General features: G+C 66.4%; 51 protein-coding genes and 1 pseudogene (2 of these 52 only partly in view). 29 read left to right on the top strand and 23 right to left on the bottom strand.

Translation table 11 applies throughout. From position 1 onward, the window contains the following. On the top strand, positions 1–79 hold the 3' end of the coding sequence (gene thiS / locus NWF22_RS07855; protein ID WP_160903997.1) for a sulfur carrier protein ThiS. The gene continues 119 nt to the left of window position 1, outside the view; the window shows 79 of its 198 coding nt (coding positions 120–198); its start codon lies off the left edge, out of view; it ends in the stop codon at positions 77–79. Between the two features lie 4 nt (positions 80–83). Then, a complete protein-coding gene (locus NWF22_RS07850; protein ID WP_160903862.1) occupies positions 84–872 on the top strand; it encodes a thiazole synthase in 789 nt (262 codons plus the stop codon). A 286-nt stretch (positions 873–1,158) separates the two neighbouring features. On the opposite strand, the gene NWF22_RS07845 is transcribed toward NWF22_RS07850, so the two are convergent. The 3 genes and pseudogenes from NWF22_RS07845 to NWF22_RS07835 form a co-directional block, all read right to left on the bottom strand. Then, on the bottom strand, positions 1,159–2,406 hold the full coding sequence (locus NWF22_RS07845) for an HNH endonuclease (protein ID WP_160903861.1): 1,248 nt from the start codon (positions 2,404–2,406) through the stop codon (positions 1,159–1,161). Between the two features lie 207 nt (positions 2,407–2,613). Beyond that, a pseudogene (locus tag NWF22_RS07840) lies at positions 2,614–2,737 on the bottom strand (integrase core domain-containing protein); the annotation flags it as partial. A gap of 16 nt (positions 2,738–2,753) precedes the next feature. After that, positions 2,754–3,965 (bottom strand): oxygenase MpaB family protein, encoded by a 1,212-nt coding sequence (locus NWF22_RS07835; RefSeq protein WP_160903860.1) that lies wholly within the window; start codon positions 3,963–3,965, stop codon positions 2,754–2,756. 116 nt (positions 3,966–4,081) lie between these two features. Between NWF22_RS07835 and NWF22_RS07830 the strand changes: the two genes are divergently transcribed. Then, a complete protein-coding gene (locus NWF22_RS07830; RefSeq protein WP_160903996.1) occupies positions 4,082–4,648 on the top strand; it encodes a TetR/AcrR family transcriptional regulator in 567 nt (188 codons plus the stop codon). Positions 4,649–4,652: 4 nt separating this feature from the next. Here NWF22_RS07830 and NWF22_RS07825 read toward each other — a convergent pair whose 3' ends face one another. Continuing rightward, positions 4,653–4,943 carry a DUF1330 domain-containing protein gene (locus NWF22_RS07825; protein ID WP_160903859.1) on the bottom strand — a complete coding sequence of 97 codons (291 nt, stop codon included), beginning with the start codon at positions 4,941–4,943 and terminating at the stop codon, positions 4,653–4,655. 112 nt (positions 4,944–5,055) lie between these two features. Here NWF22_RS07825 and NWF22_RS07820 point away from each other — a divergent pair, with 112 nt between their 5' ends. The 3 genes from NWF22_RS07820 to NWF22_RS07810 all read left to right on the top strand — a co-directional run bounded on the left by NWF22_RS07820 (position 5,056) and on the right by NWF22_RS07810 (position 9,453). Next, entirely contained in the window at positions 5,056–6,003 is a 948-nt protein-coding gene (locus NWF22_RS07820; RefSeq protein WP_160903858.1) for an ABC transporter ATP-binding protein, read from the top strand. Continuing rightward, a complete protein-coding gene (locus tag NWF22_RS07815) occupies positions 6,000–6,752 on the top strand; it encodes an ABC transporter permease (RefSeq protein WP_160903857.1) in 753 nt (250 codons plus the stop codon). Before NWF22_RS07820 ends, NWF22_RS07815 begins: the two co-directional genes overlap by 4 nt. A gap of 85 nt (positions 6,753–6,837) precedes the next feature. Further along, positions 6,838–9,453, top strand: coding sequence for a LuxR C-terminal-related transcriptional regulator (locus NWF22_RS07810; protein ID WP_160903856.1), 2,616 nt, complete (start codon positions 6,838–6,840; stop codon positions 9,451–9,453). On the opposite strand, the gene NWF22_RS07805 is transcribed toward NWF22_RS07810, so the two are convergent. Together NWF22_RS07805 and NWF22_RS07800 are read right to left on the bottom strand one after the other, a co-directional pair. Further along, positions 9,428–10,090 (bottom strand): phosphoribosyltransferase, encoded by a 663-nt coding sequence (locus tag NWF22_RS07805; RefSeq protein ID WP_160903855.1) that lies wholly within the window; start codon positions 10,088–10,090, stop codon positions 9,428–9,430. The genes NWF22_RS07810 and NWF22_RS07805 overlap by 26 nt on opposite strands. 4 nt (positions 10,091–10,094) lie before the next feature. Next, entirely contained in the window at positions 10,095–10,544 is a 450-nt protein-coding gene (locus NWF22_RS07800) for a nuclear transport factor 2 family protein (protein WP_160903854.1), read from the bottom strand. Positions 10,545–10,646: 102 nt separating this feature from the next. Between NWF22_RS07800 and NWF22_RS07795 the strand changes: the two genes are divergently transcribed. Next, positions 10,647–11,531, top strand: coding sequence for an SCO6745 family protein (locus NWF22_RS07795; protein WP_160903853.1), 885 nt, complete (start codon positions 10,647–10,649; stop codon positions 11,529–11,531). 79 nt (positions 11,532–11,610) lie between these two features. Here NWF22_RS07795 and NWF22_RS07790 read toward each other — a convergent pair whose 3' ends face one another. Continuing rightward, the gene (locus NWF22_RS07790; RefSeq protein WP_233751786.1) at positions 11,611–12,615 is read right to left on the bottom strand and encodes a DMT family transporter; all 1,005 of its coding nucleotides are present in this window, start codon (positions 12,613–12,615) and stop codon (positions 11,611–11,613) included. Positions 12,616–12,760: 145 nt separating this feature from the next. On the opposite strand from NWF22_RS07790, the gene NWF22_RS07785 reads away from it, so the two are divergent. Then, positions 12,761–13,933 (top strand): ATP-grasp domain-containing protein, encoded by a 1,173-nt coding sequence (locus NWF22_RS07785; protein ID WP_160903852.1) that lies wholly within the window; start codon positions 12,761–12,763, stop codon positions 13,931–13,933. A gap of 28 nt (positions 13,934–13,961) precedes the next feature. On the opposite strand, the gene NWF22_RS07780 is transcribed toward NWF22_RS07785, so the two are convergent. After that, positions 13,962–15,365, bottom strand: a complete 1,404-nt coding sequence (locus NWF22_RS07780; RefSeq protein ID WP_160903851.1) for a guanine deaminase — start codon at positions 15,363–15,365, stop codon at positions 13,962–13,964. A 95-nt stretch (positions 15,366–15,460) separates the two neighbouring features. Between NWF22_RS07780 and NWF22_RS07775 the strand changes: the two genes are divergently transcribed. Both NWF22_RS07775 and NWF22_RS07770 read left to right on the top strand, forming a co-directional pair. Then, positions 15,461–15,643: a hypothetical protein gene (locus tag NWF22_RS07775; RefSeq protein ID WP_160903850.1), complete on the top strand. Its 183-nt coding sequence runs from the start codon at positions 15,461–15,463 to the stop codon at positions 15,641–15,643. A gap of 77 nt (positions 15,644–15,720) precedes the next feature. Further along, the gene (locus NWF22_RS07770) at positions 15,721–16,374 is read left to right on the top strand and encodes a GAP family protein (protein WP_160903849.1); all 654 of its coding nucleotides are present in this window, start codon (positions 15,721–15,723) and stop codon (positions 16,372–16,374) included. Positions 16,375–16,394: 20 nt separating this feature from the next. Here NWF22_RS07770 and NWF22_RS07765 read toward each other — a convergent pair whose 3' ends face one another. Together NWF22_RS07765 and NWF22_RS07760 are read right to left on the bottom strand one after the other, a co-directional pair. Beyond that, positions 16,395–18,293 (bottom strand): alkyl/aryl-sulfatase, encoded by a 1,899-nt coding sequence (locus NWF22_RS07765; protein WP_160903848.1) that lies wholly within the window; start codon positions 18,291–18,293, stop codon positions 16,395–16,397. A gap of 127 nt (positions 18,294–18,420) precedes the next feature. After that, positions 18,421–19,419, bottom strand: coding sequence for a TIGR00341 family protein (locus NWF22_RS07760; RefSeq protein WP_160903847.1), 999 nt, complete (start codon positions 19,417–19,419; stop codon positions 18,421–18,423). 183 nt (positions 19,420–19,602) lie between these two features. Here NWF22_RS07760 and NWF22_RS07755 point away from each other — a divergent pair, with 183 nt between their 5' ends. From NWF22_RS07755 to NWF22_RS07730, 6 genes are all read left to right on the top strand, one after another. Further along, positions 19,603–21,189 (top strand): MFS transporter, encoded by a 1,587-nt coding sequence (locus NWF22_RS07755; protein WP_160903846.1) that lies wholly within the window; start codon positions 19,603–19,605, stop codon positions 21,187–21,189. A 318-nt stretch (positions 21,190–21,507) separates the two neighbouring features. After that, complete coding sequence (locus NWF22_RS07750) at positions 21,508–22,773, top strand: ABC transporter substrate-binding protein (RefSeq protein ID WP_160903845.1); 1,266 nt, start codon at positions 21,508–21,510, stop codon at positions 22,771–22,773. Positions 22,774–22,905: 132 nt separating this feature from the next. Then, on the top strand, positions 22,906–24,936 hold the full coding sequence (locus NWF22_RS07745) for an ABC transporter permease (protein WP_160903844.1): 2,031 nt from the start codon (positions 22,906–22,908) through the stop codon (positions 24,934–24,936). Continuing rightward, positions 24,929–25,840 (top strand): ABC transporter ATP-binding protein, encoded by a 912-nt coding sequence (locus NWF22_RS07740; protein WP_160903843.1) that lies wholly within the window; start codon positions 24,929–24,931, stop codon positions 25,838–25,840. The genes NWF22_RS07745 and NWF22_RS07740 overlap by 8 nt, the downstream gene beginning before the upstream one ends. Next, complete coding sequence (locus tag NWF22_RS07735) at positions 25,837–26,607, top strand: ABC transporter ATP-binding protein (RefSeq protein ID WP_160903842.1); 771 nt, start codon at positions 25,837–25,839, stop codon at positions 26,605–26,607. The genes NWF22_RS07740 and NWF22_RS07735 overlap by 4 nt, the downstream gene beginning before the upstream one ends. A 69-nt stretch (positions 26,608–26,676) precedes the next feature. After that, the gene (locus tag NWF22_RS07730) at positions 26,677–27,399 is read left to right on the top strand and encodes a TetR/AcrR family transcriptional regulator (protein ID WP_160903841.1); all 723 of its coding nucleotides are present in this window, start codon (positions 26,677–26,679) and stop codon (positions 27,397–27,399) included. 49 nt (positions 27,400–27,448) lie between these two features. Here NWF22_RS07730 and NWF22_RS07725 read toward each other — a convergent pair whose 3' ends face one another. Beyond that, positions 27,449–28,336 (bottom strand): LLM class flavin-dependent oxidoreductase, encoded by an 888-nt coding sequence (locus NWF22_RS07725; protein WP_202398966.1) that lies wholly within the window; start codon positions 28,334–28,336, stop codon positions 27,449–27,451. Between the two features lie 668 nt (positions 28,337–29,004). On the opposite strand from NWF22_RS07725, the gene NWF22_RS07720 reads away from it, so the two are divergent. The 4 genes from NWF22_RS07720 to ehuA are packed head-to-tail and all read left to right on the top strand — an operon-like array spanning position 29,005 to position 32,075. Further along, positions 29,005–29,889 carry an ectoine/hydroxyectoine ABC transporter substrate-binding protein EhuB gene (locus NWF22_RS07720; RefSeq protein WP_160903839.1) on the top strand — a complete coding sequence of 295 codons (885 nt, stop codon included), beginning with the start codon at positions 29,005–29,007 and terminating at the stop codon, positions 29,887–29,889. A gap of 20 nt (positions 29,890–29,909) precedes the next feature. After that, the gene (ehuC, locus tag NWF22_RS07715) at positions 29,910–30,641 is read left to right on the top strand and encodes an ectoine/hydroxyectoine ABC transporter permease subunit EhuC (protein ID WP_160903838.1); all 732 of its coding nucleotides are present in this window, start codon (positions 29,910–29,912) and stop codon (positions 30,639–30,641) included. Continuing rightward, complete coding sequence (gene ehuD / locus NWF22_RS07710; RefSeq protein ID WP_160903837.1) at positions 30,638–31,282, top strand: ectoine/hydroxyectoine ABC transporter permease subunit EhuD; 645 nt, start codon at positions 30,638–30,640, stop codon at positions 31,280–31,282. Before ehuC ends, ehuD begins: the two co-directional genes overlap by 4 nt. Before the next feature lie 31 nt (positions 31,283–31,313). Further along, positions 31,314–32,075 (top strand): ectoine/hydroxyectoine ABC transporter ATP-binding protein EhuA, encoded by a 762-nt coding sequence (gene ehuA / locus NWF22_RS07705; RefSeq protein WP_160903995.1) that lies wholly within the window; start codon positions 31,314–31,316, stop codon positions 32,073–32,075. A 34-nt stretch (positions 32,076–32,109) separates the two neighbouring features. Here the strand turns inward: ehuA and NWF22_RS07700 are convergent, their stop codons facing one another. After that, positions 32,110–33,933 (bottom strand): MFS transporter, encoded by a 1,824-nt coding sequence (locus NWF22_RS07700; protein WP_160903836.1) that lies wholly within the window; start codon positions 33,931–33,933, stop codon positions 32,110–32,112. Positions 33,934–34,299: 366 nt separating this feature from the next. Between NWF22_RS07700 and ppk2 the strand changes: the two genes are divergently transcribed. Continuing rightward, on the top strand, positions 34,300–35,166 hold the full coding sequence (gene ppk2, locus NWF22_RS07695; RefSeq protein ID WP_160903835.1) for a polyphosphate kinase 2: 867 nt from the start codon (positions 34,300–34,302) through the stop codon (positions 35,164–35,166). Between the two features lie 145 nt (positions 35,167–35,311). Beyond that, positions 35,312–35,599 carry a three-helix bundle dimerization domain-containing protein gene (locus tag NWF22_RS07690; protein WP_258321354.1) on the top strand — a complete coding sequence of 96 codons (288 nt, stop codon included), beginning with the start codon at positions 35,312–35,314 and terminating at the stop codon, positions 35,597–35,599. Positions 35,600–35,643: 44 nt separating this feature from the next. On the opposite strand, the gene NWF22_RS07685 is transcribed toward NWF22_RS07690, so the two are convergent. Further along, on the bottom strand, positions 35,644–35,850 hold the full coding sequence (locus tag NWF22_RS07685) for a hypothetical protein (protein ID WP_160903834.1): 207 nt from the start codon (positions 35,848–35,850) through the stop codon (positions 35,644–35,646). A 140-nt stretch (positions 35,851–35,990) separates the two neighbouring features. On the opposite strand from NWF22_RS07685, the gene NWF22_RS07680 reads away from it, so the two are divergent. Beyond that, positions 35,991–36,362, top strand: coding sequence for a DUF2784 domain-containing protein (locus NWF22_RS07680; RefSeq protein WP_160903833.1), 372 nt, complete (start codon positions 35,991–35,993; stop codon positions 36,360–36,362). A gap of 43 nt (positions 36,363–36,405) precedes the next feature. Here the strand turns inward: NWF22_RS07680 and NWF22_RS07675 are convergent, their stop codons facing one another. Beyond that, the gene (locus NWF22_RS07675; RefSeq protein WP_160903832.1) at positions 36,406–39,195 is read right to left on the bottom strand and encodes an ATP-binding protein; all 2,790 of its coding nucleotides are present in this window, start codon (positions 39,193–39,195) and stop codon (positions 36,406–36,408) included. A 169-nt stretch (positions 39,196–39,364) separates the two neighbouring features. Here NWF22_RS07675 and NWF22_RS07670 point away from each other — a divergent pair, with 169 nt between their 5' ends. Together NWF22_RS07670 and NWF22_RS07665 are read left to right on the top strand one after the other, a co-directional pair. Next, complete coding sequence (locus NWF22_RS07670; protein ID WP_160903831.1) at positions 39,365–39,934, top strand: DUF4333 domain-containing protein; 570 nt, start codon at positions 39,365–39,367, stop codon at positions 39,932–39,934. A gap of 199 nt (positions 39,935–40,133) precedes the next feature. Then, entirely contained in the window at positions 40,134–41,876 is a 1,743-nt protein-coding gene (locus tag NWF22_RS07665) for a BCCT family transporter (protein WP_160903830.1), read from the top strand. Positions 41,877–41,922: 46 nt separating this feature from the next. Here NWF22_RS07665 and NWF22_RS07660 read toward each other — a convergent pair whose 3' ends face one another. The 3 genes from NWF22_RS07660 to NWF22_RS07650 all read right to left on the bottom strand — a co-directional run bounded on the left by NWF22_RS07660 (position 41,923) and on the right by NWF22_RS07650 (position 44,145). Beyond that, positions 41,923–42,639, bottom strand: a complete 717-nt coding sequence (locus NWF22_RS07660; protein ID WP_160903829.1) for an alpha/beta fold hydrolase — start codon at positions 42,637–42,639, stop codon at positions 41,923–41,925. 225 nt (positions 42,640–42,864) lie between these two features. Beyond that, entirely contained in the window at positions 42,865–43,476 is a 612-nt protein-coding gene (locus NWF22_RS07655) for a pyridine nucleotide-disulfide oxidoreductase (RefSeq protein WP_160903828.1), read from the bottom strand. A gap of 147 nt (positions 43,477–43,623) precedes the next feature. Further along, entirely contained in the window at positions 43,624–44,145 is a 522-nt protein-coding gene (locus tag NWF22_RS07650; RefSeq protein WP_233751779.1) for a hypothetical protein, read from the bottom strand. Positions 44,146–44,354: 209 nt separating this feature from the next. On the opposite strand from NWF22_RS07650, the gene NWF22_RS07645 reads away from it, so the two are divergent. After that, positions 44,355–47,084 carry a cation-translocating P-type ATPase gene (locus NWF22_RS07645; protein WP_160903827.1) on the top strand — a complete coding sequence of 910 codons (2,730 nt, stop codon included), beginning with the start codon at positions 44,355–44,357 and terminating at the stop codon, positions 47,082–47,084. Between the two features lie 15 nt (positions 47,085–47,099). Here the strand turns inward: NWF22_RS07645 and NWF22_RS07640 are convergent, their stop codons facing one another. Further along, positions 47,100–47,687, bottom strand: a complete 588-nt coding sequence (locus NWF22_RS07640; RefSeq protein ID WP_160903826.1) for a DUF2202 domain-containing protein — start codon at positions 47,685–47,687, stop codon at positions 47,100–47,102. A 213-nt stretch (positions 47,688–47,900) separates the two neighbouring features. Between NWF22_RS07640 and NWF22_RS07635 the strand changes: the two genes are divergently transcribed. Together NWF22_RS07635 and NWF22_RS07630 are read left to right on the top strand one after the other, a co-directional pair. Beyond that, complete coding sequence (locus tag NWF22_RS07635) at positions 47,901–49,133, top strand: alpha/beta hydrolase (protein WP_160903825.1); 1,233 nt, start codon at positions 47,901–47,903, stop codon at positions 49,131–49,133. Then, the gene (locus NWF22_RS07630; protein ID WP_160903824.1) at positions 49,130–49,654 is read left to right on the top strand and encodes a hypothetical protein; all 525 of its coding nucleotides are present in this window, start codon (positions 49,130–49,132) and stop codon (positions 49,652–49,654) included. Before NWF22_RS07635 ends, NWF22_RS07630 begins: the two co-directional genes overlap by 4 nt. Before the next feature lie 36 nt (positions 49,655–49,690). On the opposite strand, the gene NWF22_RS07625 is transcribed toward NWF22_RS07630, so the two are convergent. From NWF22_RS07625 to NWF22_RS07605, 5 genes are all read right to left on the bottom strand, one after another. Beyond that, complete coding sequence (locus NWF22_RS07625; protein WP_160903823.1) at positions 49,691–50,563, bottom strand: formate/nitrite transporter family protein; 873 nt, start codon at positions 50,561–50,563, stop codon at positions 49,691–49,693. 105 nt (positions 50,564–50,668) lie between these two features. Continuing rightward, a complete protein-coding gene (locus NWF22_RS07620) occupies positions 50,669–51,442 on the bottom strand; it encodes an enoyl-CoA hydratase (RefSeq protein WP_160903822.1) in 774 nt (257 codons plus the stop codon). Between the two features lie 169 nt (positions 51,443–51,611). Beyond that, entirely contained in the window at positions 51,612–52,922 is a 1,311-nt protein-coding gene (locus NWF22_RS07615; protein WP_160903821.1) for a D-arabinono-1,4-lactone oxidase, read from the bottom strand. Next, positions 52,919–54,187 (bottom strand): type III PLP-dependent enzyme domain-containing protein, encoded by a 1,269-nt coding sequence (locus NWF22_RS07610; protein WP_202398944.1) that lies wholly within the window; start codon positions 54,185–54,187, stop codon positions 52,919–52,921. The genes NWF22_RS07615 and NWF22_RS07610 overlap by 4 nt, the downstream gene beginning before the upstream one ends. A gap of 181 nt (positions 54,188–54,368) precedes the next feature. Continuing rightward, positions 54,369–55,454 (bottom strand): zinc-dependent dehydrogenase, encoded by a 1,086-nt coding sequence (locus NWF22_RS07605; protein WP_160903819.1) that lies wholly within the window; start codon positions 55,452–55,454, stop codon positions 54,369–54,371. A gap of 191 nt (positions 55,455–55,645) precedes the next feature. Between NWF22_RS07605 and NWF22_RS07600 the strand changes: the two genes are divergently transcribed. Continuing rightward, positions 55,646–57,671 carry the 5' portion of a PTS mannitol transporter subunit IICBA gene (locus NWF22_RS07600; RefSeq protein ID WP_373691985.1) on the top strand. 71 nt of this gene lie beyond the right edge of the window, so 2,026 of the gene's 2,097 nt are visible here — the first part of the coding sequence; the start codon lies at positions 55,646–55,648; its stop codon lies beyond the right edge, outside the window.

Genomic DNA, 57,671 nt, shown 5'->3' with positions numbered 1-57,671 from the left:
GGTTCCTCGCGGCAGCTGGGGCAGGGCACTGCGTGCCGGCGCCGGCATCGAGATCGTGACGGCGGTGCAGGGTGGATAGTGCGATGCCGGATGACCCGACAACCGCCGGTCTCGGCGTACCACTGCGAATTGCGGACCGTGACTTCACCTCTCGGCTCATCATGGGGACCGGCGGCATCGCGAATCTCGCCGTCCTGGAGCGTGCATTGGTGGCTTCGGGCACCGAGCTGACGACCGTCGCGTTGCGGCGGGTCAGCCCTGATTCGCGTACCGGGATGATCGAGTTGCTGCGCCGTCTCGACATTGCGATCCTGCCCAATACCGCCGGGTGCCACACGACGGCCGAGGCCGTGCTGACCGCACAACTCGCCCGCGAAGCCGTCGAAACCCACTGGGTGAAACTCGAAGTGGTGTCCGACGAACGCACGCTGCTGCCCGATCCGATCGAGCTGATCGACGCGGCGCGGGTCCTCGTCGACGAAGGATTCGCCGTGTTGGCCTATACGAACGACGACCCGGTTCTTGCTGCACGGTTGCAGGATCTCGGTGTTGCGGCGGTGATGCCCCTCGGCTCGCCGATCGGTACCGGCCTGGGTATCGCGAATCCGCACAACATCGAGATGATCGTCGCCGACGCGCAGGTTCCGGTGGTGCTCGACGCCGGTATCGGCACCGCGAGTGACGCTGCCCTGGCAATGGAACTCGGTTGCGATGCCGTCCTTCTGGCCTCGGCTGTCACGCGGGCCGACGACCCGGAGCGGATGGCCACCGCGATGCGGCACGCGGTGATCGCCGGACGCCACGCCGCCGGTGCCGGTCGTATCCCGAAACGCTTCTGGGCGCACGCCTCCTCACCGCAGCGCAACCGCTGAACTCGTCTCGCCGGGTGCAGAGAGCCACGAAAACAGCGGAACCCGCAGTGGGCCCCACCGTTGCTCGAGTAGCCCGTCTCGAGTAGCCCGTCTCGAGTAGCCCGTCTCGAGTAGCCCGTGGTGCCGGGCGGTACTCATCGAGTCCACCCGACTGCGGGATACTCGAACAACGGCAGGGCGCCGCGCGGTATGGAGTTCTCAAGGTACCGATGCGGTCCCGGCCAGCGGCCGGGTGCTGGGAAATGTTGCCTACGGGTCTATTCCGGAAAACGATCGAGCAGAGCTGTCAGGCGGCGGCGGGCAGGTTGTCGAGATTCATCGTGCGCCTGTTGTAGGCGGGTATTGGTTGCCGTTTGGGGTCGACGGTGGTGGGTGGGATGAGCCAGGGGTGTCGATCGTGGCCCATGATCACCTCCCATCCGTTGTGGTGGATGTCGGCGTGACAGGACGGACACAGCAGACATCCGTTGTCCAACACTGTGATTCCACCGTCAGCCCAATGCACGAGATGATGCCCTTGGCAGCGGGTGGCCGCTACTCCGCATTTGATGCAGCACTGATCCCGCTTGTGCAAGGCTTTGCGTAGGTGGGGCGGGAACAGGCGTTTCTCCTTACTCATCTCCATCGGCACCTGCTCACCGTCGACGATCGCCACGGTCGCGGTGGTGTCGCAGGTCAGGGTGCGCAACGTGGCTTCGGTGAGTGACCCCATGAACGGTAGTTCGGCCAGGTCCGGGGTGTCGGCGGGCACGGACACCAGCATCTGGGTTCGTGGTGCGGACGCGGCATCCCCGCTGCGGGCGGCGATATCCAAGAGGGCTTCGAGTGCATCGGCGTGGCGGCGCTCCGGGCTGCGGGCATCGGGTGAGCCGTCGGGTTCGGGGCGGGGTGCCGCCAACTCCTCCATCGCGGCGGAGAATTTTTCGCCGACGTCGGTGTTGAGGTCGGCGCGCACCTGCAGGCGGCCGTCACCGTCGACGTCGTGGGTGAGGGCATTGAGGTTGCGGTCCTCGCAGGCGGGGAGCCCACCGGTGTCCTCGGCCTGCTGGTTACCCAGCCGACGCGCGTGTTTGCCGATCTCGGCGGGCGTGGCGCCGGAGAAGAAGTGGGCGAGGAGGTCGGTCACGATGTTGAGACGCGCCGGGTCGTCGATCGGTTCCGCCGATCTTTTCTCGACATGCTCGACCCCTTTACCCACCGCATCCACGTGTTCGGCCGAGACAGCCCCGTCGGCGGCATGGGCGGCCAGGGTCGGCAACTTGGCTCGCGCACCCGCAATGCGGATCAGCCGGGACGCGACCGCCGGCGCGAGCCCCATCACGATCAACAACTCACTCAACCTGCGGCCATGATCGCGGGCCACCCCCAGCCGGTCGAGATGGCCGACCACGGTGGCGGCGTGATGCTCGATCAGATTACGCATTGTCACCAGCGCGGTCATCGCGTCGAACGCCGCCCGCCCGGACATGTCGTCGGCGAAACACAGTTCACGCAATGAATCGGTGATGGTGGTGAGATCCCCCGAAGCTCTCATGACTCCAACGTAATCGCAAGAGTGTTCGATGTCAAGGAATCGGTCGTGAGAATTATTCTGCGACAGAGGGTTTGGACGAAAACGCAGTGAAATGGACTTTTCAGTGGACTTTGGTGATCAGGAGTCACAGGAGTTACACGTTTCGGGTAAAAATCACCGCGAGAAGACAATTCGCCCAAACGTGCAGCGAGTTCGTCTGGGTAGGTCGCGGCGCGCAATTTCGGATAAGTAGGTTTCGGCGCAGGCCCATTCCGAGGGCCAAGGTGCGGTTGAACCCTTCGACTTTCCCGTTGGTCTGCGGCCGGTACGGGCGGGTCCGTTTGTGCTTGATGCCGCAGAAAGCGCAGTTAGTGAACCGACGCACGGGTGGCGGCGATCTCGTGCTCACCCGGTGCGTTGTCGACCAGTTCATGGGTGACGCCGTACGCCGCCCGCATCCGGGTCATCTCCTCATCGCGGATGCGATAGCCGCGCTGCGAGACCTGTTGCGGTCCACCGCCGATGCGCATCCTCACCCGCCCGAAGCCGACCATCAAGGGTTCAGTTGCTCGGATCACGTGCTTCAGTCGGGTGTTCGGTACGCCGAGGGCGTCGGCGGCATCGTCGCCGAGGAACACTCGCTGCAGGCCGTGGACCAGCCGGGTGGAGATGACGCTGCGTGCGGCCGGCGGTCCGGGGAGTGCATTGGCCAACTCGGGGATGAGGTAGTCATCGGTGAGCGCCACCACGAATTCGCGATCGTTGTCGTCGGGTCCGGGGGAGGTCAGCCGGTAGAGCTCCTCGATGCGCACATGGTCGGCCTCGTCGACCGGATTGAGGTCGAGCGTCATGCCGATCACGTGTCCGACATAGCGCCACAGGTGATAGATCGCATCGAGATCGGCGTCGGAGAATCGCACACCGAGACGATGCATGGCGTCGAGCGCGATGTGTCCGAACTCGGCCATCGTGAAGGCCATGAAGGGCTGCGGTATCGGCACACCCCACGCCGCCTCATCCCAGGTTCCGGATCGGGACAGCCCGCGGCGGACGTGGGCGTGGATGATCCGGACGCGCACGGTGTAGGCGAATCCTGCACCGTCGCGGCGCATTCCGCCGGGGGAGATCACCTGACGCAGCCATTCGCCCACCTCGACCGAGCGAATGGCGGGCATGGACACGTACCTGCCGGTCTGCACCAAGGGCTTTCCGGCGATGGTGTTCTCCGCGCCGCGCAGCAGGGAAGCGGCCGCCAGCACGATGCCCAGCGACGCAGTGTGGCGGATCAGTGCATCGGCGGCGCGGTCGAGACGGGTGTGATCGACCCAATCGGGTTCGTCGTCGAGGAACGCAAAGAGGGCACGCAACGACTCGGGCGCATGGTCGACGGCATCGATGCCGTGCTCGAGTGCGGTACGAACCGCCTCGGTCGCCGACGACCCGACGAAGTCGTCGTTCACCACGGCGTCGGCGAGCGCATCGCCCTGCCACATCGCCGACAGCCACCGTTCGCCGTCGTCGCCGTAGCGCGCGATCGCGAGGTCGGCGTTCACGAGGTCTTTCGGAGGGTGCAGTTCCACGACTTCAGTGAAACACGAGAAATCCTCACTTACTATTCACTTTCATGACCGGTGCCGCACGACGCTCTCCGAAGGGTTCCCAACGTGCCCGCCCGCAACAGGATCGCAGCGTTGACATGCGTAAACGGCTTCTGTCCAGCGCCAATGACCTGCTTGCCCGGCGTCCCGGAACCCGGCCGACGACGCAGGACATCGCCGACCACGCTCACGTCAGCATCGGCACGGTCTATCGCTACTTCGCCGACATCGACGCGATTGTCGAAGAGCTGCGGGCCACGGCGATCCACGACATCACCACATCATTGGCCACCGGTGTGGGACGGGCGATGGACGCCGAGCCGATGGCCGCGATGGTCACCATCGTCGAGACGCTGACCGCCGCGTTCGAGAAGCACGACCCGGTTCTGCGCATCTCGTACTCAACCGCGGAAGCGGAGTTCGGTGACGCGTGGGCGGAGGTGGAAGAACCCCTGATCCCGTTGGCCCGCATCCTGCCTGCCCGGCTACGGCCGGACCTCGCCCCGAATGAGCTCGACGACCTCGTCTTTCTGACGATGGGCGCGACCGCGAACCTGTGCCTGCGCATCGCGTTGCTGCGGCCGGAAGGCTCGAATCGGGAGGCGTTGATCGCCACCGCGGCCCGCATGCTGCTCGCCGCGCTGATGCCGATGGAGGCTGCCTGATCCGTCAGGTGGTGGTGACCGGCCACAACTCCGTCCGCGCGACACACGACGTGCGTCGATCGGCCATCGACATCCGGTGTGGATCGGCCATATACGCATCGAACCCGGCCCGATCGGCGAACTCGATGATCTGGGTTTCGAGCGGACGGGACGGATCATCGTCGGTGCGGCTGGCGCGCGCCAGTACCCGTCCGCCGTGCGCGGACACCAGTCGGAGCACGTCGTCTTCGTAGGCGTGAAGCTCATCGGCGTGGCCCTCGACGGGCCACAACAGAACGACGAAGGTCACCGGCACGCCATCACGCTACGCCCGCAACGCGTGCCCGGATGTCCAAGTGGTCCTGTCCGAAAATTCGTCCACCGAATACCCCGGACGAACTTACGAACAGCACCACTAAGGTCGGGGTGTGCTCACAGTCGAGAACCTGACCAAGGTCTTCGGGCAGGTCCGTGCCGTCGACGCCCTCACTTTCGAGGTTCGACCGGGAATGGTGACCGGTTTCCTCGGACCCAACGGCGCAGGCAAGTCCACCACGATGCGAATGATGCTCGGTCTCGACCGGCCCACCGCCGGCACCGCCACCATCAACGGGCTGCCCTACCGCGACCTCGATCACCCGCTGCGCCAGGTCGGGGCATTGCTCGACGCGAGTTGGATCCATCCCAACCGCAGTGCCCGGTCGCATCTGCGCTGGATGGCCGCCTCCAACGGCATCCCGCGCCGTCGCGTCGACGAGGTCCTCGACACGGTCGGGCTCTCGACCGTCGCGACCAAACGTGCCGGCGGCTTCTCGCTCGGCATGAAGCAACGCCTCGGACTCGCGGGCGCGATGCTCGGCGACCCACATACCCTGCTGTTCGACGAACCGGTCAACGGCCTCGACCCCGAGGGCATCGTCTGGATTCGTGGGTTCATGCGCTCTCTGGCGGCACAGGGTCGGACGGTGCTGGTGTCGAGCCACCTGCTCACCGAGATGTCGCTGACCGCCGATCACCTCGTCGTGATCGGGCAGGGCAAGCTGATCGCGGACTGTTCGGTCGCCGAGTTCACCAGCCGAGCGGCCAGCAGTGTGCGCGTCCGCAGCCCGCAACTGCCCGACCTGCATCGGGTGCTGGCAGAGGCGGGTCTGCGGGTCACCCCAGGGATGGCTCCCGACGGACGCCCGGTGCTCGATGTCGCCGACGCGGTCACCGATCAGGTCGGCGACATCGCCGCGCACGCCGGCATCGCACTGCACGAATTGACCGGTACCGGCGCCTCACTCGAAGAGGTGTTCATGACGATGACGGCGGGCGCGGTCCAATACCACGGGGGCGGTCCGGCCGGACCCGCAGCACAGGGAGGACCGCGATGATCACCGCCATGGATGCCGAGCGCATCAAACTCACCTCCACCCGCTCGCCCTACTGGTGTGTCGCGATCGTCGCGGTGCTGACCGTCGGTCTGGCTCTGGTGACCGGTGCCACCATCAGCGGCCCCCTGGCGTCGACACCGGGCGAGGCGGCGTGGACCGCCCTCATCGGCCTCAATTCCTTCGGCCTGCTGGTGCTGATGATCATGGCGGTGTTGGCCGTGACCAGCGAATACCGTTTCGGCACCATACGCACCACCTTCCAGGCCGTGCCGAGGAGGTCCACGGTGCTCATTGCGAAGGCGGCGGTCTTCGGACTGCTCGCGCTGCTGGTGAGCCTGGTGCTCGCCGTCGTGGGTGTCGCGGTGGCAAAGGCCGCCGGAGGCAGCACGGTCGGCATCGACATCGGCGACAGCATCGTGATCCGGCAACTGTGGGGGACCGCCGTGCTGGCCGCGCTCTATGTGCTGATCGGACTCGGCGTGGGCGCGATCGTCCGGCACACCGCGGGTGCCATCGTCATCCTTCTGATCTGGAATCTGGCGTTGGAGTCGATTCTGACCATCCTGCCCAGAGTCGGCGACGACATCGCCCCCTTCCTACCGTTCGCCAACGGCAGCCGATTCCTCAACGGCGACCTCAGCGCCACCGACTACCACTGGAATGTGTATGGGTCGCTGATCTATTTCGCGATGTTCGCGGTCGTGATCTTCGTGCTCGGCATCGTCGCCACCGAGCGCCGCGACGCCTGAGCGGTGTCATACGTCGGTATGTCTCCGTACCGCTACCCACCCTGACCTGTGTCCCGACGAAGGCTGTGAGACTAAACTCTCCGCCATGTCCTCCGATTGGCCTCTGGTCGAGCGCGAGAAAGAGTTCCGCATCATCGAAGCCGCGCTGCGCGGTGAGACGAATGCGTGTGGCGTTGTGCTGACCGGCGATTCAGGTGTCGGCAAGACCACGTTGGCCCGGCACGTCACGGCCGCCCTCGACGGGGGCGTGCGGTGGGTCGCCGGTACCGAATCCGCCCGCAGCATCCCCCTCGGCGTGTTCGCCCATCTCGTCGGACCGGCCACCTCCAGCGACCCGGTCACCTACCTCGCGGCCGCAAGGGAATCGCTGCTGGCCGACGGCAACGTGGTGATCGGCGTCGACGACGCGCATCTGCTCGACGAACTCTCCGCGACACTGCTGCACCAGCTCGCCATCGACCGCGCCGTGCACATCGTCGCGACCGTCCGGTCCGGGGAGACCGTCCCGGACGCGGTCACATCGCTGTGGAAAGACAACCACCTCACCCGGATCACGTTGTCACCGTTCAGCAAACAGCAGAGCGTCGAACTGATCGAGTCGGTGCTCGGCGGTCAGCTCGAAGGGCTGTCGGCCGATCTGATGTGGGAGGCCTCGGGCGGCAACGCGCTGTTTTTGCGGCACCTCGTCGAGGGCGCCCGGCAGGCCAACACGCTGCGGCAGGTCAATGGCATCTGGCAGTTGCGCGGGCGCGCGGCCATCACCTCCGAACTCGCCTCGTTGCTGGAGAGCCGGATCGAACAGCTCGACGACTCGGTGCTCAACGTCCTCAAATACCTGGCACTGTGCGAACCGCTCGACATCGACGTCCTCGGCGACCTCGCCGGCGACGAAGCCGTCGAGGAGGCCGAGATCGCCGGCCTGGTGCGCATCCTGCGCGACGGCCGCCGACTCAACGTGCAGTACAACCACCCGCTGTTCGGCGAGGTCATCCGCCATCGGCTGGGGCTGGCCTCGTCACGTCGGCTACGCGGCAAGCTGGTCAAGGCGTTGCAGGCGCGGGGCACCGACACCGCGGCCGAGCGGATCCGGCTGGCCGACCTGGCGCTGGAAAGCGATGTCGCGGTGGACTCCGGGCTCATGAGTGCCGCGGCGCGCGACGCCCTTGCTTTCGCCAACGCCCCACTCGGTGAACGTTTCGCCCGCGCCGCGGTCGCCGAGGGCAGCGGCTTCGGGGCCGCCGAACCCTTGGCGCGGTCGCTGATGTGGCAGGGTTTCGCCGCCGAGGCCGACGACGTGCTGGGCGGATTCCGCGCCGACGACCTCAACGAGATCGAGCAGATCTACTGGGGTGGCCTGCGGTTCGCGACCGTCTTCTGGGCCATCGGTGACGCCGACCGCGCCGATCAGGTCCTGAACATGCTGCAGGAGGAGGTCACCGACCCCAATCTGGCTCTCGTCGTCAAGGGCATCGCGTCGACGTGCGCGATCTTCGAGAACCGCGTGCAGGACGCGATCGCCCTGGCAGAGGAGGTGCTGACCTCGCCCAAGCCCTCACCGTGGGCGGTGGAGTGGGCGGTGTTCGGCGGAAGTCTCGCCCTCGCGCTGACCGGGCGGGGCACCGAGGTCGCTGCCTTGGCCGTGCGCGCCCGGGTGGCCGAGGCCGTGACCGACGGGCTGCTGCGCTTCCCCGCCGGTTTCGGCGAGATCCTCGCGCTCACGCTCACCGGCCAGCTCGATGAAGCCGCCACCCGCGCCGACCGGTACGTGCAGTTCTCCAACATCGGCCAGTATCTGGGCTGGGGGATGGCCGGCATCCTGGTGTCGGTGGTCGAGATGGCCCGTGGCGACAGCGTGTCGGTCGGGCGCCGGATGGAGCAGACCCTGGCGACCCTCGACAGTGGTCGTGGCGCGGCCGAATCCTGGAACTATCCGGCGATGTTCTATCTGGTGCAGGCGCTCAGCGCCGGCGGTCAACCCGAACCGGCCGAACGGGCGTTGCGCACGGCGCAGGACCGATTCGGTCGCCACATCGCGGTCTTCGGGCCGATGCTCACCATCTCGCAGGCCTGGCAGGAGGCGTCGGCGGGTACTGTCTCGCTGGCCGCGCAGACCGCGCAGCGGGCCGCGGTCGAAGCACGCGAAGCCGCGCAGTTCGCGATCGAGGCCGAGGCGCTGCACTCGGCGGCGCGGTTCGGTGATCCGTCCGGCGCCGAGCGGTTGCGCGAACTCGCCGGCCAGGTCGACGGCCCGCTCGCCGGGCTCTACGCGCGCCACGCGGGCGCGCTGGAGTCCCGGGATGCCGTCGAACTCGACTTGTGCGCAACAGAATTCGAGAAGCTGGGGTTTCGGCTGTCGGCCGCCGACGCGGCGGCGCAGGCCAGCGTGTTGCACGAGGCCGACGGGGGCCGCGCGGCGACCGTGGCGTCGGCGGCAGTGGCCAATCGGTTGGCGGCCGAATGCGGCGGGCTGCGAACGCCGGCGCTGGTGGAGTCCGCGCAACCGTTGCCGCTGACCACCCGGGAACGTGAGATCGCCAATCTCGTGGCGGCGGGCCTGTCCAACAAGGAGATAGCGCACCGTCTCACGGTCTCGGTGCGCACCGTGGAGGGCCACATCTACCGGGCCTGCACCAAACTCGATGTCGCCGACCGCTCCGAGATCGCCGCGCTGCTGGTCAAGGCGAACTCAGGCACCTCGTGACCTCGTCGTCGTCCACCTGTCGGAAGTCGTCATAGGAACCGCCGACGGCGTAGAACGGCTCCGGCGTGCTGACGCAGAACACCTTGTCGACCGCGTCGTCGTCGGTGAACCGGTCGAGCACGTCGCGCGGACCGGTCGGAACGGCGACGATCGCGGAGTCCGCTCCCGCGGCACGCACCGCCTTCAGCGCCACCTCCATCGTGGACCCCGTCGCGAGCCCGTCGTCGACCAGGGCGACGATCTTGCCGCTCAGTGCCAGCGGTTCGCGGCCTTGCCGATACCGGCTCTCCCGGTCGACCCGGATGCGGTCCTCGCGCTCCACGATCTCGCGGAACTGCTCCTCGGACACGCCGAGGCGGCGCGGCACGTCGTCGTTGACGACGATTTCGCCGGCCGCGATGGCCCCCATCGCGTACTCGGGGTGATTCGGAGCCCCGAGTTTGCGCACCACCAGGACGTCGAGCCGGGCGCCCAGCGCCGAGGCCACCTCCCGGGCGACGGGTACTCCGCCGCGGGCCAGGCCGAGCACCACGATGCGGTCGGCCGACTTCATCAGCTGTGCGTCGGCGCTCAGCAACCTGCCGAGCGCGGCGCCCGCCTCGGATCGGTTCGCGAAGACCTCACTACGGCGCCACATCGCGTCACACCCGGATCGCGGGACCGACGTCGAGAGCGAAACTCGGCACGTCGGCCAGACTCATCTTCGCCTCGTAGGTGCGGTCATAGCCGGTGGCGCAGATCCGCCACCCCTGATCGGTCCGACGATATCGATCGCGGTAGAAGGCCGCTCCGATCAGCATGAACTGAAAATCGGGCACGATGACCCGGTCCTGCAGATACCAACGGCCGGTGGCGGAATCACCCTCGATGTCGATCTCCGGATGGGTGACGCGATGTTCGGTGATCACCGCTGGACCCACCGAACTGCGCATGTACTCGACCAGTTCGGCGCGGTTGCCGAAGCGTAGGCTCGAGCCGTACTCGCCGGTGACGTCGACGGTGAGCGTCTCGGCGAACACATCCCAGTCCTTGGTGTCCAGGGCGCGCAAGTACCGGTACTTGAGCTGTTTTACCGACTCGAGATCATCCATGCTTCAAGGTCTACCGGGTCGGTCGCGTGCGCGGAAGGGATTGCGCCCAAGCCCCGGCGCAATGGTTGACAGGCTGCGGCACCGAACGCGAATGTGGACGACATGACCTCATCCGTCGGTGACTCCGACCAGCAGACCGCCCGCACGGCCTACGAGACCATCGAGCCCTTCCACGTCCTCGCCTACTTCAACCGGGGACTGCGCGAGGCGCAGCAGGACACCGGACTCGACGGTCGCGCCTTCTATGTGGGTGCGCGCGGAGCCCCGATGGGTGACTGTGATGCCGCGCTGGTCACCGCGGCGTTCTACAACTTCTCCGCGGACGTGATCACGCCTGCCTGGCAGGCCGCACGCGATGTGGGGCTGGATCGGGTGGCGGCACGCCGCGATCAGATGCTCGACGAGCAACTGCGTGCGGTGCTCGGCGACCGGGTCGACGACGCCGAGATCCGAGACCTCGAGAAGCGGTACCGGGAGATCGCCGCCGAGCTCCCGATGGGAGGGCGGCCGCTCGCCGCCGGGTGGAGTGTCGCCGCGGTTCCGGACGTTCCGCATGTGGCGCTGTGGCACGCGATCGCGATCATCCGGGAGTGGCGCGGCGACAATCACATCGCCGTACTCGTCAACCACCAGTTCGGTGGGCTCGACGCCGTCGTCTTCCATGAGGCCCAATTGCCCGACCCCACGATCCGCCGGCGGGTGCTGGGCCGCAAACGGGTCCAGATGACCCGGGGATGGTCGGATGAAGCATGGGAGGGCTCGGTGGACCGGCTCGTCGACCGCGGTCTGGCGACCCGGACCGATGCCGGTCATGAGCTGTCGGCGGCCGGTGTCGACCTCTATCAGGAGATGGAGGCGGAGACCGACGCGCTCACGGCGCCCGCCTGGTCGGGCAGCGGCGTCGACGACCTGCTCGACCGCACCCGTCCCTACGTCAAGGCGGTCATCGACGCCGGCGTGCTGCCCGGCACCCGCAAGAAGGACTGAAGGTTCTGGCCGCAGTTCCGGGTTCCGGCTTGGAACTGGAGGTGCGGCCGGACACTGCAGGTGCGGCCAGAACTTCCGACTACGAGGTGCTGCCGGGTGGGGGTGCGTCGATGTCGTCGGTGTCGAATTCGCTGCGCTGCGGTGTCGACGCGTCCTCGCGTCCGCGCCGCCAGCCGCCCTTCTGCGGCGGGGCCTCGCCGAAATGGTCGGGATCGCCCGAGCCGTACCAGGCGACCAGAACCGCACCCACCACGGCGCCGACGAAACCGACGATCGCCAGCCAGCCGAGACCGGGTTTGGCGTTGTCATTGAGGAACAGCACGCCCACCAGGCTGGGGCCGGCCGTCTCGCCGACCACCAGTACCGCGGTCACCCCGTTGACCGCACCGATCTGCAACGCAACGGTCTGTACAAAGAATCCGACCGCACCCGCGACGGCGATGGTCCAGGCGGCCGGATCGATGATCAGGGCGACGGGGTCGAAGGGATCGACACCGTCGAGGATGCGCACGGCGATCGCGATCACCCCGAACAGCAGTCCGGCGGTCGCGCCGCCGACGATCGCGGCGTGTTTGCCGAGCCGATAGACGCAGAACAACGCGATCGCGCACAGACCGAGGGTGGCGACGAACAACTCCCAGTGGAAGACGGCGCTCTCGCCGCCGCCGGTGTGGTGTTCGGCTGACATCCCGAGGAGACACAGCGACAGGACGACGAGCCAGATCGCGATCCAGTCGCGCGTGTGCAGCGCGATGTTGAGCATGATCGTGCCCAGCAGCGCTGTGACCACGAGGTTCGCCGAGACGATTGTCTGGGACAGGAACAGTGGCAGGAAGCGGGCGGCGAGTGCGCCGCCGGCGAAGCCGACGACCACCATCATCGTGCCGAGGATGAATGCCGGATCGAGGAAGGTGGAGGTGGTTGATCGCAGCGACGGCCCACCGGCCGCGTTGGTGTGTTTCGCCTCGACGCCCTCCGCACGCGCCGTCATCGCGACACGTCGGGCACCCAGGGCCCGCAACACGGTGGACATGCCGTAGGCGATCGCTGCGAGGCAGGCAGCGATGACGCCGATCATGAACATCCCACAACCTCCCTCGCACCGTCACGGCTGATCCGGACACACGTCAAGATTGTGCAACGTCTTCGGTGGGCTCGACTATTCCTTTTCCATCCGTTGACCGACGCCGGTGAGTGGGCCGACCGGTAGGCTCCCTACACTCACGACAGTGGGCATTCCCGGCAGCAAACGCGTCCTGATCACCTTCGGTCGGTCATTTCTCACGCTGGAATTGGCTCGGCTGCTGTCGGCGGCCGGCCATCGAGTGACCATCGTGGACAGCATTCCCATCGGGGTCACGCGGTTTTCCCACGCCACCGCCTCGTTCCATCGCGTCCCGGCACCGAAGTTCGAACCGCGCGCCTACTGCCATGCCCTCGCGAAGATCGTCGCCGACGAACACATCGACATGGTGATCCCCATTCACGAGGAAACCGACATTCTCTCGATGATGGGGGGTGTCTTCCCGCCCGAGTGTGAACTGTTCCTTTCCGATTTCGACACCGAGAATCGGTTGCACAACAAGTTCGAGTTCCAGCAGCTACTTGCCGCGAAACAGTTTCAGACGATGAAGTTCGCGCAGGTACGCGGACCGCGGGACGTCGCCGAGTTGGATTTCGCCGGCCCCTTCGCGCTCAAGGAGTGCTACTCGCGGGGATCGCAGCAGGTACACAAGGTGATGCCGGGGGATTCGCTTGATTGGCTCGATCACGATCCGCTCAATCCGTGGCTCGCGCAGGAGTGGATCTCGGGTAAGCAGTACTGCACCTATTCGATCGTCCGTGACGGCCGCATCCACGCCCACGCCACCTACCCCGTCGACTACGCCATCGGCGGGAGTTCGTGTCTCAACTTCCGTTCGGTGCGCCATGACGGCATCTTCGACTGGATTTCGGAGTTCGTGCGGGACATGAACTTCACCGGGCAGGTGGGTTTCGACTTCATCGAGCATCCCCACCGCGGCCTGTTCTGTATCGAATGCAATCCGCGGGCCACCAGCGGAATCATGATGTTCGCCCCGGAGGACGGTGTGGACCGGGCGTTCTTCGGATTCAACGATGACGTGATCACCCCGGACCCGAACGTGGACAAGATGATCGGCTTGGGCATGCTGCTCTACGGCTGGCGCAGGGATTCCCGCGGCGATCACAACCTCCGGCAGTTCCTCCGCGACTTCCGGCATTCGCACGACGTCATCACCTCGCCCGGCGACAACCGTCCCGCATGGATGCTGCCCATCGCCTATCTCGGCATCCTCCGCAGCTGCCTGAAATACCGGGTCGGTCTGGCCGAGGGTTTCATGCACGACCACGAGTGGGACGGGCTGCGCATCTCGGAGTGACCGATCGGGAAGAGCCGCCAAGGGGCTGTCAGTCCGGAGCTTGTACCTGCCGACCCCGCACATACACCTCGGCGATGGCGGGCTCCCGCAGACCCATCAACAAGGCGAACAACGTCTGGTCGCGCGCAGTCTCGGCATCGTCGGCGCGAATGCCCTGCGACAGAATCGCGTCGAGCGGTGGCCACCGTCCGGGTTCGATCACCAGGAAGTCGGCTTCCTTGCCGACGTCGAAGTTGCCGAAGCGGTCCTCCATGTCCAGGGCCCGCGCGCCGGCGAGCGTCCCGGTGAACAACATCTCGGCCGGATGAATCGCGACCCCGGCATCGCCCGGCTCGCTGAGGTGCACCTTGAACGCGTCGGACAGCACGCGTGAGATCAGCCATTCGTCGCCGGCTCCCACATCACTACCCGCGGCGACGGTGATCCCGGTGGCCAGGGTGCGCCGCCACGGCATGGTGCCGGAGCCCAGGAACAGTTGGGACACCGGACAATGCGCGATCGATGTCCCCGTCTCGGCCATCCGGTGCAACTCGGTGTCGGTGCAGTGCACGGCGTGGGCCATGATGGTGCGTCGACCTAGCAGGCTCGTGCCGCCGACGCGGCTGCCCGGCAGGAACTTCCCGTCGTAGGTGTCGAGGTAGGACTCGACCCCGAACAGCTTCTTGACCGTGTCGATCTCGCCGTCGCCCGGCCGGTTGTTCTCGTTGAGATGGGTGTGCACATATACGCCACGGTCACGGACTTCGGCATACAGTTCGCCCAGGTTGCCGAGCGTCTCGGTGGTCACCGACAGAGCGAACCGGGGCACGATCGCGGTGTGGAGGAGAGCGGTGTCAGGCGAGCCGGTGTCCGCCCCGTGCCACCGCTCGATCTCGGCTGCGGTGAGCTCGACGGCGTCACGTTCGGAGGTGAGCAGCGCAGCGGCCGACGCACCGCCGACAGTCTGGATGCCGCGTCCGCTGACCAGTCGCATCCCGGCACGCTGGCTCTCGGTGAACAGCGCATCCTGTGCCTGGGGGAACGCGGAGCCGAACACCATCGCTGCGGTGGTGCCGACGGCGACGCGGCGTGCGGTGAAGTCGCAGGCGATGCGGGCGGCGAACTCCGGATCGGCGAGGCGGGCCTCGGCAGGGAAGATGCAGGTGTCCAGCCATTCCAGCAGTTGGCCGCCGCCGTATGCGTCGACCGAGTAGGTCTGCGGGAAGTGGATGTGGGTGTCGACAAATCCGGGGATGAGGAAGGCGTCGCCGTGGTCTCGGATCGTCTCGGTGATGTCGGCCGGCCGGTCGTCGCGTGGCCCGCAGTAGGTGATGGTCCCGTCGTCATCGATGACCAGAGCGCCGTCGGGCAACCAGACCAGCGCGGCATCGGCGCCGGAGGCAGCGGGCCGTCCGGCGATGTGGAAAATCTGACCGAGGTGGGTGATGCTCACCCGGACACGAAAGCACAGGATGGGCTGGTCGGCCGGATGAGCGGTGGTGGGCTTGCCGGTAAGATTCCCGGCAACACGATCACCAGGGAGTTGTGATGAAGCGCAAAATGACCGCAGTCGCGGGGACCGCGGCCGCCGTATTCGGGATCGGGCTGCTGGCCGTCCCGACGGCAGCCGCGGCCACACCTGAACCCCACCAGGCCGCGAATGTGTTCGGTTCGGTGAGCATCTGCGTCAACATCCCGATCGGACCGGCCACGGTGAGCATCTGCCTGTGAATCGGGCCTGACGAGGTCCAACTCGTCGCGCGCGGCCGCGCAAGGACGCCGACACGGCCCGGACGGGAGAGAATCGGATGGGATCTGTACTCGGTGAGTTGTTACCGCTCGCAGTCGGCGTGGCTATCTCGCCCATCCCGATCATCGGGGTCATTCTGATGCTGCTCGGCCGGCATGCGCGCGCCACCAGTGTCGGTTTCGCGCTCGGCTGGCTGGTCGGAGTCGTGGCGGCCACGACGATCTTTGTGTTCGTCGGCGGTGCACTGGGAGACGAGGATTCGCCCTCGAGCGGATGGATCACACCCGCCCTCGGAATCATTTTGCTCCTCTACGGGATTCGGACGTGGCGTGGCCGGCACGCGGCGAGCGCGCAGCCGAAGTGGATGTCCGCGATCGACGAGATGCATGCCCCTGCCGCAGCCGGCCTCGGAGTCGTACTGGCGGCGGTCAATCCGAAGAACCTGGTGCTGTGCGCGTCGGCCGGTGTCACGATCGGCTCCGCATCGCTGGACGCGGGCTCCGTTGTGGCGCTGGTGGTGATCTTCACGAGTCTCGCGGCGACGACCGTCGTGGTGCCCGTCGTCGCGTATCAAATCGCCGCGGAACGGCTGCGCGATCCCCTCGATCGGCTGAAGGACTGGCTACAGGCCAACAACTCGGCCGTGATGGCCACGCTGATCCTCGTCATCGGTACCGCGTTGATCGGCAAGGGAATCGCCGGGCTCGGTTAGTGTTTCGCGCCCTCACGCGATCAGGGGGTGACGATCGCGAAGTCCGGGTCGGGCGCGTCCAGGTAACCGACCAGCTCCCGGAACCGGTCGAGGTCGCCCTCGACGGTCGCCGACCGCACCTTGATCGCATCGTCGAGGTCGAGGCCACCCAGCAGAATTCCCATCAGCGTCGACTTGCTGAGGGTGAACGTCACGTCGGTTTGGTCGCCCGAGTCGAGCGGTACGTCGAAGTGGACCAGTAGCCCGTTGCGCAGTTCGGTGCGATGGCGACGGTCGAGTCCGGCGAGGATCCAGTCGACGACGATGTGCGCGTCCCAGCACGCCGGGCCGTCGACGCGGAGGCTGACAGCGTCGAACAGCTGGTCGACCGACATCGCATTGGCGATGTCGACCGACGCCGTCGTGGTGGGCGTGCCGACGGGTCCATTGCGCAACTCGTAGGCGCCCATCAAGTAGAAATTGCGCCAGGTTCCGTTCTCCGCACCGTAACCGAGCTGCTCGAAGGTGTCGGCCTGCAGTTGTTTGGCCTCGTCGTTGTCCGGATCGGCAAAGATCACGTAGTTCAGCACGGTGGCCGTCCAACGGAAGTCGCCATCGTCAAAGGTCTTGCGTGCCTTGGTGATGGCCTCGTCTACGCCGCCCATGAACTCGACGTGGCGCTGCGCCGATTCCTCCGGCGGATGCTCCCACAGATGCGCGGGATTGCCGTCGAACCAGCCCATGTAGCGCTGGTAGATCGCCTTCACGTTGTGGCTCACCGAGCCGTAGTAACCGTGGGTGTGCCAGGCATTCTCGAGCGCCGGCGGCAGCGCGATGTCCTCGGCGATCTCCAATCCTGTTCGGCCTTGGTTCAACTGCCGCAGTGTCTGATCGTGTAAGTATCCGTACAGGTCTCGCTGTAGCGACAGGAACTCGGTGAGCTCCTCGGTGCCCCAGGTCGGCCAATGATGTGAGGCGAACAACACGTCGGACCGGTCGGCGAACATGGTGATGGCCTCGGTGAGGTACCGCGCCCACACATGGGGGTCGCGAACGAGTGCGCCGCGCAGCGTGAGCAGGTTGTGCAGAGTGTGAGTGGCGTTCTCCGCCATGCACAGTGCCCGCATCTGCGGAAAGTAGAAATTCATCTCCGCAGGTGCCTCGGTGCCCGGGGTCATCTGGAACTCGACGGTCACACCGTCGAGGATCTCGGTCTGGCCGGTGCTGGTGATGTTGAGTGTCGGCAGGATCAGGGTCGCGGTTCCGGTCGACGTCGACTGTCCGAGGCCGGCTCCCACGGCGCCCCGGGGTCCGCGCGGCAGCGCGGCACCGTACATGTAGGCCGCCCTACGTCCCATGGCCGTTCCGGCATAGACGTTCTCGGCGACGGCGTGCTCGACCATGCCGACCGGTGCCACGATCACGCACTCGCCGGCGTCGACTGCCTCCTGGGTCGTGACACCTTTCACGCCCCCGAAGTGGTCGATATGCGAATGCGTGTAGATGACCGCCGTGACCGGACGATCACCCCGATGCTCCCGGTAGAGTTGCAGGCCTGCCGCGGCGGTCTCGGCCGAGATCAGCGGGTCGATGACGATGACGCCGTCGTCGCCCTCCACGATCGTCATGTTCGACAGGTCCAGACCGCGCAACTGGTAGATGCGGTTGGCGATCTCGAACAGTCCCTGCTGCGCCACCAGACCCGACTGTCGCCACAAGCTGGGATTGGCCGTGGGTGGGCACTCCTCGCCGAGAAAGCCGAACTCGTCGCAGTCCCAGACGGTGCTGCCCTCGGCGTCGGAGATCACCGCGGGTTCGAGCCTGGCGACGAGACCCCGCGCCGCGGCGTCGACATCGCGGGTGTCGCCGAACGGCAACGTCGTGCGCGCGTCCGAGTTCGCGGCCGCCACTGCTTGACTGGCCTCACGGGGGCTCCCCACGGAGATCACCTCTTCATTTCGATGGATGTCACCGGTGCGCGGTGCTCGCTGCACCACCGGCAATCCGCATCTTTACCATCGCAGCGCGGTCACTGGGCTGTCCGCGAAGTGGACGACAGGCAAACATTCACTCGGGCGACAATCGTCCGCCGACGGTGTGCACGACGACGACGTCCGGGTTCCACGGCACCAGGTCGTCGACGGTGTTCTGCAGGTCCTCGATCGGCGGCAGTTCTTGCGGCGCCAGCACACTCACCGTCACCGAATCCCCACTCCACGACACGTCGGTCACCTCGGCGGAGTCGTATCCGGCTTCGGCCAGCCACTGGTCGGTGGCGGTCGATACCTGCCGCGTCCAGAGCGACGAGAGCGAGTTGGCGACCATCGGGATCGCGACCACCACGAGCGCGATCGCCAGTACCACATACGCGCGTGCGCGGGGCCGCTGCGGACCCGCACCCGCCTGCACCGCCAGCTCGGCGGCCTCCCGTCCATAGCGGCCGATGGTCATCACGATCGTGGCGGTGATGATCATCGCGACCACGTTCGACGCGAACAGCACGAATGCGCCCAGTGCGAGCGAGGGGGCGCCCGAGCCAAGGCAGACGCCGACGACACCCAGCGGCGGCACCAACGAGATGGCGATGGCCACCCCGGGCAGGACGTCGCCGACGTCGCGACGGGTGATGGCGATAGCGCCCACCAAGCCCGTGGCGATGGCCGCCAGGAGGTCCACCAGGGTCGGGGAGGTGCGGCCGAGGACCTGAGAATTGGATAGGACACTGGTCGGATTGGGTAGCAGCTGTGACATCACCACACCCAGAGCGGTGACCAGCACCACCCCGATGAGGACGTAGGTGACGCTGGACAGGATGAGTCGCCCACGCGCGGTCACGATCCCGAGCCCGACCCCCAGGATCGGGGTGGACAGCGGTGCGACGATCATCGCGCCGATCACGGTGGCAGTGCTGTCGGCGACGATCCCGGCGACAGCGATGACCCCGGACAGGGTGAGCATGATCCAGAACGCGGACTGCTTCGAAAGTCGTTCGCCGACCGAAAAATCGAGTCGCTCGAGGAGTTCGTCGAGAGTGCGACGTTGAGAATCGGGGATGAGGGTGAGCACCGCTGCGGCGCCTTTCTTCTCGACGACACCACCCGGGCACGGGTGTGTCTTTGGTGGGAGATCTTAGATCCGCAGCTGCGGTGGAGTCTCGCCTCCACGCGGAATGTCGCCTGGATGTGACTCCGGCACTGCGATTTCCCGCACAGGGATGTCGGCTGACGTCCGACGTCGTACGCTCGACGCGTGACGGCACCCGTTTCCACCAGCGATGACGGTGTCGCGCCCGCGCGCGCGGCGATCGTCCTGACGGCTCTGATCCTCGTCGCGGGGGTCGCGAACATCAATCTCGCGGTCGCGAATGTGGCGCTCCCGGACATCGGCGAGTCTCTGGACGCCAGTTCGACCCAGCTCAACCTCATCGCCGTCGGCTACTCGCTGGGGCTGGCTGCCTCGGTGCTCTATTTCGGTGCTCTCGGCGACCGGTACGGCCGCAAACGCATGCTCGTGTTCGGCATGTCGTTGTCGATTCCGGCGTCTCTGGTGGCCGGGTTCGCGCCGTCCGCCGAGGTGCTGTTCGGCGCCCGGGTGGTCGGCGGCATCTCCGCCGGCCTGGCCTTCCCCACCACACTGGCGGTCATCACCGCGCTGTGGTCGGGGTCCAAGCGGACCAAGGCCATCGCGGCGTGGTCGGCGTTCGGTGCCGCGATCTCGGCCTCTGGCCCGGTGCTCTCGGGCGCACTGCTGGAGGCCTTCGAGTGGAACGCGGTCTTTCTGGTCACCCTGCCACTGGCCGCGATCGCATTGATCGGCGCCTGGTTCCTGGTCCCGCAGGACAACGGCGACGACGCCGCCACCGTTGACAACATCGGTGGCATCCTGTCCATCGTGTTGGTCGGCGCGACGGTGCTCGCACTCAACTTCGCGCCGCTGGGCGACAAGGGCACGGCCGTCCTCGTCCTCACCGCGATCGCGCTGCTCGCGGCCGTCGCATTCGTGATCCGCCAACTTCGGGTCCGGGTGCCGCTGTTCGATCTGCGGATCGCGCGGCGGCGCACCTTCTGGGTGGCCGCGGTCGGTGGCATCATCATCTTCGGCACCCTGATGGGTGCGATGTTCGTCGGGCAGCAGTTCCTGCAGAACGTGCTCGGCTACTCCACCCTCGAGGCCGGCTCCATGGTCATCCCGGCCGCCCTGGCGATGGTGGTGGTGGCGCCGTTGTCGGCCAGGCTGGTCGAGTCCATGGGCTCGCGGTTCACACTGCTGCTCGGCTACGTGTTCATCGTGGCCGGACTGGTTGTCGCCTTCCTCACCTGGGACGAGGGCACCTCGTTGTGGTCGGTGATCGGCGCGTACCTGCTGATCGGTATCGGTGTGGGTTTCGCCGGCACTCCCGCCTCGCACTCGCTCACCGGTTCGGTTCCGGTGCAGCGTGCCGGCATGGCATCGAGTATGTCGGATCTGCAACGCGATCTCGGTGGCGCGATCATGCAGTCGCTGCTGGGTGCGATCCTCACCGCGGGCTACGCGAAGTCACTCTCGGAGTCGATCGCGTCGGCGCCGCAGGCAGACCAGATCACCGAGCAGACCGAGGCCGCACTGACCAAGTCGTTCTCCAGTGCCGAGGTGCTCGCGTCGCGTTATCCCCAATACGCCGATCAGATCATCACCGCCGCGCGGAATGCCTTCGTGGACGGCGATACCCGCGCCTACGGTGCCGCCATCATCGTCGTCGTACTCGGTGCTCTGGTGGTGCTGTTCGGCTATCCGAACCGCGCCGGCGAGCGCGAGGCGATGGCCCGATATGCCGCTCAACAACGACTGACCGACTGATCGGTGTCCGGCGTCGTCGCCCGACGTCACCCATGTCCGAAATGTGACGATACCTATTGTCATGATGCGTCCGGTGGTGCGCATTTCTGGACGCATGACCCAACTGGTTCGTCGCGGTCACATTCGCGCACAGTCACTTTGACTTCGTGAAACAGCTTGACACGGCTGTAAGGCACACGCTACTTTGCCAGTGGCCCAAATCACACAATCGGACCGGGCCCCCGGACCGCCGCCGGCGGTGCGGCGCTCAACCCTGGAACTCGAAGCCCTACCGGGTCGAACAGTCGTGCCCGGAACCGGCGGGAAAGGCATGTGAGTATGCGTAGGAGAACTGGCCGCGTCTTCGCGGCCGCCGTGGCAGCGGCGTGTGTATTCTCCGTTGTCTCGTGCAGCAGTGACGATGACAGCGGCTCCGACGGCAGCGGCGGTGCCGCCGAGGGGAGCGGCGTCGCGGCGACCGGCGACCCGATCCGCGTCGGTCTGTTCAATCCCTCGCAGGGGCCCGGCACCCAGCCGGGTGTGACCACCGGCAAGGACGCCGCCGTCGAATACATCAACAACCAGATCGGCGGGATCGACGGTCGGCCCATCGAGGTCATCGACTGCGGGATCGACCAGACCGCGCCGGAGTCCACGATCTCGTGCGCGAACCAGTTCGTCCAGGCAGGTGTCGTCGCCGCGATCGACGGCTACAACTCCGAATCCCAGGCAGCGATGCCGATTCTCACCTCGGCCGGTATCCCGATGGTCGGCCAGATCCCGTTCAACACGGCGACCGGTGCCGAGGCGGCCAACCGGGTGTATTTCGGTCCGCCCGCGGCCGCGTTCCTCGTCGGATTCATGCAGTCGCTGAAGGCGGCCGAGAAGGAGTCGTTGACTCTCGCGAATGCCGACCTCCCGCAGGCACACCAGGTGTTCGACACCCTGATGGTGCCGTTGGGGCAGCAACTCCAGATCGATGTGAACGGTGTGTATTACCCGCCGGCCGGACCCAACTACACCGCGCTGGCCACCACGCTCGCCGACGGAGACCCCGCGGCTGCCGGCCTGATGACGTCGGCGAACGAGAACAACTGCACCAAGCTGTCGCAGTCGCTGCGGTCGGTCGGCTACCAGGGCACGATGTTCATGGCTGCGTGCACCGAGTTCATCGAGACCATGGGTGCCCAGGCCGTGGGCGCGCAGACGTACTCGCCGATCTGGCAGCCGCCGGCGCTCGACTCGGCGCCGCAAGAGGTCAAGGAAAACGTGCAGATCTCCGAGCAGTACGTCGACGAGGCCGGGGGCAGCGGCGGCTTCTACGCCTACGGGATGTTCGCGACACTCGTCGACTTCGTGAACGGACTGAACACGGCCGGCGTCACCGACTTCACCGGGCCGAGTGTCCTGGCCGGGTTGAAGGGGCTCACCGACTTCCAGAGCTTCGCCGGTCCGACGCTGACCTGTGGCAAGGAGACGACCCCGAACTGCACCACCGAGATGCTGCTGTTCGAGGTCACCGGTGACAACACGACCGAACCGGTCGGTGGTGGCTACATCACGCCGAACCCGGAGGTCCTCGCGATGATCCCGGGCGCCATCTGAGCCCTCTCACACCGGGTCGGGGGGGGGGGCGGGGGGGCCCCCCCCCCCCCCCCCGGCGCCCCCCCCCCCCCCCCGACCCACCCTTTGTCATCACCACGCGCTTCGCGGGCGCAGCGATCGATAGGTTCGGTTATGGGGCAATTCCTGCAGTTCGTCTTTCTCGGTCTCTCGACCGGTGCGGTGTACGCCGTTCTCGCATCGTCGCTGGTCGGCGTGTACGCCGCCACCGGTGTCATCAACTTCGCGCAGGGCACCCTCGGGCTGTGGGCGGTCTACGCCGTTGCCGCGCTGCGTTCCGAAGGAGACCTGATCCTCCCGATCGGTCACATCCCCATCGGCAGCGCCGACGACCCGGTCTCGATGGGCCCGGCGATCTTCATCGGGGTGCTCTCGGCCGTGCTGTGGGCGATCGTCGCGCATTACCTGGTCTTTCGCCCGTTGCGACACGCGCCGGTGCTGGCCCAGGTCGTGGCGTCGGTCGGCCTGATGCTGTTCGTCCAGGCCCTCGTGCATCTTCGGTTCGACACCGAGGATCTGCTGGCCATGCGTATCCTGCCCGCCGACACGATCGAGTTCGCCGGCGCCGTCGTCAACGTCTCCGATCTGATCCTCGCCGGCATCGCCGTCGCGATCGCCGCGCTGTTCTGGGCGTACTTCCGGCTGACTCGTCTCGGCGTGGCGACGCGCGCCGGCGCCGAGGACGAACTCGCCGCGCGGCTCGTCGGCTACTCGCCTGACCGGCTCGCCGCCGTTGTCTGGGTGATCACTGGCGCCGCAACAGGTTTGATCGCGATTCTGGCTGCATTCACCATCGGACTGAGTGTCACCAGTTACACCTTCTACGTGATCCCGGCGCTCGCAGTCGCGTTGCTCGGCCGACTTACCTCCTTTGGAGTCGCCTGTGCGGGTGGCCTTTTCCTCGGCGCATTCCAAGCGGTCATCACCTGGCTCACCACCAAGGACTGGTGGCCCGATTGGGCGCAGGCGGGTCTGGGCGATGCAGTCCCGTTCGTCCTCATCGTCATTGCGTTGTTCCTGATGGGCGGGCGTATCCCGTCGCGGGGTTCACTGGGCGAGGTGAAGATGCCGGCCGTCCGCATCCCGCGCATCCGCCCCATTCCGACGATCGCCGTGCTGGCCGTCGTCACGGGTGTCATCCTGCTGACCGAAGGAACGTGGCGCTACGGCGTCGTCACGTCGGTGATCTTGTCGCTGATTGCCCTCTCCCTGGTGTTGCTCACCGGATACCTGGGCCAGATCTCGTTGGCTTCCATGGCCTTTGCGGGTGCCGCTGGTTTCGCGTTGTCGAAGTTGACCACGAATTGGAGTGTGCCCTTCCCGTTCAGCATCCTGTTCGCAGCATTGATCGCCACCGGACTCGGCATCATGGTGGGTGTGCCCGCATTGCGCATCCGCGGTGCCCAACTCGCAGTGGTCACCCTGGCCGCAGCGATCGCCATCCAGGGGTTCGTGTTCAACAATCCGGGCATCACCGCATATGAGGGCAATCTGATCACCGACCCGACACTGTTCGGAATCGATCTCGGTGTTCGCGACGGCACCAACCTGGTGACCCTGAGGTTCTCGCTGATGGTCCTCGTGGTGGTCACCATCGCCACCCTCTGTGTGATGCGTCTGATGGCGGGGTCCACCGGACGTGCCTTCCTGGCCGTGCGGTCCAACGAACGGGCCGCAGCCGCGGTCGGGATCAACGTCTCGGCCACCAAGCTGCTGGGGTTCGCGCTCTCGGCATTCCTCGCCGGCGTCGGTGGATGTCTGATCGGCTACAGTCGCGGCCAGCTGTCGGCGGGTTCGTTCACGGTGATGGTCGGTCTGATCCTGCTCGCCATGACCTATGTCGGCGGCATCACGTCCGTATCGGGCGCATTCATCGCCGGCATTGTCGGACCGCTGGGGGTCGGCTACGTCTTCCTGAACCAGACGCTCGCGCTCGGCGAGTACTACGAGATCATCGCCGCGGCCGGACTGTTGCTGGCGGCAATCCTCAACCCGGTGGGAATGGCCGGTGCGTTCACCGAACTCGGCGACAAGCTGCGGGCCCGGCGTCACCACGCGAGTACTGCCGTCGACGACGGTGACGGCGGTGGATCGACCGCGTCGCTGGTCACCCCTACGACCTCGAAGGCAGGACTTCATGCCTGAACATGCCACAACTGCGGTTGCGCCCGAAGCCGAACCGCTGCTGCGCACCCGCGGACTGTCGGTCCACTACGGCGGCGTGACGGCCAACGCCGACATCGACCTCACCGTCGGGGCGGGGGAGATCGTCGGGCTGATCGGCCCCAACGGCGCCGGCAAGACGACCTTCGTCGACGCGGTCACCGGATTCGCCCGGTCCAGCGGTGAGGTGATCCTCTCCGGCCGGCGTATCGACCGCTCCGGTCCCCATCGTCGGCGTCGAGCGGGCATGGCCCGCACCTGGCAGGCCGGTGAGCTGTTCTCCGACCTGACCGTCGCCCAGAATCTGGCGGTCGCGGTGCAACCCGTCGGACTGCGCGCGATGGTCGCTGATGTGATCAACGGTTCCCGTCCGCCCGCCGGGGTGGTCGAGAAGGCTCTCGACGTCGTCGGTCTGACCGACGTCGCCGATCGGCGACCCGACGAGCTGACCCTGGGACAGCAGAAGCTGGTGGGTGTCGCACGTGCGCTCGTCGGTGACACCGGGCTGGTTCTTCTCGACGAGCCGGCGGCCGGTCTCGACACCCACGAGAGTCGTGAGTTCGGTGGTGAGCTGCGCCGGATCGCCGCCACGGGGGTGGGCATCCTGCTCATCGACCACGACATGTCCCTGGTGCTCGACGTCTGTGACCGGCTCTATGTCCTCGATTTCGGGCGCGTGATCGCGGCCGGCTCCCCTGCGGAGGTCACGCGCGACCCGGCCGTGGTCGCTGCCTACCTCGGCAGCGCTGAGGTCGAGGCCGAGCCGGACACCCCCACTGACGGGCAGGCATCCGGCGAATCGACCGCCACAGAATCGACCGCCACAGAATCGACCACGACGGAGTCGACCGCCACAGAATCGACCGCCACAGAGGAGACACGATGACGACACCGACAGTCGCCGACGGTGCGGTCGCTGACTCTGCCGCCGCCACCCCCGTCCTGTCGTTCGATCGGGTCACCGTCGGCCACTACGGGGTGCCCGCGGTTCGTGACCTGAGCCTCGAGGTCCGGCCCGGCGAGATCCTCGCGATGCTGGGGCCCAACGGGGCCGGCAAGACCACAACGCTGTTGTCGGCGGTGGGTGCGCTCCCACTGATGTCCGGTCAGATCACCGCGCTCGGCGAACCGATTGACCAACGTGTCGAGCGCAACGCGCGGCGCGGGGTGACGCTGGTGCCCGACAACCGGGGCTTGTTCCACCGGCTGTCCGTGACCGACAACCTGCGGTTGGCCCGACGCAAGGGTGGGCCGCCGGTGGATGTGGTCTACGAGTACTTCCCCAAACTGCAGACACTGCGCGGCCGTCGCTGCGGCAACCTGTCCGGCGGTGAGCAGCAGATGCTGGCCTTGGCGAAGGCGCTGTTGACCCGGCCCTCGGTGTTGCTCATCGACGAGTTGAGCCTGGGGCTGTCGCCGGTGGCGGTCCAGGATCTGCTGCCGCGGCTGCGCAGCATCGCCGACGAACGGAACATGGCGGTGGTGCTGGTCGAACAGCACATCGATCTGGCGCTGGGCATCGCCGACTCGGCCATCGTGATGCACCACGGCAGGGTTGCGCTCGGGGGCTCGGCCAGTGACCTGCGCGGTAGCCGCGATAAGGTCGAGGCCGCTTATTTCGGTCGGTTGGGTGGCGAGGACGCTCCCGACTGAGGTGTCGGGGGGCATGGAGTCCACATCGGTCTGGCCACCCGGACCACGAGGCGATATCAGGAGCCCACTGTGACGAAGTCCGGGCGAGCGGGCGCACCGCGCCGTCGTTCGCGACCGCGCAACACGCGTAACCGTCCCACCGACGATCAACTGCTCGACGCCGCGCGCGCAGTGATCTCTGAGTTCGGTGTCGAGCGTTCGACGATGGACATGATCGCCGAGCGCGGCGGCACCACCCGGGTCACGCTCTACGCGCACTTCGGGTCGCGCGACGCGCTCGTCGACCGTCTGATCGAGCGGGAGTTGGGCAACTTCACCGACTGGATGTCGGCGGCGTATGCCGAAAGCGACGATTGGTCCTACGGCGCTCGGGCGCGGCACTCGGTCGAGGCGACATTCGAGTTCGCGCGGAGCAATCCGGAGGGCTTGCGGCTGCTGCTCGGTCACCGACAGGAGGCCGAGGACCCCGGCCGTCGGCTGTACAAGACCCTCGAACCACGGGTGGCCGCCCGGTTGCGGCAGAACTATGCCGCCCGGGGGGCTGAGATCGATGCGAGCGCAGACACTCTCGCGTCGCTCCTGATCGGCATCAGCCTCGACGTCGCCTATCGCGCATTGATCGTCGACCGTGCCGACATCGACATCGCCTGTGAGATCGCGGTGACCGCCACGCTGGCGGTGTTGCGTGAGGTCTCGCCCGAGCAGCTACTCGCGTTGGACGCCTCGCTCGCCGACCGGGACGGTCACCCGGGCTCGGCAGCGACGTCGTCGAGCATCCACATGGAGAACTGACAACCACGGGGGTTGTAACTCACGTGGTTGTCAGCTCCCCATGTGGATGTCAGCGGCCAATCGGATCGGCGACCACCGCTGCGGCCCGACGAAGTTGATCGGGGTCGGAACTGGTCGGGATGAGCACCACTTCGTCGGTGCCGATGTCGGCGAATTGCCAAAGCGTCTCGACCAGCTCGTCCTCGGTGCCGGCCCAACCTGTGGTAGGAGCCATGGCGTCGACGAACTCGGTCGGAATCCAGTTCATGTAGTGGCGCAGGTGTCGGTGGATCTGCTCGCGTGGACCGTCACCCGTGCCGAGCGCGAACCAGAACGAGGTCGCCAGATGTGGACGGCGCCGCCCGGCGTCGGCCCACGCGCGACGCGCGATGTCGAACAGTTCGGCCTGTCGATCCAGGTCCAGGTCCAGGGTCACGCCGGCGACACCGTCGGCCCATCCGGCGGCGCTTCGAATGGTCTTGGGGCCGGTGGTACCCACATGTAACTCGGGTCCTCCGTGCTGCGACGGTGCCGGCCCGACGGGCAGGACCGAGTCGGTGAGCTTCTCGCCCGCCCAGACTCGCCGCATGATCGCCACCCGGTCGGCCAGACCGCGGATCGTCTGGGTGCCGGTGTCGGCGCCCACCGCCCGGTAGTCCTCGTGGCGCCCGCCGATCCCGAGGCCGACGGTCAGCCGTCCGCCGCACAGCATGTCTCCGGTGGCCAGGGCCTTGGCCAGCATCACCGGGTCGTGTAGCTGCGGCACCACCACCGTCGTCACCAGACGCACCTGCTCGGTCCAGGCGGCCACCGCGCCCAACAGGGTGAGCGTGTCCGGGTTGTCGAAGGCGATGCGCTCACCGAAACACACCGACGCGAAGGGACCACGATCGATCTCGGTGGCCCAGGTACGTAACACGTCCGTGTCCAGTCCCGGTTCCATCACCGGCAAGGTCATCCCGATCTGCACGGACCAGATTCTGGCAAACCGTCGCGCTCAGTGACGGGTACTTGGGCCAAAGGAATCCGTATTGACCTGCGTTCGGTCTTCGGTCCACGGCATGGCTGGATCGTCGAGCCGACGATCAGGCTGTGGACAACCAGCGCCGTATCCAGCTGCGGCATCACGAATGGCCACCGTCAATAGTTGACGGCCCCACCCGCTGAGACCGCAGCTGGATACGGCGACCGCAGCGCCGCGGCCACCTGGCCTGCTCGCCGCCGGCGTTCGGGTGGACGGGGCTGAGCCGGACGCGCCGTTGAGCGGTTCGATCCACCGCTGTCCCACCAGCACGCAGGCATCGTGTCGAGACCTTCCGCCGCCGGCGCCGGACCCTTCTGCGCGGCACTCGTTGCAGAAACCGGATCGGAATGACTTTCCTGACATGGGGTTTCATCGGTCGCGTGCTGAACTGCATTGTGCTGCCGCGACGATTCGTCGGTACGTCGCGTATTGCGAGCTGTGCTGAGCGCTTCCGTGGACTCGTGTTAGGTTCACATGGCGAACGAAGCGATCAAATCGGAGAAGTTGGGCGTCGGTTGGAAGACCGGAGCGTGGACTCTGGCCTATACGGCGGGTGCGTCCTGGCTGTTACCGGAAGGCTGAGCAAGTTCATGGCATTGTCTATGGTGAAGAAAATTCTGCATCGTCGGTCCGTCAGCACTGCGGCGGCTGCAGTCCTGGTGGGCGCGACTCTGGCGGCGTGTTCGTCGACCGACTCCGGCGGCGATTCCAGCCTCCTGGAGCAGCTCCAGGAGGAGGGCGTGGTGACTGTTGGTTTCGCAGGTGAAGCGCCCTATTCGTTCGAGGAGAACGGGCAGCTGACCGGCGCGACGGTGGCGCTGCACCGGGAGATCTTCGGCAACCTCGGAATCGAGACCGTCGAAGGCGTCAATGCCGACTTCGGCGCGCTCATCCCGGGGCTGCAGGCCAACCGGTTCGATGTGGTCAGCGCGGGCATGTCCATTCTGCCCGACCGCTGCGAGCAGGCCTCGTTCAGCGACCCCGAGTTCAACTACACCACCGCACTGATGGTGCCCACCGGCAACCCGATGGACCTCACCGACATGCAGTCGGTGGCCGAGAGTGGCGCGCGGCTGGCGACGATGACCGGTGCGATCGAGTCCGACTACGCCGAGAGCCTCAACATCGACAACATGCAGGTCGCCACCCCGCAGGACGGCATGGACGCGGTCACCTCCGGCCGGGCCGACGTATTCGCCCTGACGGGCATTTCGCTCAACTGGATGAAGAACAACAACCCTGACGCGCCGGTCGACGTGACGCCGTCGTTCGTCGCGGTCATCGACGGGGTGCCGCAGGTCGGAGCGGGCGGCACCGTATTCCGCACCGACAACCAGGAACTGCTCGAGGCCTACAACGCCGAACTGGAGAAGATCACCTCCGACCCGGAGAAGTACCTGTCCATCGTCGGTGAGTTCGGCTTCACCGAAGAAGAACTGCCCGACCCGGAGCTCACCACCGAGGACCTGTGCGCGGGCAACATCTGAGGGGCGACAAGTAAGCACTCGTGGGTGACAACTTCGATGCCTTCCTGGATGCGTGGCCCCGCATCCAGGAAGGCATTCTCACCACCGTCTACCTGACGCTCGGCGGGGCCGCGCTGGCGTTTGTGCTCGCCCTGGTGCTCGGTGTCGCCGAGGGGGCGCGTCCGGTCGTCATCCGAGGTACCGCGCGGGTCGTCGTGGAATTCTTCCGCGGAACATCGCTGCTGGTGCAACTGTTTTGGTTGTTCTACGTGTTGCCGCTGTTCGGTTTCGAACTCGAACCGATGTTCTGTGGCATCCTCGCGTTGGGTCTGAACTACGGCGCCTACGGCGCGGAGGTGGTGCGCGGCTCACTCGGGGCGATCCCGGCGCCGCAACGTGAAGCTGCTGTGGCACTGAACTTCTCGGCCTGGCAGCGGCTGCACCGGATCATCTTTCCGCAGGCCTGGGTGCAGATGATCCCGCCGTTGAACAATCTGCTGATCCAGCTGCTCAAGGGCAGCGCCCTGGCGAGCTTCATCCTGCTTCAGGACCTGACCTACCAGATCGAACAACTGCGTCGGGGGACCGGCGACACCTTGTTCTCCTTCGGTATCGGCCTGATCCTGTACTTCTGCCTCGCCTACATACTGACGTTGTTCATGAATCTCCTCGAGATGCGTGCCAAGTCCCGTCTCGGGGTGGGGCCGACGTTGCGTGAGGTGCTCAGCCTGCGACCCGAGCGGGTCGACGAGAACGTGGGGGTGGGCCGGTGAACGTCGAGTGGAGCTGGGAGCGCGCCTGGGACTGTCTGCCGGTCCTGTTGGAAGGCTTCAAGATCACCCTGCTCGCCACTGTGCTGGGGTTCTTGATCGCGGCCGTCCTCGGATTGGCGATCGCCGTTGTCCGCCGGACCGGTCCGGCGGTGATCAGCATCCCCATCCGCGCGGCCTGCGAATTCATCAGGCTCACACCGCTGGTGGTGCAGTTGCTGTTCGCCTACTATCTGTTGCCGCAGTTCAGTGCGCTGCAGATCGGCATCGTGGTGCTCGGCATCCACTATTCGACGTACATGGCCGAGGTGTATCGCGCGGGCATCGACTCGGTGCCCAAGGGCCAATGGGAAGCGGCGCACGCGCTGTCGTTGCCCACCGCGCGGACCTGGCGTGCCGTGGTACTGCCGCAGGCGATCCGCAACACCACCCCCGCATTGGGCAACTATGCGATCTCCATGTTCAAGGACACGCCGTTCCTGTTCGCCATCACCGTTGTCGAGATGGTCACCGCGGCACAGCAGTACGGTGCCCGCACCTTCCAGTATCTGGAGCCGATCACCATCGCCGGTGTCATCTTCCTGATTGCCAGCTATCCCACATCCATTCTGATCCGAAAGCTGGAGAAGTCCCTTGCCTACTGAGCAACTGCCGACCGAACCGTCGTCGGACGCGATGATCGTCTTCGACAAGGTGGTCAAGCGTTTCGGTGATCACGTCGTGCTCGATCACCTCGACTTCCGGGTCGAGCGCGGGGAGCGGGTGGCTCTCATCGGTCCCAGCGGATCGGGCAAGACCACCATCCTGCGTCTGCTGATGACCCTCGAAGACGCCAATGGCGGTGTGATCTGGGTGGAGGGCGAACCGCTGACCCACCAGTTCAAGGGCGACACGCTGGTCAAGCCCTCGCAGAAGCATCTGCGGGCGGTGCGATCCAAGATCGGCATGGTGTTTCAGCAGTTCAACCTGTTCCCCAACATGACGGTGTTGGAGAACATCACCGAGGCGCCGATCCACGTGCTGGGCAAGAGCAAGGCCGAGGCCACCGAACGCGCCCGGCAGCTGTTGGCGACGGTCGGACTGCGGGACAAGGAGAATGCCCACCCGACCAAACTGTCCGGCGGCCAGCAGCAGCGCGTCGCGATCGCCCGGGCATTGGCGATGGATCCGGACATCCTGCTGCTCGACGAGGTCACCTCGGCGCTCGACCCGGAGCTGGTGGCCGATGTCCTCGGCGTCTTGCGACGCATCGCCGAGACCACCGACATCACCATGCTGATCGTCACCCACGAGATGGGTTTCGCGCGCGACGTCGCCGATCGGGTTCTCGTCTTCGACGAGGGCCGCATCGTCGAGGAGGGCGACCCCGAACAGATCTTCACCGCCCCACGTCGGGAACGGACCCGGTCATTCCTGAAAGCTGTTGTGGAGCACTGAGAAAGGTAGCCCTGCGAGCGGCATCGCTGCTGCCTCAGAGCCGCGCGCGGGTCCCGGCCACGTGCTCCTCGTCGATCAGCTCCGAGGGTGTCCCGACTCCGGCGTCCGCGGCGACTGCGGCCAGTTCGGCACCCACCGTCTCCGGCGTCGCCGATCTCGGTGATCCAGTGAACAGCGAAGCGACGGCGCCGATCACACAGCAGATGAGGGCGAAGGTGAACGCGGCGGTGAGCCCGTCGGAGAACGGATCACTGATCAGATGCGGGAAGAAGTCCAGCCCGGTCAGGTGATCCACCGCCGACTGCGGAAGCCCTTGCAGCGCTTGACCGCCGACTTCCCGAATCGGGTTGTAGCCGAGGAAGGCGGCGAACAGGATACCGACGGTGGGCAGATGCGCGATCCCGTCTGCGGGCCCGTCGGGCATGCCGTTGGTGGTGAGACCACTGAACATGGCGTCGGGTAGATGTGCACTGAGGCCGGCGATCATCAGCGAGAAGAACAAGCCGATCGACAACACCATGGCTGCGTTCTGGAATGTGGTCATCATCCCGGCACCCGAGCCGCGGGAGGTGACGGGCAGGCTGTTCATCACCTCGGCCCGGTTGGGGGAGGCGAAGAGCCCCATGCCGATTCCGTTGATCAGCATCACCACGGCGAAGGCCCAGTACTGGAAGTCGACCGGCATCGCGATCAGCGCGGCGAACGTCCCGGCGGTGATCACCATGCCGGTGGTGGTGAACCACCTGGTGCCCATCCGGTCGGACAATGCGCCGGATACCGGTGCGATGAGCAGGAAGCCGATGGTCATGGGCACCATGTAGATCGCCGCCCACAGCGGGGTACGCGTGTAGTCGTAGCCGTGCTGCGGCAACCAGATGCCCTGCAGCCAGATGATCAGGATGAACTGCAGACCGCCGCGCCCGATCGAGGCCATCAGGTTGGCGATGTTGCCGAACGCGAACGAACGATTCCGGAACAGCGACAACTCGAACAGCGGACTGGGCACCCTGGTCTCGATGAACACGAAGACCGCGAGCATGAGGCTGCCGCCGATGAGTCCGGTCAGAACCCAGGGGTTACCCCACCCCATGTTGGAGGTACCGTAGGGCTGGATGCCGTAGGTGATGGCGATGAGGATGGCAATCAGGCCGACCGCGAACGTGAGGTTGCCCCACCAATCCATTTTCGCCGGTCGGCGTTCGCCGGTGTCATGGAGTTTCAGATACGCCCAGACCGTGCCGACCAGACCGAACGGCACCGACACCAGGAAGATGTAGTGCCATTGGATCGGTGCCAGCACGCCGCCGATCAGCAGGCCGAGGAACGACCCGGCGATCGCCGCGACGCCGTTGATGCCCATGGCGAGCCCTCGCTGGTCGGCGGGGAAGGCGTCGGTGAGGATCGCCGATGAGTTGGCCATCAGGAAGGCGCCGCCGACGCCCTGGACGATGCGCCAGACGATCAGCCAGACGGCGGCTCCGGCCCCGTCGAACCAGGTGATGGCCAGGAAGATCGAGGAGATCGTGAAGATCGCGAAGCCCGTGTTGTACATGCGGGCGCGACCGAACATGTCGCCGAGGCGGCCGAAGCTGACCACCAGCACCGCGGTCACCACGAGGAAGCCCATCATCATCCAGAGCAGGTAGCTGGTGTTCTGCGGTTCCAACGGGTTGAGATGGATGCCTTTGAAGATGTCGGGCAGCGCGATCAGGACGATGGAGCTGTTGATGGTGGCGATGAGCATGCCCAACGTGGTGTTGGACAACGCGATCCACTTGTAGCGCGGGCCGAGTTCGTCGAGGGAATGCCGGCGGGAGTCGGTACCCGGGGCGGCCGCAGCGGCTGCGTGGTTGGACATGGCGCGCCTTTCAGATGAACGGAGGAGGCGTCGATGGCCATCCCGTCGGCATCGGAGTGTCGACCCTCCGCAAAATGCTTAGAAACACTAAGTGTCTATTACTTAGACATGCTAAGTGAATGTTGTGGGGATGGTCCACCGGAGATCCTGTGAGTTGGGCAATAGTGGACGCCAAAAGTCCGGCAAAGCAGGATATTTCGGACATCGATGGCCCTGGAGACGGACGCTCCGGCCATCCCACGCACCGGCTTGGGGGCGTACCGCCGCGCCGATGTCCGGTATGCGACCGGCGGCGATGTCGTAGCATCTCGGGCACATCGGTCGCCGTGCGAACAGCGGAACCGGGAGTGACGGGAAGGGTGTGGCATGGGCAAGAAGTCGAAGAAGAAGCACGGCGGGGGTAGCGCCGGTCACGACGCCCGAAGCACGCACGCGTCCCGCACGAACGCGGATGAATCGCCGCCACTGATGAAGAACAAGGAGTACCGAAAGGAGCTAAAGGGGATACATGCCGAACTCGTCGCCATGCAGGAGTGGGTCCGCTCGACCGGTGCCAAGATCTGCATCGTCTTCGAGGGGCGCGACACCGCCGGCAAGGGCGGGGTCATCAAGGCGCTGACCGAGCGCGTCAGTCCGCGTGTCTTTCGGGTGGTCGCGCTGCCGACGCCAACCGAGCGGGAGAAGTCCCAGATGTACATGCAGCGCTACGTCCCGCATCTGCCGGCTGCGGGCGAGGTCGTCATCTTCGACCGCAGTTGGTACAACCGGGCGGGCGTCGAGCGGGTGATGGGTTTCTGCACCGAAGAGCAATCGCAGCAGTTCCTGTCCGATACCCCGGACTTCGAGCGGGCGATGGTCCGGTCGGGCATCCTGCTCATCAAGTACTGGCTGGAGGTCAGTGAGGATCAGCAGACGCTGCGTTTGCAGAGCCGGATCGACGACCCCCGCAAGTACTGGAAGCTCTCGCCGATGGATCTGAAGTCCTACACCCGGTGGGACGATTATTCGCGCGCCCGGGACGACATGTTCCGCTACACCGATACGGGCTGGGCGCCGTGGTACGTGGCCAACACCGACGACAAGAAACGCGGCCGGCTCAACATCCTCACCCACCTCCTCGGCGTGGTGCCGTACAACCCGATGGAGGCGCCGGACGTCGAGCTCCCGAAACGCACGGTCGGCGAATATCAGGGGCCGTCGCTTCCGTTGAACAGGGTGCCGTCGGCGTTCTGAGCGACGGTACCGTCCAGCGTCCGTCGGGGGACAGGCCACATGACGACGAGAGTGCGAGCACCATTCGGACGCAGGTCCGTGAACACTCCATGAACGGTGTCCGGTTTGCCCGGCGGCGCTGATCGCCCGTATCTACGCTTGTCGCGTGGAGGACGTAGATAGTCCCGTCACGGACGTAGATGGACCCATCGAGGACGCGGACGAACGACGGCAGATCGGCGAGGTTCAAGAGCGTTTGATCGCCGCCTACGCAGATCAACCGACCCAGACGGTGGCGGACGCAGTCGAGGCCGCCTACCGACACTTCGACGGCATCCGCGTCCGGGACTTTGTTCCGCTGCTGGTCGAGCGCAGGGCGAACGCGGCCCTCAGCGGGAACGGATCCGGCGCTATGGCCGACTCCCACCTCGCACCGCCGCATCACGACGAGTGAGGATGCGCCGGGGCCACGCGACGTGCGGCGTGGGCCGTCGATCGTCAGCCGTGGACGGCGTTGAGCTGAAATCGCTGCTGTAGGCGCTGAATGTAGCCGCGCACCTCGAACAGTTCGGCGCGTTTCGACGTGGCAGAGCTGTCGGCGGGCGCGCTTTCGAGGTCATCGACGATGGCGTCGGCGGCGCGCTCCAATTCGATCACCAACTGCCGTGCCTGGGCACGTGCCGCGGGATCCAGGTCGTCGAGCATGCGCAAGATCGTAAGTCACCCGAACGATCGGCGCCAACTCCAGGAACGCAGATGCGTTTCTGTATCAAAACGAATGCCGGAGTGTGACCGGTCGGCGCATGCTGGGTACTGATCGCCGGTCGCGCATCGGGAGGTGAGGGATGTACCAGGTGCTGGTCGTGGTGCTCGCCGTCGCGCACCTGGTTTTTCTCGCCTACCTGGTCGTCGGCGGTGTGATCGCGTTGCGGTTCCCGCGCACCATCTGGCTCCATCTACTCACGGTCACGTGGGCGGTCATCATGATCGTCGGGGTGGTTGAGTGTCCCCTGACGTGGCTCGAGCGGTGGGCGCGTGCCGCCGGGGACATGGCGCCGCTGCGTGCCGAAGGATTCATCGCGCAGTACGTCACCGGGGTCATCTATCCGACCGGCGCGGTGGGCGTCGTCCAGGGCGCCGTCTTCGCGGTCATTCTGGGGTCCTGGTTGCAGTTCGGATGGCTGGCGAGGCGCCGCCGAATACTGCGGGAGACCTGATGGTCGTGCGTCGGTGTCGTGCGTCGACGGCGCGTTGCCGCCATCACCCGGCTCCTCGGGCCAGTGCGTCCCGAAGTTCCGCGCGTCCGGATATCCGCAGTTTGCGGTAGGCGTGGGTCAGATGCAGTTCCACCGTGCGGCGCGTGAGAAAGAGTTGTTCGGCGATGTCCCGGTTGCCGATGTCGGTGGCAGCCAACTGGGCGACCCGCCGTTCCTGAGGCGTGAGCGCCTGCAGCCCGGTCAGCTGCGGACGGCGCGGGCGGGCACCGGTGGCGCGCAGCGCCGACATCGCCCGCGACACCACCCGCCACGACCCACAGCGATGTGCCGCGTCCATCCCGGAACGCAGGAGGTCACGACGCTCGGCGACATCGCCCGCGCCGGGCGCCGCACCGAGTTCGACGAGCGCCTCCGCCGCGATCAATGCGGCCTGCGACGGACCCACGATCGCGACCGCTTCCCGCAGATTCGTCACGGCCTCTTCTGGATACACCTGTGCCCGCGCAAGCAACGCCTGCCCGATGGCCCGCGGCGCGCCATAGGACCGCGCCTCGGCCAGCTCCGCAGAGAGCATCGCTCGACACCGGGTGTCGAGTGTGCCGTCGCGCGCGCGGAGGACGGCGGTCATCGACCGCCACGGCGAAGCGACGGGGTTGAGATATGCCGACCGTCGGCCGCGCTCGCCCACCTCGGCGAGATCGGCGAGTGCACGCTCGTGGTCGCCGAGCGCGGCGAACAGACGTGCGCGGGAGAGCAGCAGGGTGTCGATCGTGCCGATGTCCGGCAGTTCTCCATCCAATCCGTAGAGCGCGAGCATCGCCAACGCGTCGGCGCACGTCTCCCGCTCCACGGCGACTTCGAGCTGCCATCCGACCGTCATCGCGAAACACATCGGATCGACATGGGCCAGCTCGTCGAGCACCCGGTGTGCATCGGTTTCGGCCTGGTCTATCGCGCCGCGGTAGACCGCATTCCCGGCCCGCAGCGCCGTGGCATAGGCGATCCCGACCAGCGACCCGCTGCCGACGGCCGCCGCGATCCCGGCGGTCGCGAACTCGTCGACCTCTTGGTATTCCCCGGCCCACGACAGTGCGCTGCCGGCGTAGATGAAGACCGGTGAGGCCGGACCAGCCTCGGAGATCAAGGCCGTACCGCCGATCGCGTGCCGGGCGAGATCGGCGACCTCACGATGGTCCGACGTCCCACGCACGGCGGCGTCCCACGCCACATGCGCCAGCACCGACCGCTGCGCAGGTGTGGCGGCATCGCGCACCACAGATACCAGCTCTGCGGGACGGCCGCGGTTGCGACGAGAGATCGCTTCGGCGTTGAGGGCGGCCGCTTCCAGTCGTAGCCAGGACGGGTCGCGAGTGGTGTCCACGGCGGCCAAGGTGGTACGGCAGACCTCGCCGGCCTGCTCGAGACATGCGGCGTGAAACAGCGCGGTGGCGTACGCCTCGACGATGTCGATCGCCGGGCCGTCGGCGAGACCACCGGAGAGTTCCCACGCCCGGCGCAGATGGTTCAGTGCCTGTGGGTCCTTCGCCTCGTCGTAGAGTCTGCCGAGCTGATGGCGGATCGCGATCTCGGTCGGGATGTCCAGCGATTCCCCGAGGGCCAGCGTGAGATACGCGATGGCCCGGTCGCTTCCGCCCTGACCGGAAGCGATCGTTGCCGCAGTCACCAAGGTGCGCGCCGCCCACGCGTGGCCGAACGGCGCGAGCTGCGCCGCTTGCAACAGGTGTTCGGCCGCCTGTACCGGATGGCGCGTCGAGTTGAGCTGCGCGGCCCGCAGTGCCAGATCGAGTCGGTGACCGGGCGGGACGGTGCCGGATACCGCGTCGCGCAGGAGGGGGTGTCGAAAACGCCTCGGGTCCGCGGGATCGAGTAACTCCGAGGCGATGAGTTCGTCGATGGCCGACGTCGCCTCGGCGGCCGGTATCCGTGCCAGCTCGACCATGTCGGGCAACGAGGCGGATTCCCCCAGCGTCGCCGCGGCGACAGCGATCGAGCGCGCGGCGATGCCGACGGTGTCGAGCCGACGATTCGTCGACTCGACGACGGTGGCCGGAACACCGTCGAGCCGCCCGTCCTCCATCGCGAGATGACGGGCGAGTTCACAAACGTAGAACGGATTGCCGCCGGTTCGCTGTGCCAACACCTCCAGGACGGTGTCGACGGTGCCGTCGTCGAGGCCGCTGATCGTTGCGGCGAGATCGCGCATCGCTGTCTGGGTCAGGGGTTTGGGTTCCAGCCGGATGTCGGCCGCGGCGATCAACTCGTCCAGTTCGGGCCGAACGGGGGTGCCGGTGCGTACGGCCACGACCAGCGCGATCCGTTGTCCCGCGAGCCGGTCGGCGAGATACCGGAGGAAGCGCAGCGACTGCGGGTCGGCCAATTGCGCATCATCCACGGCGAGGAGGAGCGGGCTCTGTTCGCTGAGGCTGACCGTCAGCCAATGCAGGCCGTGGTGGAGCTGGAACTCTTGCACGTCGGTTCGCTTGCCCTCGAAGAAGAGCGGCAAAGCCAGCGCGCTCGCGCCCCGGAACTCGGTGGGGTCGGTGTCGAAGACGGCCTGGTCGAGCAACCCCACCATGGCTGCGAAAGGTTGGCCGGCCTCGCTGTCTCGGCCCCGGTGGCGACACGGCCGAACCTGTTCCGGTCGGTGTGCGACCACTGCGTCGAGCAGGGAGGTCTTTCCGATTCCCGCGGGCCCGCGGATCACGACGGTCTGGCCGTCGCCGGCGGCGGCCCGGTCGAGGACCTCGGCCACGGTGTCCAATTCGTCGCCGCGTTCCATCAGGGCCGGAGCGCTGACGCGTGCAGACCGCATGGCACTAGATCGTATGCCGGATATGTCTCGTTGGCCTACGGAGCGGCCTCCCAAACACTGCGGTGTCGAGCCCTCTCGACACATGCGCGTTCGTGACAGCCTGGAAAACGCCCAGAAACCGAACTCGCCCGCGCCCCCGGGCGCGGCAGTCGTCGCGACAGGAGTAGCAGTGACCATCAAGCAGCAAGGCGCGAGCGGTCTCGCGGTGATCGCGTTGGCCATCCTGTTCAGCGGATGTTCGGTGTCGGTCAGTACCGGTGACTCGCAGGGCCTCAGCGCCGACACGCTCGAGGCCGAACTCGGCGACGAAGCCGCCGCACAGATGGGCGACCCGCTCGACGCCATCAACTGCACCAATGGTCTCGATGCCGAGGTCGATGACGCCACCACCTGTTCGGTGACCGAGAAAGGCGTGATCGCCATCTGGGATGTGAAGGTCACGGATGTGGACGAGGACAACGACTCGATCGACTTCAGTTGGCAGGTGCAGGACGGCTCGCAGCGGTTGTTGGCGTCTTCGGTCGCCGATTCGATCGGCCCGGAGTTCGGCCGACAGACCGGGTACACGTTGACCGCGCTGAACTGTCCCCAGGAGGAGATCTCGGCTCAACCCGGTACCACCGTGACCTGCGAAGCGTCGACGGCCGAGGGACGCACCGGACCGGTTCGACTCAAGATGGACGGTGCCGAGGGAATGGTCGTCAACTTCTCCTGGGATCTGCCTGAAGCCGAACAGTGATCCGGCTCGCGACGATGGGCGCCGTTCGTGGTCACCGGGGAAACGGTCAACAGGTGCGAATGTAACGAACCGATTGCATGGGTGGCCATCTTCGAATCATGCGACGATGCTGGGGTTCTAGTCGACGGTTCACCAACGACACCCGCAACGCGCTATCCCGACACCGACACCGAGCCGTCGAGGATGGAGACGGCACCCAGTGGAAACGCTCGCTCGAAAGCTCGGTCTCAAGACGAACCCGCAGATCTTCTTCTGGTCGGCGGGTCTCACCATCTCATTGTTGGTGCTGTTCCTGATCTTCCAGGACTGGGTGGGCGACGCATTCGGGAACAGTCGCGAATGGATCGTCACGAACCTCGGGTGGTTCTTCATCATCGGGGTCACGGTGTGGTTGATCTTCCTGATCTGGGTCGCCATCAGCCGCTACGGTCGGCTACGGCTCGGCGACGACGACGACAAACCGGCATACTCCAACGTGTCGTGGTTCGCGATGCTCTTCGCCGGAGGTATCGGCACCGTGCTGATGTTCTGGGGTGTCGCCGAGCCGATCTCACACTTCGCCAACCCGCCCTTCGAAGGCGTGCAACCCTACAGCGCCGAGGCCGCCGAAGACGCGATGAGCGTCTCGCTCTACCACCTGAGCCTGCACACCTGGGCCATCTTCACGTTGCCGGGCTTGGCATTCGGCTACTTCATCTACCGCTACAAGCTGCCCATGCGCGTCTCGTCGGTGTTCTATCCGGTCCTCAAGGACCGCATCCACGGACCCATCGGGAAGACCATCGACGTCGTCGCGGTGCTGGGAACGGTCTTCGGGCTCGCGGTGTCACTGGGTCTGGGAACCTCGCAGATCAACGCCGGTCTCAGCGAGCTGGTCGGACTGCCAGATTCGGTGTGGGCGAAGGTCGTCATCATCACCACCCTGACCATCGTGGCGACCTCCTCGATCGTCGTCGGGCTGGAGAAGGGCGTCAAACGGCTGTCCAACATCAACATCTCGGTGGCGATCGGCCTGATGATCTTCGTGCTCATCTTCTCCGACACCGTGTTCCTCCTTCGCCAGATGATCGAGAGCGTGGGCAACTATGCCGCCGATGTGGTGCCGCTGGCGTTCTGGAATGACGCGATGGCCGACTTCACCAAGGACGGTGGCTGGGGCTGGCAGGGCGGCTGGACCGTGTTCTATTGGGCGTGGACGGTGACGTGGGCACCGTTCATGGGAGTGTTCCTGGCCCGTATCTCGCGCGGTCGCACCATCCGCCAGTTCGTGGTCGGGGTGCTGGTTGCGCCGTCGTTGTTCACCCTCGTCTGGTTCGTCATCTTCGGCTGGTCGGCCATGGAGATCGACGGCATCGGTGGGGACGGTGGATCCATCTCGGCCGCAGTGGAAGAGAGTATTCCACTGGCGATGTTCGAGTTCTTCGAGAACTTCCCCCTCACCACGCTGATACAGGGAATCGCCGTCGTGGTGGTCGCGTTGTTCTTCGCCACGTCCTCGGATTCGGCATCCCTGGTGGTCGACATGTTGTGTTCGGGTGACGCCGAGGCCGGTCCCATCCGGCAGCGTGCGTTCTGGGGCCTCACCGAGGGAGCGGTGGCCGCCACGCTCATCGTGGTCGGCGGCGAGGCAGGTCTCAGCGCGCTACAAGAGGTGATAACCGTGGTGGGCCTACCGGTCTTCATCCTGATCACCCTGATGATCCCCACTCTGTTCATCGGCTTGCGCCAGGAGAAACACAAGGTCACCCCGATGACACACGAGCACTTCCTCCGGATGTACGGCCATCAGCTCAACGGCAACGGCACCGCCGGCACTGCCGGCGACACCGCCGACAGCGGTCCGAAGGCGGGTGCGGCGCCGAACCCGGCGAGACCGGCGGCGCCCGGTTCGACCACGGCCACAGCCGCCTCGGCTCCGGAAAAGCCCTCCGACACCAGCTGATCGGGAACGCGCCGCAGCAGCGACGCCAGTCGGTACACCAGCCCAGCTACTCGAGATCGCGGCTGGTCGAACGATCGATCAATGCTGCCAGTGCCTCCGGCTCGGTGAATGCCGACATGTGCGACCACTCGGGGTGCAGATCGAAGACCGCCCCATGGATGCGGCGGGCAAGATCGGCCATCACCTCGGGGGTCGACACACCGTCCTTGCCTGCGGCCACCACGGTGACCGGCATCGACAGGGAGCCCGTTCGCGACCAGCGATCATAGGTGGCGATGGCGGCCAGGGCGGCAGCCCAGTGCCTGTTGTCGGCGTGAGAGAGTTGTTCTCGGGCAGCGCACACCGCAGGTGGATCGGCGATCAGCTCCTCGGCGGTGAACCACCGTGCCAGTGAGCCGACCACCGACGGTCCCGACCCCGCACGTACTTGTGCGGCCACCGGGCCAAAGGCCGGGTACGGGGTATCGCGGCTGCACAGAATGGTCAGTGTCCGAACACGATCGGGATGGCGCAACGCAAGATCGATGGCGATCTGTCCGCCGAAGGAGTGGCCGACCAGATCGAGGTCGCCCTCGACGTCGGCGGCGACCTGTTCGGCAAGGATCGTCTGCGCCTCCCGGGAGTTCGGCACACGTGTGCAATCGGGTGTGACCACAGTGCGGTCACCCAGAAATGCGACGGTCTCACCCCAGATCTCCGGCGTCAACGGCGCGCCGTGCAGCAGCACGAGGGTGCGGTCGGAACTCCGAGCGGGGGGCGCCATTGCCGGAGACTACCGCGCCGCGGTCGGCCTCGTCACCGCTGCACCGGTGACACCCTTTCGGAATGGTCTGCCAACCGGTGGTCGAGTGGTCGCGAACGGAGTGAGTGACGTATCGAGACCCACCACCCTGACCATCACAACCCCTCGAAGTTGCAGAACCAGTCCTCCTCTGTACGTTTCGGTATCCGTCGCCATCGAGTGGAGCAGACCGCGGCTCGACACGGGTCAGGGAGTCCCGATGGCACGCAGGCAGTATCCGATTGCCTCCGGTTCGGTGAACACCCAAGCGGTCTGGTCCTCGGTGCAGCTGATCGAGTCATCCGAACGTGCGACGGTTTCGGCGATCACGGTGTCGGTGGCCGGCGATGCCGCACAATCGGATTTGCGGTAGTCGACGAGTTGACCGCCGGGCAAGGGGATCTGATAGCACTGACCGTCGGCGAGGTTGGGCGTCATGCAGAGCTTCTGCGGATCTCCGTCGAACGACAGGCTTGCGCTGTTCTCGCCGGTGCATGATTGCTCGGCGGAAACCGCCTCCGCGGCATAGAAGGTGAGCCCGTCGGAGTCGCAGGCTGCGGTGGTGGCCCGCACTTTGCCCTCGGAATCGGCCTGGTCATCGATCTGCAGACACTCGCCGATCGCGATGTCCGAAGTGGCTTCCACGGCAGTGTCTCCGTCGGTACCGACGGAGACACTGCAGGCGGTCACCGCGGCGAATCCGGCCGCCGCCAGCAGGAGTGCGCAACGTCGGGTGATCTGCCAGCGGGCGGTGGTGTGCGGTGGCTCATCGGTGATGTAGGTCAGGGGCGGCTGCGGGGCGGACGTGTGGAACGACATGGGGGAGCCTTTCGGTAGCTGGACTGCAATCAGCCTGTCGATCGGCTCTTGCGGAGCGCTTGGAGTCCACTTGACCACCGTGGCACCCCCGGTGGGGGGACGAGCCGTCACTCCGGTGATGTGGTCGCCTACCGGCGACCATCGGATTCAGCGTGTGGTCGGCGGAGGCTCGGTGCGATCGGGCTCGCCGATGCCACCGCTGTCGGCGGTCGCGGCCGGCGACGTGCCGTTGGGAGTCGACCGCTGCGAGCGTGGCGACACGTCGGCGTCCTCGGCGACATCGTCATCTGGCCGACTGGTGCCGTCTTCCTGGGTGGTTCGGTTCTTCTTCACGTCGGGATCGAGTTTGTCGGCGCGGGCGAGCTCACGCTCGAGCTTGTCACGCGATTCCGTGGCGTGTCCCTGATGTGCCTGCGCCTGCTCGCTGAGCCGTTTGGCCTCGGCGGCCTTCGCGTCCGCTTCGGCTTGGGCCTTGCGGGCCCGGGCGTCGGACTCCTCGGCGATCGCCTCACGACGTCGCACCTCGGACACCTGCTGCGTGGCGTTCTCGCGGATCTCGTGTGCCTTGCTGCGGCGTCGCGTAGTGCGCTGCCGCATGAGAAGCGCTACGGCAACGAGTACGACAAGCACGATGACGACGGCCAGAATGATCCAGATTGCGGTGTCCATGGTGGTTCTCTCCTCCATCGGGTGCACGGGGGATACCCCGATGCGGCCACCGTCAACCGCGACCCCGAACCCGCCGCGCGAACCAGGTGACGTTAATCGGTGAATTCCGGCATCGTGGGCGCTGGTCCGGCATGATGATCTGGTGTTTCGCCGGGATGGCGTGGTGGTCATGGCTGCCGGCCACAGGGATCTCCGAGAGGACCGCGTGTATGGCTTCCACCACTGACGCAACGCCTTTGACCGATGCATATCTCCGCGACACGACCGGCGTGGCCGCTGCGCTCGACGTGGACACTCGGGTCGGGCTGACGTCCGCCGATGCTGCCGACCGGCTGGCGCGTTATGGCCCGAACGAGGTCACCCCCGAGCCTCCACCGACGCTGTGGGCCGTTTCCCGGGGCCAACTGGCCAATCCGATGAACATCATGCTGCTCATCGTTGCCGTGGCCAGCTTCGTCATCGGTCAGTTCGCCACGGGCATCGTGGTGGGCCTGCTGGTCGCCTTCAACGTGGTGATGGGCACCAAACAGGAGATGAAGGCCCAGGCCAGCGTCGACGCTCTGGCGCAGCTACAGGTCCCGGTCGCGCGGGTGCGTCGCGACGGACAGGTGGCCGAAGTGCCCGCCGCCGACCTGGTACCCGGCGACATCGTGCTGGTGGAAGCGGGCGACCTGGTGCCCGCCGACGGCCGCCTGCTCACCTCGGCGACGCTGGAGGTCCAGGAGGCCGCGCTCACCGGCGAGAGCGCGCCCGTGCCCAAGGACCCGGCGCCGATCGCCGGGACCGAAATAGCGCTGGGCGACCGCACCAATATGGCCTTCCAGAACACGCAGGTCACCCGGGGATCAGCGCAGTTCGTGGTCACCGCAACCGGTTCGGCCACTCAGATGGGTCGGATCGCCGACATGGTCTCCGCCACCAAGCGGTCCAAGTCGCCGCTGCAGCGCGAACTCGACGGCCTGACGAAGGTGTTCGGCTTCCTCGCCTGGGGTGCCGTCGCCATCATCGGCATCATCGGAATCGTCCGTGGACAGAACGGCGAGACCCTTGCGCTGCTGTGCATCTCCACCGCCATCGCCTCCATCCCCACCGGTCTGCCGACCTTCGTCCAGACGATGTTGTCTTCGGGCGCACAGCATCTCGCCGACGAGAAGGCTGTCGTGAAGTCGCTCGCCGACGTCGAAACCCTCGGCGGTACCACCGTCATCAACTCCGACAAGACCGGCACGCTGACCATGAACGCCATGACGGTCACCGCGTTGTACGCGGGCGACCAGTGGTTCCGGGTGGAGGGCTCCGGCTACGCCAAGACCGGCGCAATCCTCGGTGCTGCCGGCGATCCGCCCGACTTCACGCCGCTGGCGTTGGGGCTGTGCCTGTGCTCGGACGCCACCGTCGCCGATGATGAATCGATCATCGGCGACCCCACCGAGGCGGCGCTGGTGGTGCTGGCGGCCAAGATCGGGGTGGACGCGGAGGCGACCCGCCGGACCATCCCCCGTGTCACCGAGGTCCCCTTCGACTCGGACTACAAGTTCATGGCGACCTTCCACCATCGCCCGAACACGGTCCGCGGCACCGTGGTGGACCAGCCACATCTCGTCGTGGTGAAGGGCGGGCCCGACGTGGTGCTCGATCGTTGCTCCCACGCGCTGCAGCACGGTGAGATCGTGCCGGTGGAGCAGATGCGCCAGAACATCGTCGACGCCAACCGCGAGCTGTCCGTAAAGGGGCTACGGGTGTTGGCGTTCGCCGCCAAAGGCCTCGACGACACCGCGATGGACGCGGCAGTCGCCGACCCCATGGGCGCTGTCGGCGATCTCGTCCTCATCGGCCTGGTCGGCATCATCGACCCCCTACGTGCCGAGGCGACCGCAGCCGTGCACACCGCACTCGGGGCGGGCATCGACGTCCGGATGATCACCGGCGACCACACGATCACCGCCCGCGCCATTGCCGATCAGCTGGGGCTGGGGCCCGGGGTCATCACCGGCACCGAGCTGCAACATCTCAGCGACGACCAGGTGCTCGAACAGTTGCCGCAACTGCACGTGTTCGGGCGGGTGGCACCCGAGGACAAACTGCGACTCGCCCGGCTCATGCAGGAAGACGGCGACGTCGTCGCGATGACCGGCGACGCCGTCAACGACGCCGCCGCACTCAAGCAGTCCGACATCGGTGTGGCGATGGGCAGCGGTTCGGAGGTGACCAAGCAGGCCGCCAAGATCGTGCTCACCGACGACAACTTCGCCACGCTGGTGCGTGCGGTGGAACTCGGCCGCGACATCTATCGCCGCATCTCGTCCTACATCCGGCTGCAGCTGACCGTGCTGTCGGCGGTGCTGCAGATGATGGTGCTGGCGACGATCCTCAACATCAACGGCGGCGTCGCGCTGCTGCCGATGCAACTGCTGTTCTGCAAGTTCTTCGTCATCGTCACCGTGGTGGTCGGTTTCATCGTCGACGCCTCCGATCCCGGTGTCATGCAACGTCCGCCCCGCACGCCGGGAACCCGGATCGTCAACGGTCCGCAGATCGCCCGCTGGGTCATCAGCGGCTTCCTGATCGCGGGCACCGCCCTGGCCGTCCTCCAGTGGGGGCCCGACGAGCCCTCGGCCGATGCCGGGTCGGTGGCGATGACGATGGCGTTCGCGGTGGTGGCATTCAGCGGTGTGAACCTCGGCGTGGTGATGCGCCGCGAGCGCGAGGCCCCGTGGTCGTCGCCGGTGTTCCCGTACTTCGGGTGGCTCATCGGCGGATGGTCGCTGGCGTGGGCGGCGGTCGAGCTGGGCATGTTCCAGCGGCTGCTGGACACCGTGTCACTGTCCGGTGGCCAGTGGCTGGTGGTCCTGGGTCTGTCGCTGATCGCCCCGGCCTTCGTCGGCGTCGACAAGGTCATCCAGTTGCGGCGGATGCGTTCGGCACCCGCCACAACCTGACCGCACCATCCGGCGTCAGGCCAGTTGACGCTGGAACGCCGCGAGGTGGTTGCTCGATCCGTCCCGCAGGCTTGTCATCACGGCGGCGACATCGGTCGGCGGGTCGGTCGCCAGATATGCCGACAGGTCGGCGATGTCCTTCTCCTCGATGGTGACACCGACGCGGTAGGCGGCGGTCGGCGAGGCCGATCCCTCGGCGACCAAACGGTCGTGGAGTTCCTGCAATGCGGGATCGGTGAACGCACCCACGGCGGCGAGGCGTGGGTCGGCGATCCCGTAGGCGGGCAGTAGACGCGCGACCGCATCCTGGTGGGTGACCTCGGCCGCGGCGATGTTGGTGAAGATGCGCCCACCCCACTGCTCACCGAGCGTCACGTACACGTCGTGGGCCAGCTTCTCCTCCTCGATCAGATACCGCAGCTGATCGGCAAGCACCGCATCGGTGGCGACTGTGGTGCTCACCGGCGCGGCAACAGTCGTTGTGCCGGTGGATGTCTCCGGAGCAGAAACCACGTCGGTTGTGCATCCGGCCAGCGCGACCACCGCGGCAATCGCCGCTCCGGACGCGACCACGATTCCATGTCGGAGATAGCTGTTCATCATTCCGTCCTCCCTCGGACAACCACCTACTACTATACCCCTAGGGGTATATAGTTGCTCCGCGTGGTGGGTGTGGGCTTCCGGGTGCGATACGGCCGCGGTGTCAGCGTGCCGCGGCGTCAATAGTCGTCGTGGTGCATCCCTGACACCGCGGGCGGATACGCCGATCCAGGGTCGATTGCCATGACAGACTGGTGGCACGAGGTGAGGGGATCGATGACGACGGCGACGGACCAGGACCGGGCTCAGCGTGTCCGCTCGGCGCTGGACAAGGTACGTCCCGGGGCGTCATCGCCGAACCTGGAGCAGATGACGGCGGCCGAGCGTGCCCGCTGGTGGGCCGGTCTCACCACCGGGGAGCGTACGGCCGTCGTGCAGGAGCTTCCGGAGATCATCGGTGCCGGACAGGGATTGCCGGCGTCGGTGCGCGACCGGGCCAATCGAATCGCCCTCGACCGCGACCTCGATCAGATGCGGGCCGTCGTCGATCTCGGCGATCGCAGTGACGACACCCAGAAGACGCTGCGCAACGCGCAGTCGGTGCGTACGGGACTTGCCAAGGCGCAACAGACGGCGCCGGGGGCGGTGATCCAGCTCTACGCCTACGATCCACACGCGTTCGGTGGCGACGGAAAGGTGGTGGTCGCCGTCGGCGACCTCGACACCGCGCGCAACGTGGCGTGGCTGGTGCCGGGTGTGGGCGCCGACATCTCCAGGACCGCCGGCGATGTGCAGAACGCGGCCGACCTCTACAAGCAGGCGGGCGGGGACCGGGGTGACGTCGCAACGGCGATCTGGATCGGCTACGACGCACCCAGCGGTGCCGATTTGGGCGCGCTCACCGGGTCTGGTGCGGCCCGCGACGGTGGTCGGATGCTCGCCGACGACATCGCCGGATTCGTCACCGCGCGCGATCAACTCGGGGTCGGGCAGGGGAGCGGGGTCGACGACCGGCTCAACCTCGGTCTCATCGGCCACAGTTACGGTTCGACGACGGTGGGCTGGGCCGGCGACAACGAGCGCATGTCCGACGATCTCGACACCGTCACGCTGCTCGGGTCACCGGGTGCCGGCGGTATCGCGACAGCCGACGAGTTCGGGATCGGCGCGACAAACGTCTACGTCGGTGCGGCCTCCGACGATGCCGTCGCTCATCTCGGTGGGGCGACGGCGAACACCGGGATCAGCGGGCTGGGGATCGATCCGGCGACCACCGCCTTCGGTGCGGAACGCTTTCGCGCCGAAGGCGGCGACGTCGCACCGATCCTCGGCAACCACAGCAGCTACTTCCAGATCGGTTCGGAGTCGCTGGAGAACCTCGGGCGGATCGTTGCGGGACGGGGCGGCGACATCACGCACGAGAACCGCCGCAGCACCGCCGACGTCATCGCCGGACAACTCTCCGGCGGACGGCGGGATCCGGCCGTCGACTCGCGGAAGGCGGGATGATGAGAGTCAAGGTGCATGCACCACTTCCGGATTCGGCGGCGACCGTGGACGATGGGTCACCCCTCACCGCCGTGCAGGCTGCGCAGGTGCGCGCCCATGGGCGGGCTGTGACGCAAGCGATGATCGACCGGCTGACCGAGGGCACCGAACTGGTCCCTGGCAGTGGATCGACCGAGGAATGGGCCGGGTGCTGCGCCGTCGCCGATGCGCTGAGCCACGGTTCGCACTACAACGGGGTGCTCTATGCGACCGACATCGTTTTCGAACCGGAAACCGCCGTGGACGCCGACACCGTGCGTACGAAATTCGCGCCGGTAGAGATCGGCTGGCATGAGGATGATTCCTGTATCGGCAGCGCCGGCATCTTCCGGGTCTCGGTCGAGACCTCGGCCGCGGTGCGGATTCAGGTGAGCAGCCCGTGCTACTTCATTCGTGAACTCGACGCCTCCGACGGCGGCACGCTGCCGGGTGAGGACATCATCGCGGTCACCGGATTCCTCCAGAAGGCGTGGGCGCACTGATGTGTCGAGTAGAGATCGGGGCCGGGAGCGGGTGGGTCACCGGTGGTGCGGACGCCGCAGGTGTGGGACGTGGCTGTCGCGTTCGTCATTGACCCACGCGTAGTAGAAGCCGATGAGGATGCCGCCGCCGATGAAGTTACCCAGCAGGACGATGCCGAGATTTCCCAGGGCGAGCCCCACCGGAATCCCGTCCTGGAGCCCGACGATCATGAACAGCACGGTATTGGCGACGGAGTGTTCGAAGTCCAGGAAGGCGAACACGAACACCGCCACGATCATCGCGCTGATCTTGGCGATGTCCTCGTGGAGGTAGCCGTTGTAGACCAGCAGCATCGCCAGGTTGATCATGAAGTTACACAGGATCGCTCGGATGAACAGGTCGAGCCAGCCGCTGAATCCTTCGGTGAGGTAGCCGGTCTTGACGTCCACCGAGTGGTTCATCGCCTCGAGTACCGCACCGTCGAGCAGTGTCGTACCGCGCAGGAGAGCCGCGAGGAGCAGACCGCCGACGATGTTCCCGAGATAGCAGAGCACCAGGATGCGCGAAGTCATCAGCAACGAGATGCGGCGATAGTAGGTGCCGATCGCGACCATCATCATGTTCGAGGTCAGCAACTCGGATTTGGTGTAGTAGATGAAGACCAGCGCCCAGCTGAACGACAGCGCACCCAACAGCTTGCCGACCACGTGCAGCGGGGCATCGTCACCGATCTGATCGAACGCACCGATCATCGTGTAGTTGATCACGTAGAAGATCGCGATGATGATGCCGGCCATCGCCGCACGCTGAAGATAGCGGCGGCGCATATGCCCGGACATCTTTTCCTTCGATTCGAGCACGTCGAGGACGGTGCTGATGAAGAACTTGCCCGGGAACAGTTTGGTGGTGTCGAACTCGGATGAGCTCACGATGAAACTGTTGCACAGATCGGCGCGGTCGTCAGGGGCGTGAGGTGAATTTCCCGATCCGGCGAGCAGATGTCATGTCGACGTCGAAAGCGGCCCTTCGCACGGTCACGAATCCGTCCACACCGGATCGCGCTTGTCGAGGAACGCCGAGATCCCCTCCTGGGCGTCACAGGTCAGGGCATTCGTGGCCATCGTCTCCTGCATGAGCGCGTATGCGTCCGTTTCGCTTTCGTCGATCTGTTGGTAGAAGGCCTGCTTTCCGATAGCCACCGTCATCGCGCTCGAGGCCGCCACCTTCTGCGCCAGGTCTGTGACAGCAGAGCGCAGTGCGTCGTCGTCGACGACATCGTTGACCAGACCCCAGTCGGCGGCAGTGGCCGCATCGATTGCGTCACCGGTCAGCAGCATCTTCATCGCTCGCTTGCGTCCGATGGCCCGGCTCAGGGCGACCATCGGGGTGGAGCAGAACAGCCCGATCTTGACGCCGGGTGTGCTGAACCGGGCCGACCGGGCGGCGACCGCGAGGTCGCACGTCGCAACCAGCTGACAACCGGCGGCGAAGGCGAAACCGGCGACCTCGGCGATCACCGGCTGCCGCGCGGAGTGCACCGCCGACATCATGTCGGTGCACGCGGCGAACACCGCGCGTTCGTCGTCGAGGGTGCGGTCGACGAGTTCGGACAGGTCGTGGCCCGCGGAGAAGGCCGGGCCCAGGGCACGGATCACGATCACCCGGACGTCGGCCATGGAGCCGAACTCGTGCAGCGCAGTCGTCACCGCCGACATCGTCTCGGTCGACAACGGATTGCGGCGCCGTGCGTCGGTCAGGGTGATCACCCCGATGCCGGCCTCGTGCGAAACGTCGATGCCCTGTGCCATGTCGGTCTCCTCGCCTGGCTACCCCCGACGGTTGTAGCACGCACGCCGCCGCCCGTTGGGCGCATCGGCACAGGAAGTTCTTCCCCCGGGTATCGCTTCGCCCTCCGCGAGCAGGCGGGGGAGGAAACGACACCAGGGGAAAGAACTTTGGTTCTCCGCGACGTCGCCGTCAGTCGCCGAGGACGCGGCGCAGGTAGCGGTTGGCGAACACCCGTGCCGGGTCGAAACGGTTGCGAACCTCGAGGAACTCGTCGAATCGCGGGTAGCGGCGGCGCAGACCGGCTGCGTCCAGTCCGTGCATCTTGCCCCAGTGCGGCCGGCCATCGTGTGCGCTCATGATCCGTTCCACGTCGGCGAAGTAGGCGTCGGCGTCGGCCGGGTCGTCGCCGTGATAGCGGTGGACGGCGATGTAGCCGGTGGGGCGGCCGGTCGCGGTGGAGAGCATCAGGTCGTCGGCAGCAGCGGCACGCACCTCGACCGGGAAGCTCACCAGGTAGCGCCGGCGGTCGATCATCGCGCGGACCTCGCGAAGCACGTCCGGCACCTCGTGCAGCGCGACGGCGTACTCCATTTCGCGGAAGCGCACCCCGCGTGAGGAGACGAAGACCTCGTCGGACCGGTCGGTGTAAGTGCGAGCGCCCAGCGCCCGGCCGGACAGTTGCGCGACGGCGGGGACCACCGCCGGGACGCGGGCGCCGACCGCGCACAGCATTCCGAACAGCTTGTTGCTCAACAACTCGTCGTCGACGTAGCGGCGGACCCGGCCCGGCCCGGAACGGCGGGTGTCGGCGCCGATCCGGGTGTTCGATCTGGTCAGCGCGCAGGCGGTGTGTGGGAACCAGAAGAACTCGTGGTGGTCGGTCTCGGCGACCCGGTCCACGAACCCGCCGACAGCGTCATCGAAGGTGGCCGGGGCCTCGACCGCACGCAGGCCGAACTCGGGCACGCAGGCCAGCGTGATCTCCACGAGCACGCCCAGCGCCCCGAGTCCGAGCGCGGCCGCGGCCAGGTCCGGGTCGTCGGGCCCGACGGTCACGATGTCCCCGGTGCCGGAGACCAGGGTCACGGCACTGATCTGGGTGCTGACGCCGCCGAAGCGGAGTCCGGTGCCGTGTGTCCCGGTGGCGGTGGCCCCCGCCACGCTCTGGCGGTCGACGTCGCCGAGATTGGGCATCGCGAGCCTGTACGGCGCCAGAATGGCGGGCATCTCATGGAGATAGGTGCCGGCCCGCACGGTGACGGCGGCGCCATCGACCCGGACGAGTCCGCGCATCGCCGACAGGTCGACCTGCACGTCGTCGGCGACGGCGATCGCGGAGAAGCTGTGGCCGGCGCCCACCGGCTTGAGAACGCCACCCCGCTCGGCGGTGTCACGGACGAGGTCGATGATCTGCGGCACGTCGGTGGGGTGGACAACTCGAGTGGGAGTGGCGGATTGGGTACCTCCCCAGTTCCGCCAGGTCGGCGCGTCCGGTGTCACAGGAAGCACTTCCCCTCGCCCCGGTAGGTGGGCACCACATCCCGAACCCGGGCCCGGCCGGACCCATCGCGTTCGATGAGCGCGACCGCCGTGGCCCTCTCGCAGATCTCCCCGGACTTGGTGTGCCGGAACCAGACCCGGTCGCCGATGGCGAGCGAGTCCGCAGCGGTCCCACGCAAGGGCGTCTGGACCTCCCCGGCGGCTTCGGTGTGCACGTACGCCAGGCCGTCGGGCCACACCGGTTTCGGGAGCCGGTCGGGGCCCGGTGGACCCGACGCGATCCACCCGCCGCCGGCGCAGGTGATGATGCCGGCCGCGGGGCGGCGCGTCACGTCGAGCCCGAATCCCAGCGCCGGAGCGGGTCGGAACCGGGAGTAGCCATCGAACAGGTGGCCGCCGAACAGTCCGCTACCGGCGGCGATATCGGTGACCGAGGGGTCCGTCGAGGTCTGCTCCAGCGATCCCGTGCCGCCCGCGTTGACGAATTCGAGATCGGCCACCTCGCCGAGTGCGGCGATGATCCGGCCGCGTCGGCGACGCAACTCGGCCATCGAGCGGCGTTGCATAAGGCCGACACCCAGATTGGTGAATCGCCGGCCGGGCAACGCGTCGGCGACCCCGGCGATCTGGGCCTCATAGGACATCGCCCCGACGAGCGCGTAGCCGGGGCGGCGCACGATCGCACGTGCGAGTTCGACGGCCTCGACCCGGCTGTGGATTGGCGACCGGCGGACCCCGAGGTGGATTCGGCCGCGGGCGAGACGGTAGGAGGCGTCGACGTCGATCGCGGTACGGATCGTCGGGCGTCGTGCCGGCGGAACCGCCGCGTCGATGAGGTCGAGGTGGGCGACGGAATCGACGAGCACCGTCACGCGGTGCACGGCGGTTTCGTCGTGGACGAACTCCGTGATGGCCTGCCGACGTGTCGACGGGTATCCGACCAGGACCTCGGATACGTCGGATTGTGTTGCCAGCCAGTGTGCTTCAGCGAGGTCATAGGCGAGTGCACTGCTGAACCCGGGGCGTCTGAGCACGTCGTCGATGACCGACCGCACGCGCAGCGACTTGGTGGCCAGGCGTAGCGGAACCCCGCCTGCCCGTCGCGTCAGGTCGCGGGTGTTGTGTTCGAGGGCGGCGAGATCGAGTGCCAGGACCGGGCTGTCGAGTCCGGATTCACGTATCGCCGCGTCGATTCCGCCCCAGTGCTCGGTGTCGGTGATGTTCCAGGCACGTGGCCCCGGGGTGGTGGCTGTCCGCTCGGTCATCTGCCGCGATATCCACATCCGACATGCGAGGTGCGCATGTGCTCGTCGACGAGTACTCCGCGGAGCCTATCAGTGCAGTTGCCGACCGGCGTGCCTCACCAACGTCAAAAAAGCGTCTGCGGCACAATGTGTTGATCGGGCCCAGGCCGGCGCGGGCAACTCGCCCCGGCCCGGGGAATCCTCAGACTCCGACCGTCATCTCCGCCGCCGCCGGCTCGACGGTCACCTTGATCGCCTCACCACTCTTGACGATCTGGAATGCGTCGAGCACGTTCTCCAGCGGGATGTGCCGGGTGATGAGGTCCTTGACGGGTACCTGACCGGTGGAGATGTACTCGAGCGCGCGCCGGTTGTGTTCCGGGGCCGAGCCGTTCGCACCGTGGATGTGCAACTGCCGGTAGTGCACCACGTTGGAGTCACAGGTGATGGTGGGATCGGTCTTGGGTAGTCCGCCGAAGAAGGAGATCCGGCCGTTGCGGGCGGCCATCGCGAGTGCCTGCTCCTGGGCGACGTTGGCGGCGGTCGCGGTGATGATGATGTCGGCGCCGCGGCCGCCGGTCAGTTCCATCACCCGCTCGACGACGTCGACCTCGGCGCCGTTGATGATCTCGTCCGGGGCGACCGCATCCGCCGACATCTCCAGTCGGCCCTCGTTGACGTCGATGAGGTAGACCGGGCCGCAGCGGTGCACGCCGCGGGCGATGCGAATGTGCATGCACCCGATCGGGCCCGCACCGAATACGACGACGGTGTCGCCCTCTTCGATTCCCAGCAGCTCTTGGGCATTGATGGCGCAGGCGAACGGTTCGGCGGCCGACGCCTCGTCGTAGCCCACGTTCTCGGGAATGCGGTTGAGTCCGTCGACTTTGAGCACCTGGCGCGGGACGACCATGTACTCGGCGAAGCCGCCGTCGTACTGGTAGCCCACCGAGGTCTGGTTGGCGCACACGGCCATCCAGCCCCTGCGGCATTCGTGGCAGTCGCCGCAGGGCACGGCCGCGATCACCTGCACCCGGTCGCCGACCTGCCAGTTGCTGCCGTAGGTGGCGTTCACCTCGGCCCCGACCTCGACCACCTCACCGGCGACCTCATGGCCGATGGTGCGCGGCGGGGTCAGGTTCTGATGGCCATTGTGGAAGATCTTGACGTCGGTGCCGCACGTCGAGCAGTTGTGCACCCGCAGTTTGACCTCATCGGGCGCGCATGTCGGCTCGGGAACATCCTCCAGCCGGACGTCCTCGGGTGCGTAGAAGCGTAGTGCCTTCATGGGGTGGTCCTCTCGAATTTTTCAGGGCAGGCAGCACGGTGTGCTGTAGAGCACTCTAGACCCTAAACGGGCATAAATCCACTCATTTTTCTGCCCAAGTTAGCCCGAATACTTGCACATATGCCCGAGTATGAGGTTTACTGAGCCTTGTGACTGAGGTCACTGGACTTGTCGAAAGTGGAGGAAATCCCATGTCAGAAGCTGCGACCACCCCCGAAATGTCGGCCGCGTCACCACCGGAGAAGAAGTCGGGGTTGCGTGTCCGTGTGCAGAAACTGGGCACCGGGTTGTCCAACATGGTCATGCCCAATATCGGCGCATTCATCGCCTGGGGGCTGCTCACTGCTCTGTTCATCGAGGCCGGGTGGCTGACCGGGATCTTCGACTCGCTCAAGGACCCGGACGGCTGGGTCGCCGAGATCGGCGGCTGGGGCGCCTATGAGGACGGTGGGGTCGTCGCCCCGATGATCACCTACCTGCTACCGATCATCATCGCCTACACCGGCGGCCGTATGGTGCACGGTAACCGCGGCGCGGTGGTTGGCGCGATCGCCACCATGGGCGTGATCGCCGGCGCCGACGTGCCGATGTTCCTGGGCGCGATGATCATGGGTCCGTTGGGCGGCTGGCTGATGAAGCATCTCGATGGGCTGTGGGAAGGCAAGATCCGCCCCGGCTTCGAGATGCTGGTGGACAACTTCTCCGCCGGCATCCTCGGGTTGCTGCTCGCGATCCTCGGGTTCTTCGGGGTCGGGCCGATCGTCGAGGCGTTCACCCGCGCCGCGGGCAACGCGGTGGATTTTCTGGTGGAGGCCAACTTGTTGCCGTTCACGTCGATCTTCATCGAGCCGGCCAAGGTGCTGTTCCTCAACAACGCCATCAACCACGGTGTGTTGACCCCGCTTGGCACCGCCGAAGCCGTCGAGACCGGCAAGTCGATCCTGTTCCTGCTGGAGACCAACCCCGGCCCCGGACTGGGCATCCTGCTGGCGTTCTCGTTCTTCGGCAAAGGCTTCGCGAAGGCGACCGCGCCGGGTGCGGCCATCATCCAGGTCTTCGGCGGTATCCACGAGATCTACTTCCCCTACGTGCTGGCCAAGCCGAAGCTGATCCTGGCGGCCATCCTCGGCGGCATGACCGGCGTTTTCATCAACGTCATCTTCGCCACCGGGTTGCGCGCGCCGGCCGCCCCCGGTTCGATCATCGCGATCTATGCCCAAACCCCGGGCGACAGTTTCCTCGGAGTCACGTTGGCGGTCCTCGGTGCGACAACGGTCTCGTTCCTGGTGTCGGCGGTGCTGCTCAAGGCCGACCGCAACAAGGACGACACCGACCTGGCTGCGGCAACCGCGTCGATGGAATCGATGAAGGGCAAGAAGTCAAGCGTCGCGTCGGCTCTCGCCGGCCCGGAACACCAAGGCGCGATTCACGACATCGTCTTCGCCTGTGATGCGGGCATGGGGTCCTCGGCGATGGGAGCCTCGGTGCTGCGCAAGAAGATCAAGCAGGCCGGCCACCAGGACGTGACGGTGGTCAATCAGGCGATCTCCAACCTCACCGATACTCACGACCTCGTGGTCACCCACGAGGACCTGACTGACCGGGCGCGGCAATCCACACCGTCGGCGATCCACGTCTCAGTGGACGACTTCATGAGCAGCCCGCGCTACGACGAGATCGTCGAGATGCTGGGGCGGACCAACGTCGAGGCCTCGGACCAACCGGACGCCGACACTGGGCACGGACCCCGCCACGCAGCCGGGACCGCGACCGCCGGCGCCGCTGTCGCAGCCGCCGCGGGCACCGCGGTGCAGCAGTCGGCGTCCGAGGTGTCGCAGGCAGATGCCGATACCGGCGGCAACGTGCTCGCCTTGGAGTCGATCGTGCTGCACGGGTCGGCGACTACCGCGGCCGAGGCGATCACCGAGGCCGGGCAACTGCTGGTCACCGCCGGAGCCGTCGACCCCTCCTACGTCGACGCGATGCACGACCGGGAAAAGAGTGTGTCGACCTTCATGGGCAACGGTCTGGCCATCCCGCACGGCACCAACGACGCGAAGGTCTCTATCCGCCGGACCGGAATTTCATTTGTGCGCTACGACCAGCCGGTCGACTGGAACGGCAAGCAGGCGGAGTTCGTCGTCGGCATCGCCGGAGCCGGCAAGGACCACCTCGCCCTGCTCAACCAGATCGCGCAGGTCTTCCTCGACGCCGACC

It is taken from the genome of Gordonia mangrovi, assembly GCF_024734075.1.
Classification (GTDB): domain Bacteria; phylum Actinomycetota; class Actinomycetes; order Mycobacteriales; family Mycobacteriaceae; genus Gordonia; species Gordonia mangrovi.
This window is presented reverse-complemented; position numbering and strand designations above follow the sequence as displayed.

What these genes read in the sequence shown, in the direction of transcription:
- NWF22_RS07850 (WP_160903862.1), top strand. Translation starts at nt 84, where the DNA reads ATGCCGGATGACCCGACAACCGCCGGTCTCGGCGTACCACTGCGAATT.
- NWF22_RS07845 (WP_160903861.1), bottom strand. Translation starts at nt 2,406, where the DNA reads ATGAGAGCTTCGGGGGATCTCACCACCATCACCGATTCATTGCGTGAA.
- NWF22_RS07830 (WP_160903996.1), top strand. Translation starts at nt 4,082, where the DNA reads ATGCGTAAACGGCTTCTGTCCAGCGCCAATGACCTGCTTGCCCGGCGT.
- NWF22_RS07815 (WP_160903857.1), top strand. Translation starts at nt 6,000, where the DNA reads ATGATCACCGCCATGGATGCCGAGCGCATCAAACTCACCTCCACCCGC.
- NWF22_RS07810 (WP_160903856.1), top strand. Translation starts at nt 6,838, where the DNA reads ATGTCCTCCGATTGGCCTCTGGTCGAGCGCGAGAAAGAGTTCCGCATC.
- NWF22_RS07805 (WP_160903855.1), bottom strand. Translation starts at nt 10,090, where the DNA reads ATGTGGCGCCGTAGTGAGGTCTTCGCGAACCGATCCGAGGCGGGCGCC.
- NWF22_RS07800 (WP_160903854.1), bottom strand. Translation starts at nt 10,544, where the DNA reads ATGGATGATCTCGAGTCGGTAAAACAGCTCAAGTACCGGTACTTGCGC.
- NWF22_RS07795 (WP_160903853.1), top strand. Translation starts at nt 10,647, where the DNA reads ATGACCTCATCCGTCGGTGACTCCGACCAGCAGACCGCCCGCACGGCC.
- NWF22_RS07790 (WP_233751786.1), bottom strand. Translation starts at nt 12,615, where the DNA reads ATGTTCATGATCGGCGTCATCGCTGCCTGCCTCGCAGCGATCGCCTAC.
- NWF22_RS07775 (WP_160903850.1), top strand. Translation starts at nt 15,461, where the DNA reads ATGAAGCGCAAAATGACCGCAGTCGCGGGGACCGCGGCCGCCGTATTC.
- NWF22_RS07770 (WP_160903849.1), top strand. Translation starts at nt 15,721, where the DNA reads ATGGGATCTGTACTCGGTGAGTTGTTACCGCTCGCAGTCGGCGTGGCT.
- NWF22_RS07750 (WP_160903845.1), top strand. Translation starts at nt 21,508, where the DNA reads ATGCGTAGGAGAACTGGCCGCGTCTTCGCGGCCGCCGTGGCAGCGGCG.
- NWF22_RS07745 (WP_160903844.1), top strand. Translation starts at nt 22,906, where the DNA reads ATGGGGCAATTCCTGCAGTTCGTCTTTCTCGGTCTCTCGACCGGTGCG.
- NWF22_RS07740 (WP_160903843.1), top strand. Translation starts at nt 24,929, where the DNA reads ATGCCTGAACATGCCACAACTGCGGTTGCGCCCGAAGCCGAACCGCTG.
- NWF22_RS07735 (WP_160903842.1), top strand. Translation starts at nt 25,837, where the DNA reads ATGACGACACCGACAGTCGCCGACGGTGCGGTCGCTGACTCTGCCGCC.
- NWF22_RS07725 (WP_202398966.1), bottom strand. Translation starts at nt 28,336, where the DNA reads ATGACCTTGCCGGTGATGGAACCGGGACTGGACACGGACGTGTTACGT.
- NWF22_RS07720 (WP_160903839.1), top strand. Translation starts at nt 29,005, where the DNA reads ATGGTGAAGAAAATTCTGCATCGTCGGTCCGTCAGCACTGCGGCGGCT.
- ehuA (WP_160903995.1), top strand. Translation starts at nt 31,314, where the DNA reads ATGATCGTCTTCGACAAGGTGGTCAAGCGTTTCGGTGATCACGTCGTG.
- NWF22_RS07700 (WP_160903836.1), bottom strand. Translation starts at nt 33,933, where the DNA reads ATGTCCAACCACGCAGCCGCTGCGGCCGCCCCGGGTACCGACTCCCGC.
- ppk2 (WP_160903835.1), top strand. Translation starts at nt 34,300, where the DNA reads ATGGGCAAGAAGTCGAAGAAGAAGCACGGCGGGGGTAGCGCCGGTCAC.
- NWF22_RS07685 (WP_160903834.1), bottom strand. Translation starts at nt 35,850, where the DNA reads ATGCTCGACGACCTGGATCCCGCGGCACGTGCCCAGGCACGGCAGTTG.
- NWF22_RS07680 (WP_160903833.1), top strand. Translation starts at nt 35,991, where the DNA reads ATGTACCAGGTGCTGGTCGTGGTGCTCGCCGTCGCGCACCTGGTTTTT.
- NWF22_RS07675 (WP_160903832.1), bottom strand. Translation starts at nt 39,195, where the DNA reads ATGCGGTCTGCACGCGTCAGCGCTCCGGCCCTGATGGAACGCGGCGAC.
- NWF22_RS07660 (WP_160903829.1), bottom strand. Translation starts at nt 42,639, where the DNA reads ATGGCGCCCCCCGCTCGGAGTTCCGACCGCACCCTCGTGCTGCTGCAC.
- NWF22_RS07655 (WP_160903828.1), bottom strand. Translation starts at nt 43,476, where the DNA reads ATGTCGTTCCACACGTCCGCCCCGCAGCCGCCCCTGACCTACATCACC.
- NWF22_RS07650 (WP_233751779.1), bottom strand. Translation starts at nt 44,145, where the DNA reads ATGGACACCGCAATCTGGATCATTCTGGCCGTCGTCATCGTGCTTGTC.
- NWF22_RS07645 (WP_160903827.1), top strand. Translation starts at nt 44,355, where the DNA reads ATGGCTTCCACCACTGACGCAACGCCTTTGACCGATGCATATCTCCGC.
- NWF22_RS07640 (WP_160903826.1), bottom strand. Translation starts at nt 47,687, where the DNA reads ATGATGAACAGCTATCTCCGACATGGAATCGTGGTCGCGTCCGGAGCG.
- NWF22_RS07635 (WP_160903825.1), top strand. Translation starts at nt 47,901, where the DNA reads ATGACGACGGCGACGGACCAGGACCGGGCTCAGCGTGTCCGCTCGGCG.
- NWF22_RS07630 (WP_160903824.1), top strand. Translation starts at nt 49,130, where the DNA reads ATGATGAGAGTCAAGGTGCATGCACCACTTCCGGATTCGGCGGCGACC.
- NWF22_RS07620 (WP_160903822.1), bottom strand. Translation starts at nt 51,442, where the DNA reads ATGGCACAGGGCATCGACGTTTCGCACGAGGCCGGCATCGGGGTGATC.
- NWF22_RS07610 (WP_202398944.1), bottom strand. Translation starts at nt 54,187, where the DNA reads ATGACCGAGCGGACAGCCACCACCCCGGGGCCACGTGCCTGGAACATC.
- NWF22_RS07605 (WP_160903819.1), bottom strand. Translation starts at nt 55,454, where the DNA reads ATGAAGGCACTACGCTTCTACGCACCCGAGGACGTCCGGCTGGAGGAT.